Origin of the sequence: Leptotrichia sp. oral taxon 221 (assembly GCF_018128245.1) — a bacterium.
In the GTDB taxonomy this organism is placed as follows: domain Bacteria; phylum Fusobacteriota; class Fusobacteriia; order Fusobacteriales; family Leptotrichiaceae; genus JABCPH02.
In genome coordinates this window covers 1,960,828-2,018,498 of the sequence record NZ_CP072378.1, presented here as the reverse complement: position 1 = coordinate 2,018,498, position 57,671 = coordinate 1,960,828, and the positions used below count along the sequence as shown (strand labels likewise).

The window sequence follows — 57,671 nt, the reverse complement described above, 5'->3', positions numbered from 1 at the left end:
CAGTTCCTTCAAGTTTTGCATCATCATATGCAACTTTTCCTCTAGGAGTATTTCTTTGTAGTTTACCTTTTTCGTACATAGCTTTGTCGTTTAAAAATCCAATGCTATCTACTGCAGGTGGAGGTGGTAATAATTTGTAGCTATCTACAACTTCAGAGCTTTTTAGATAATACAAATTTGGTTTTGTTGTTACATCATTTTCAGTTGCAAATGATGCAAAAGCAGCAATTAAAAAAATACCTAGTAATAATTTTTTCATTTACATTCCATCCTTTTCTATATTTTATATTATTCGTAATAGAAGTATACCTTGATTTTTTACATTGTCAATAAATTTTTATTAGAAATTAATCGCTACTTTCAAACCTTATTTTTTTCTTCTTAAATATTAAAATACAGGATAACCTTCTTTTGAATATTTTTCTTTCAAGAATTTTTTTACTTTTTCTGAAGTCATTGCTTTTGCTAGTGCTTGTATTTTTTTGTCGTTTTTGTTGTCTTCTCTAGAAGCTAGAACAATAGCATATCGTCCTTTAGTTCCTTCTTCTAAGAAAAGAGCATCTTTTGGCGTAATTCCAATTTTTAGCATATGAGAAGGCCAGTTGAATACAAGGTCAGCTTCTTTGTATGCTTGTACAAGAGAAGGAATAGGCAAAGCTGTAATTTTTAAGTTTTTAATAGAATTATCCACATCTTTTAAGTTGTATAATCCATTTTTTTGTTTAAGTTTGATTAATCCTTGTTTTTCAAGTATTCTCAAGGCTCTATCTTGATTTGTTGGGTCATTTGGTACAACAACTTTTGCACCGTTTGGAATTTCATTTTTGCTTTTATATTTTTTTGAATAAAAACCAACATAAACATCATAAATTGCAGCAACTTTCACAAGATGAGCATTGTTTTTCTTATTAAAAATTTCCATAAAAGGAACATGTTGATGGAAATTAGCATCAAAATCCTTATTAGCTAATCCAACATTTGCAGTGACATAATCTGTCAAAAGCGTAATTTTAGTGTCATAACCTTCTTTCTTTAAATCTTCAGACGCAATTTTTACGATTTCCTCCATCGGATATCCAGCTGCAGCTACCTTAATAGTTTCTTTTTTTCCACAACTCAAGGCTAAAATTGTTAGCCCAACGAATAAAAATAATTTTTTTAACATTAGTAATTTCTCCTTCTTTTATCTAATTTTTTTGCAATGTAATTGCCTAATATTTGAATGGAAAAGACAATAATTATCATAATTGCAACCATTTTGAATACAAGAGCATAATTGTACTCATTGTAACCGTATCTCATTGCATAATCGCCAATTCCACCACCTCCAACAACCCCCATAACTGTCGAATATGAAATAAAACTAATAATAGACGAGGTTAGTCCAAGAACTAAGCTACTTCTTGCTTCGACAATTAAAAAATGCCAAACTATTTGAAATGACGTAGCTTTCATTGAAAGAGCCACATCAAGAATCCCCTTATCCACATCATAAAAAGACTGTTCTACAAATCTTGCATAAAGTGCAACTGCTACAACACATATTGGAAAGCTCGCAGGAATCAATCCAAAAGCCGTCCCAAAAATCAATCTTGCAACAGGCATTAATACAACAACCAATATTAGAAATGGAAAACTCCTCACAACATTAACATAAATATTTGCAGGAATATAAATCCGCATATTTTCCTTGATGCTCCCTTTATTCGTTAAAAAAAGCAACGAACCAAGAGGAATTCCAAAAAAAATAGCAAATAAAGTAGGAATCAAAATCATAATTAAAGTATCTTTCAACGCATTTAAAATTTCCCAATTCATTGTTTCAAAAAACTCCTTTCATTTAGTATAAAATGGTGCTTAAAGTACTCAAAATAATACAGAGTACTAAAAAAATTCCAATAAAATTTATTTTTTTAAAGAAAATAATCTAAAAAATTATCCCAAAAATTCTTTGACAAATTCTAGATATTCACTTTTATGGTTGATGATATCATCTTTCACCACATCAAAAGTATCCAAAATTTTCCCTTTCTCAATGACAGAAACACGGTTACATAACTTTTTAGCAACATCAAGCTCATGAGTAACTAAAATAATTGTAGTCCCGTAATCACGATTAATTTTCAAAAATAATTCGAGAATCTCTTTTTGAATAAACTTATCCAAAGAAGCTGTAACCTCGTCGCATAAAAGCAAATTTGGATTTGTAACCAAAGCTCGAGCAATCGCAACCCGCTGTTTTTCTCCACCACTTAATTCCGAGATAAAAAAATTTTTCTTATCAAGTAGTCCAACAAAATCAAGCGTCTTCTCAATTTTCTTCCTATCAATCTTTTTCCTTTTCAAAATAAGTGGCAAAGCAACGTTGTCAAATACATTTTTGTTATACAGCAAATTAAATTCTTGAAAAATATAAGAACTTTCAGTATTTTCTTCCAAAAAAATCTCCCCAGCATCAGCTTTTTCAATTCCTTGAATAATTCTCAATAAAGTCGACTTACCACTCCCAGATTTCCCAATTATCCCAAAAATCTCCCCTTTTTCTATGTGCAAATCAACTTCCAAATCAAAACTATTCAGCCGTTTTTTCAAATTATTAATATTTATCATAAAAACTCCTTTTTAAATTTTACTTTTAGAAGATAGAGATATTATATCACAAAATAGAGCAATTATAAAATTGAAATAGTTATAAAATTTAATTTTTATTGGAAAAAGAAAAAATTAAAAATTATAAAAATTTTGATACTAAATATTTTAAATAAAATTTGGCATAAAGGCTAGAAACTTCCAGCCTTTTTTGTTATAATTAATAACACAAGATACCAAAACCCGTAGGGGAATTTTGATTTTTTAGAGAGGTTTTTATGAAGAATAAGTTTATACTATTGGATAGAGATGGCGTAATTAATGTTGAAAAGTCATATTTATATAAAATCGATGAATTTGAGTATGAAACAGGAGTCTTGGAAGGATTAAAAATATTGAGAGATTTGGGGTATAAATTTGCAATAATAACTAATCAAGCTGGGATTGCAAGAGGTTATTATAGCGAGGATGACTATTTTAAATTACAGAACTTTATTGAAAAAGATTTATTAAAAAATGGGATTAAGATAGAAAAAACATATTTTTGTCCACATCATCCAGATGGAATTGGAAAATACAAGCTGGATTGCGAATATCGAAAGCCGAATACTGGGAACTTTTTAAAAGCAATCAAGGAATTCAATATTGATGTGGAAAAATCGTATATGATTGGAGATAGAGTGACAGATCTGATACCAGCTGATAAATTGGGATTTAAAACAGTTTTAGTGGAAACAGGATATGGATTGAAAAATATTGAAAAATTGAAGGAAAATGATTTAAAATCAGAAATATGCAAAAATATTTTAGGTTTTGCAAAAAAATTAAGAAATAAATAAAAATGATATATTAAGAAAATATATAGTTGATTTCAAAGATATTTTATTTTTAATAATATAATTTTAAAAAATATTAACTAAGATAACCATAAGAAAGTACAATTTTAGCCATTTTTTAAAAATATTATTTTTAAAAAAAATTGAATTTTTTATTGAAAAAAGATAAGAAAAAAGTATAAAAAGGGGCAAAAGCATAAAAATCTTAAATTTGAAAAAAGAAATAAAAAGTGGTATAATTATATTGATAATATTTAATGTATTGAATTTGTTATTGTTTAAGATTATAATTAAAAATAAAGAAATTACATGTGCTATATATAGGATATAAAAATATTGATGATTTCAATATTGTGTTGGTTATCAGTAAAGATTTATTTGTAGAGGTTAAAAACATTTTCAATCTTAAGAGGAGTTTTTATGAAGGGAATTATTTTAGCAGGAGGAAGCGGAACAAGGCTGTATCCTTTAACAAAAGCTATTTCAAAACAAATTATGCCGATATATGATAAGCCTATGATTTATTATCCTTTATCGGTATTGATGTTAGCAAATATAAGAGAAATATTACTTATTTCAACTCCTAGAGATTTGCCAGTGTTTGAAGAATTGTTAGGTGATGGAAGTCAATTGGGAATAAAGTTGAAATACAAGGTACAGAAATATCCAAATGGATTAGCAGAAGCCTTTATACTTGGTGAAGAATTTATAGGAGATGACAATGTTTGCTTAATTTTAGGAGACAATGTGTTTTATGGAGCAGGTTTTTCTGGATTATTAGAAGAGACTGCAAAATTAAAAGAAGGAGCAGTTGTATTCGGATATCCTGTAAAAGATCCAAGAGCATATGGAGTAGTAGAATTTGATAAGAATGGAAAAGCAATTTCATTAGAAGAAAAGCCAGAAAATCCTAAATCAAATTATGCAATACCAGGATTGTATTTCTATGATAATACTGTAGTTAAAAAATCTAAATCAATAAAACCTTCAGCAAGAGGAGAGTTAGAAATTACTACAATAAATGAGGAATACTTAAAAGAAGGTAAGTTGAATGTAAAACAACTTGGAAGAGGAATAACCTGGCTTGATACAGGAACTCATGAATCTTTGTTACAAGCGGCTAATTATGTAGAGACTGTACAGAATAGACAAGGTTATTATATTGCATGTATAGAAGAAATAGCTTATAGAAAGAAATGGATAAATGAAATTCAATTAAGACAAATAGCAGATACTATGCTTAAAACAGATTATGGAAAATATTTGATGGATTTGTTAAAATAATATCTAGGAGGTTTTAATTTTGGAAAATCCTAAGTTATGTATACTTTTAGCTTCTTATAATGGAGAAAAATATATAAGCGAACAATTAGATTCAATTATTAATCAAACATATAAAAATTGGGAATTAATAATAAGAGATGATGGATCAAAAGATGAAACAGTAACAATTTTGAATAAATATGAAAAAAAAGATGAGCGAATAAAGATTTTGAGAGATGATAAAGGGAATTTAGGGTTTTTAAAAAATTTTGAAGAATTACTTTTTAATGCAAAGGAAGAGTTTGTTTTATTTTCAGATCAAGATGATTTTTGGCTAAAAAATAAATTAGAGAAATTTGTTGAAAAAATAAGGGATCTGGATGAAAAAGTATTATCAAAACCATTGTTGATACATTGTAATTCTTTAGTTTGTGATGATAAGTTAGAAATAATAAAAGAAGAATTTATTGATTCAAAAATAGCAAAAAAAACTAATTCAAATATATATTTTTTTGAATATATCGTACAAGGATCAACTTCTATGGTAAATAAAAAAATGATAAAAGAAAGTCTTCCGTTTTTAAAAAATGTCACTTTGCATGATCGTTATTTTCATTTGCTTTCGCAATTTTTAGGAACAAGAGTTTTTATAGATGAAAGTTTGGTAAAATATAGACAACATGAAAGAAATGAAATAGGAGCGAATAGAAGTATAATAAAAAATATAATGAGTAAAAAGTATTTTTATGTTGAAGATAGAAAATTGATTGAAGAAATAAAAGAAAAATATATAAAATGTTTAAGAAAAAGAGATTTGAATGATATTGAAAAATATTTGGAAGTAACAGATAGAAACAAAAATAGATTGGAAAGATTTTGGTTAAGTAAGTATTTTCAAATGAAATTACTAAAAAGATTAGTGTTATTAATAAAAGGATAAAATATGCTAAAGAAAAAAGGATTTATAGGAGTAGCTTTTCATAAAAAATTTTTTAGCTACAAAGATGATGTTATTGTTCCAATTCATGTTGGTTCAAAAGAAAGTAAAGAAAATTTGGAGTATCTAAAAGATTCTTCGGGAGATAATATTTCAGGGGAAAATAAGAATTTTTGTGAATTGACAGGTATTTATTGGATGTGGAAAAATATAGATGCTAATTTTTATGGAATGATGCACTATAGACGATATATTTCTCTTGAAAATAAATTAGAATACAGATTAAAGAGGATATTGTATATTTTTTCAAGACTTTTTTATTTAAAACCAATAATAAATTTGCTTGATATGAGAGAATTATTTCAAATAAAGATTAGTGATGAAAAATTAATGGAGCAAAAAATAAAGAGGCTGTCTAAAAATATTACGAGTGAAATGCAAAAATATGATGTGATTTTACCAAAAAAAGAGATTTTTAATAAAAGTGTGTATTTACAGTATAAAAAGGCTCATATAGTAGAGCATTTAGATAAATTGTTGGAAATAATAAAAGAAGATCATGAAGAGATATATCCATATTATAAAAAAAGAATAAAAAAGGGGAATAAAATATATCCTTTAAATGTATTTATTATGAAAAAAGAATATTTTTTTGAGTATTCTGAATTTATTTTTGATGTATTATTTAAATTAGAGAAGAAGATAAAAATTCCTTCAGATCCTTATCAAATGAGAGTTTTTGGGTTTTTATCTGAAAGAATGATGTTACCATTTATAGAATATTTGAAAGATAAAAAAAATATAAATGTAAAAGAAGGAGTTATACTTTATTTAGATAGAAAGGAGAAAAATGAAGGAAATATTTGAATATAGAGCACTTTTAATAGAGCTAGTAAAAAGAGATATAAAGAAAAAATATAGGAGATCTGTACTAGGAATACTATGGAGTATGTTAAATCCTTTTTTGACAATGCTAATTATGGCGATGGTGTTTTCGAGTTTCTTTAAATTTGCAATTGCAAATTTCCCTGTATATTTATTGACAGGTCAGTTGATATTCAATTTTTATTCAGAAGCAACTGGTACTGCAATGGGATCAATATTGGAAAATGCCTCTTTAATAAAAAAAGTATATGTTCCTAAACACATTTTCCCAATAGCTAAAGTATTGTCAAGTTGTGTCAATTTTGTATTATCATTACCAGGACTGATTTTAGTAATAATTATAACAAAAGCACCTATAAAAACCTCAGTATTATTTTCAATAATACCAGTGATATATGTTCTTTTCTTTTGCCTTGGAGTAGGGCTATTATTAGCATCTGTAGCTGTCTATTTTAGAGATATGTTTCATTTATACGGAGTTCTCTTAACAGCTATAAGTTATTTAACGCCATTATTTTATCCAAAAGAAATAGTTCCGAAAGAATATATGTTTTTAATAGATTTAAATCCAATGGTTTATTTTGTTGATTTATTTAGAGATATGGTATATTATGGGAAAATGCCGACATTAGATGAGCATCTAAATTGTATATTTATTATTATCATCGCACTTTTTATTGGAGTAGTGACGTTTAATATGAATAAAAAGAAATTTATACTTCATATATAGGAGGAATATAGTGGAAGAAATAGTAAAAGTGAAGAACGTTTCTATGAGGTTTAACATGAGTTCAGAAATAATTCACTCTTTTAAAGAATACATAATAAAATTAATAAAACGGCAGCTATTTTTTAAAGAATTTTGGGCGTTAAGAGATGTTTCTTTTTCTTTAAAAAAGGGAGAAATATTAGGAATAGTTGGTTTTAATGGTTCTGGGAAAAGTACGATATTGAAAGTAGTAGCGGGAGTACTGGAACCAACTATAGGAAGTGTAGAAGTCACAGGGAAAGTGGCACCTTTAATAGAATTAGGAGCAGGATTTGATCCAGAATTAACAGCAAGAGAAAATATATTCTTAAATGGTGCTGTGTTAGGATATGATAAAAAATTCATGGAAGAAAAATTTGATGAAATAGTGGAATTTTCAGAATTAGGAGAATTTTTGGATACGCCATTAAAGAATTTTTCTTCAGGAATGTATGCAAGGTTAGGATTCGCAATAGCAACAGTAGTTAGACCAGATATATTAATAGCTGATGAAATTCTTGCAGTAGGAGATTTTCACTTTCAAGAAAAGTGTGAACAAAAAATAAAGGAAATGATGTCCAAAGGTACGAGTATATTGTTTGTATCACATTCGATTGAACAAGTAGAGGAATTATGCGATAGAGTTGTTTGGCTAGAAAAAGGGAAATTAAAGATGGTTGGAGATACAGAGAAGGTTTGTGAGGCATATAAAAATAGTTAGATAAAAAATAATAAAATAAAAATTAAGAAAGGAGAAAAAGTAGTAGTGGTAGTTTTCAACTACGAAATTTAAGTAGAGATGAGATATGATTATTTAGTAGTAGGAGCAGGGCCTTTTGGAGCAACTTTTGCTTATGAAGCAAATAAGAGAGGGAAAAAAGTTTTAGTGATTGACAAAAGAGATCATGTTGGTGGAAATATGTATTGTGAAAATATTGAAGGAATAAATGTTCACAAATATGGAGCACATATTTTTCATACAAGTAACAAAAAAGTGTGGGATTATGTAAATCAATTTTGTACATTTAATAATTATATAAATTCACCAATAGCAAATTATAAAGGTGAAATATACAATTTACCATTTAATATGAATACTTTTAATAAATTATGGGGAGTTGTGACTCCATCAGAAGCTAAAGCTAAAATTGATGAGCAAATAAAAGAATCTGGAATTACAGAACCTAAAAACTTAGAAGAACAAGCAATTTCTTTGGTAGGAAAAGATATTTATGAAAAATTGATAAAAGGTTATACTGAAAAACAATGGGGAAGAAGTACAACAGAATTACCAGCATTTATTATTAAAAGATTACCAGTAAGATATACTTATGATAATAATTATTTTAATGATAAGTATCAAGGAATTCCTGAAGGTGGTTATAATGTAATCTTTGATAAGTTGTTAGAAGGAATTGATGTAGAATTGAATGTTGATTTCTTTGAAAAAAAAGAAGAATTATTGTCTAAAGCTGATAAAGTAGTGTTTACAGGTATGATAGATCAATATTTTGATTATAAATTTGGTGTTTTAGAATATAGAAGTTTAAGATTTGAACACGAAACATTAGATGAAGAAAATCACCAAGGGAATGCAGTAGTAAATTATAACGAAAGAGAAGTACCTTATACAAGAATAATAGAACACAAGCACTTTGAATTTGGAAAACAACCAAAAACGGTTATAACTAGAGAATATCCAGCAGAATGGAAACAAGGAGATGAACCTTATTACCCAGTAAATAACGATAAAAATGCTGAAATATTTAAAAAATATCAAGAATTAGCAAAACAAGAAAAAAATGTAATATTTGGTGGAAGATTAGCTAATTATAAATATTATGATATGCACCATGTGTTTGAAGTTGCTTTGGAAGTGGTGGAAGAAGAATTTAATAAATAAAAATAAATAAAAGTTAATGCGATTAATTGAAGGAGAAAATTTTATGAATAAGTTACAAAGAAGTGTATTTCCTAAAATAGGAATGTGTACAGAAAAAGATTTATATTTTAGGTTAAATAATTTTGCAATCATAAACATGAGTGATTCAATTATATATTTAGAAAAAAATGGAAAAGTTCACACAGACACGTATTTTAATAGTGTTAGTATAGGGAAGTGGAAAAAATATACTTGTATAGAAGATCTGAATTTTAATATAAAATATAAAGGGAAAATAAAAATCTCATGGATATTACATCGATTACATTATGGTATGAAAATTTTAAAAGAAGATTATTTAGAAAGTAAAAGTATAGAAGAAAAAAATATAGCATTGGATTTTTGGGATGACTTAGAAGATGGAATGTTAGCATTTGTTATAGAGGCATCTGATGAAAGTGAAATATATGATTTTTCATATTTTACAAATACGGAAATAAAAAATAAGATATCATTAGGAATTTCTATAACACATTTTAATAGACAACAATATGTTCTTCCAGCAATGGCAAGATTAAAAAGAGAATTATTAACAGATAAGGATTTTATAAATAAAGTATCAATTTTCGTAGTAGATAATAGTAAAAATTTACCACAAACTGAAGGAATAACAATAGTTCCAAATGAAAATTTAGGAGGATCTGGTGGATTTACTCGAGGATTAATGGAATTAAAAGAAAGAGGTGAATTCACTCATTGCTTATTTATGGATGATGATGCTTCGTGTGAAGTAGAAGGATTAAAAAGAACAATTAATGTTTTAGAATATGCTAAAGATCCAGAACTATGTATAGGTGGAGCAATGTTGAGGGAAATTGAGCCATTTAGACAATTTGAAAATGGAGCTAGATTTGATGGTATTTGTAGACCAAACAAATTGGGACTTGATTTGAGGCATGTTGTTGATTTACTTATTAATGAACAAGAAGTACCGATAGATTATGCTGGATGGTGGTTTTTTGCATTTCCTATAAATAAAGTAAAACATTATGCATTTCCATACTTTGTAAGAGGAGATGATATAGGATTTGGATTAGTTCATAAATTTAAAATAATTACAATGAACGGTATTTCTTCTTGGCAAGAAGATTTTGCATTAAAAAATGGTCCATTACCATTTTATTTAGATACAAGAAATCATATTATGCAATACTTTCATGGATTAGTTCCTAATAATGGATTAATACCTACATTAAAAATAACAGCTAGAATGCTTTTAAGACAATTATTAACTTATCAGTATGAAACAGCATTGGCTTCAGTTTGTGCAATAGAAGATGTTAATAAAGGAAGTAGTTTCTGGAGAAATAATGTAGATATGATGAAAAGAAGACCAGAAATTTTAAGTTTAGTCAATAAAGAGAAAGTAATAGATGTTCCTTTTGAAGTCATATCACAAGCTAAACAGTATCCAAGTGTAACAGGAGAAGAAGGGACAAATGGTCCTAAAGATAAACTAAAAAATTTCTTAATAAGAATAACATTGAATGGGCATCTTTTACCTAAAATTTTCTTTAAGAAAGGAATAGTTGCACAAAATAAATCATTTGGTGGTATATTGAAAGAAGTTTATAGATATCCTAAAGTACTTTATATTCATCAACCTACTAAAAAAGGATATGTAGTGGCTCATAGTAAGAGAACTTTCTTTAAATGTGTATTTAGATATTTAAAGGCAATTACAATATTAACTCTTAAATATAGAAAATTAAGAAAAGATTACAGAGCAACATACAATGAATTTACAAGTGAAGAATTTTGGAAAAAACAATTTAATAGAACGGGGGACAATAATGACTAATGAAACTATTATGATGAAAGTTAAACAAGAAAATTTTTCAAAACAAAGTTTTTGGAAACGAAATGGAATAAATTTATTATACTCATTAATAATAGCGTTATTTATAGTTCTCGTGTGTACGTTATCAGATAAAAGTTTCTTTTTTTATGATGATGCACAGAATTCCTATTTACCGTATTATCGTGCGGTGGGACGAATGTGGTTAAATAAGGAAATACCTTTGATAATAAAAAATACATTTATTGGTCAAAATATGATGATTGATATAGATAGAGGGATTTTTTTGCCACAAAATATTATTTTATCTATTTTGTCAGTTAAAATAGAATCATTCTTAACTATATCGAGACTAGTAGCATTTGTTAATTTTGTATTAATGGCATTTTTTGCACAGAAAATATCAGAAGCTTTAAATATAAAAAATAAAGTAGTAGTAGCTTTTTTATTTTGTATAAATCCTATTTTTTTATACTTTTATTTAGCTTCTTGGTGGAATAGCGCAGCCGGTCAAGTTTGGTTTGTTGCTGCATTAGCAAGTATTTTTTTGTTAAGAAAAAAATTTGAAATAAAGTATTTGGTTCTTAATGTAATATCTGTATTATGTATATTAGCTTCTGGATGGCCACATTCAGTAATATCATATGGTTTTGTAATAACGGTATACTTAATAGAATTATTTTTTAAAAGAGAATATAAAAAAATAATGATATTATTATTTATACATTTGGGAATATTTTTGATAGGAATTAATATTTATTCAGAATATGTTATTTCTTCAAAATTGATTGATCGTCCTAATGGATTTGGGAATTATGGTAATTTTTTAACTCCTAGTTTTAATTCTATTTTAATGACATTTATCCCAAATTACTATACATTTATAAATAAATTTGGTGGCTATTCGATAATAAAAATTCCTATTGCATACTCATCAATATATATATTGATTTTAATTTGTTTTATTAAAGATATAAAAAAAATATTTAAAGGGGAAAATGTAAAATTTTTAGGAATATTAATTCTATTATTTTTCATGTCTTCTCAACTTCCAACTCAATTAGGACCGCTTCGTTGGCAGTTTAGATTTTTACCTTATTTCAGTGAAATATTGATAATATTTTCGATGTATAGTTTAAGTATAAATGATTTAAAAATTACTAAATATAGATTTAAAATATTTATTGGGACTTTATGTGTGTCTGCTTTTTTGTCTTTTTTTGTAGTCGAGGAACATTTTGCTAAAATGTTTCAAGTTAATTTAGTATTTCTTATCTTAACTATATTTTATATTTATACTGTTTGGAAAGAAGGTAAATTTAAATTAGTTTCTTCTATAGTGTATACAATATTCATGTTGTTTTTAATATTATTTATTCAAGAATCTACAAATGGAATTTTGCCACTAGATGGAGTAACTCCTAATATTAATTTGGAAAATAGTTTTCAAAAAAATGGGTATTTATTATCTTTGACGAATGGGAAGACTCCTGTGGAAAATTTGGAAGATTTACATTACGGTCAATTTCTATATTTTAACATGAAAACTATAAATGGATACTCTCCTGTTGGAAATAAGAAAATTATGGAGTTATTAGGATATCCAGAATCAGCACACCATATTTTTAATCAAGAATCAACAGTAAATGCATTATCAAATAAATATAGTAATGTTTGTTATTTTGATTTATTAAATATTGGTTCAATAGCAATATTTAAGGATCAATTGAATGATGATATGAAAAATAAAATTCAAGGTTGTGGATATTCAACTAGAAATGTACAAAATCCCAATGCAATATATTTTGTTAAAGATAAATCAAATACAGTAGGAAATATTTCTTATTTATCAGAAGGAATAAAAGCAAATAATTTATTAGAAGATAAAGCTAATAAAGAAAAATATTTGATTTCATCAACCCAAAATGGATACATCATAATGAGTAAAGTTTATTGGAGAGGTTACAGAGCTTATATAAATGGTAAAAAGATTAACGTTTCAAACGAAAAGGGATTGATAAAGCTTGATAATGTTCCAAAAGGATTAGATAAAGCAACATTAGAAATAAAATATTTTCCAGCCAGTTGGAAATATACTTTATGGTTGATACCTCTTGGAATTATAATTATTTTAATAGGATTAAGAAAAGGAAAGAATTTATTGTTAGTAGAAGGAGAAAATATAGAATGAAAAATTATATAAAATTAATGCGTCCGAAACATTATTTGAAAAATGGATTAATTTTGGTACCGTTATTTTTTTCAAAAGGAATTACAGATTTTAATAAATTATTGTCGGTATTTTTGGCAATTTTAGCATTTTCTTTTCTTTCTTCGACAATTTATATAATAAATGATACTATGGATGCTGAAAAAGATAGACAGCATCCTAAAAAGTGTAAAAGACCAATAGCTTCTGGTCAAATTTCAAAAAGAAATGCGATAGTTTTTTCAATATTTTTATTTGTGGTATCTTTTTGTTTTCATTATTATGGAAATGATCATAAATTACTTACAATATCAACGTTATATCTAGTTATGTATTATTTGATAAATTTATTATATAGTTTAGGATTGAAAAATAAGCCAGTCTTAGATTTAGTATTATTATCTTCAGGATTTCTTTTGAGAGTTTTATATGGTGGTGCAATTGTAAATGTTCCAATTTCTTATTGGTTATATTTAATTGTGATAACGTTCTCATTTTATATGGGATTTGGTAAAAGACGTGGAGAATTAGAAATAAAGAGTGATAAAAATACAAGAGAAGTCCTAAAAAAATATTCTTATGAATTTTTAGATAAAAATATGAATATTTTTATGGCATTAACATTGGTTTTTTATTCTTTGTGGACTGTTGATCCGAGAACAACAGAAATAGTTGGAAGTGATATTTTTGTTTGGACAGTTCCCTTAGTTATTGTTATTTTTTTAAGATACAGTTATGCTATTGAATTAGGAGAAAGTGATGGAGATCCAGTAGAGGTTTTAATGTCTGATAAAATATTGATAGGTTTAGTTATATTATATATATTATCAACAATAATACTTTTTTATAGAAGTTTATTTATAGGAGGATAAACGATGAATGTATATGATTTTGATAAGACTATTTATGATGGAGATAGCACGATAGATTTTTATTTATTTTCGATAAAAAAGGATTTCACATTAATAAGATACTTTCCTAAGCAAGTTTTTTATATGATTTTATATCATTTAAAAAAAGTAACAAAAGAAAAGTATAAAGAAAAATTTTTTTCTTTTTTAAAAGGAATAAAAAATATTGATAAAGAAATAGAAGAATTTTGGTTAAGAAATGAAAAAAAAATCAAACAGTGGTATTTAAATCAGAAAAATAAAGAAGATGTAGTTATCTCTGCTTCTCCTGAATGGTTATTGAGTCCAATAATTAATAAGTTAGGAATTAATTTAATTGCAACTAAAGTTAATAAAGAAACTGGGAGATTTAATAGTTTAAATTGTTATGGTAAAGAAAAAGTAAAAAGATTTAAAAAAAAATTTCCAAATGGAGAAATAGAAAATTTTTATTCAGATCATTATTCTGATACGCCAATGTTTTTGATTTCTAAAAATGCTTGGATTGTAAAAGGAGAAAAAATAGAAAAATGGACTGATGGAAAGGAACAAATAAAATGGTAGCTTTGAGTAAAGAAGATAAAGAAAAAATAAGAATTTTTGCGGGGTCATCGAGTAAAGAATTAGCAAAAAAAATAGCAGAGTACCTTGAAATAGATTTATCTTCAAATCAGATAGTAAAATTTGCAGACGGAGAAACTTTTGTAAAATCGAATGAAAGTGTTAGAGGTTGTAAAGTATTTATTATTCAATCAACTTCAAAACCAGTAAATGAAAGTTTAATGGAATTATTGATATTTATTGATGCGTTGAGAAGAGCTTCAGCAAGAGAAATAACAGCAGTAATTCCTTATTATGGATATGCAAGGCAAGATAGAAAAGCAAGTCCCAGAGAGCCAATTACATCAAAATTAGTGGCAAACTTATTGACAGTAGCAGGAGCGACAAGAGTAATAACAATGGATTTACACGCAAGACAAATTCAAGGATTCTTCGATATTCCAGTAGATCATATGGAAGCATTGCCAATTTTAGCAAAACACTTCATAAAATACGGATTCAGTCCAGAAGATACAGTTGTAGTATCACCTGATGTTGGAGGAGTAAAAAGAGCTAGAGGATTGGCAAATTGGTTGCATACACCACTTGCAATAATTGATAAAAGAAGGGCAAAAGCGAATGTGTCAGAAGTTATGAACATAATTGGAGATGTAAAAGGTAAGAAAGCAATTTTGATAGATGATATGATCGACACAGCTGGAACAATTTGTAACGCAGCTCAAGCATTGATAGACAAAGGTGCGACAGAAGTTTATGGATGTGCGACTCACGCAGTATTTTCAGGTCCAGCAATTGAAAGATTAAAAAATTCAGCATTTACAGAAGTTGTAATAACAGATACAATTGAATTGTCAGAAGATCAACAATTTGATAAATTGAGAGTTTTAACAACGAGTAAAATGTTTGCTGAAACGATTAAGAGAATAACAACAAGTGAAGCAATAAGTGATTTATTTGAAATTCCAGTAGAAAGTATAGAATAAAATAATTATAAATGGGATGAAAGGAAATAAAAAATGGGAAATAAAAAAAAGAATAGAAATTATTATATTGATAATATAAGAGGTTTAGCAACAATTTCTGTAGTATTTATACACACGGTTTTTTGGAGTGGAAGTTCATATGTTCCAGAATATATGAGAAATTTATCTTTATTAATAGATGTTCCGATATTTTTTTTATTGACAGGAATGTTAATGTCTGTGGTAAAGAATATAAACCCTATAAAACAAGTAACAAAATTAATTTTTAGTTTTTTTATATTAGTTTTAGCTTATCAAATTTTATTTATGGATATTAATGTAAATAATCTCTTTTCAGCACTATTTTTTTATAATGCTGTATTGGATAAATTTCCAGTTGTTAGTGGAAGTTATTGGTTTGTTCCTGTTTATGTAATAGCATTATTAGTATCTTATATGTTAATAAAACAATATTCACCTAAAAAGTTATTTACAGTTATTATTTTAATTTTTTTCTATTATTTATTTACATATTTTACAAAAATAGAAATTAATTTTTATAATTTTAATTATTCAATTTTATTTTTTATTTCTTGTATTTTGATAGGTTATTTGGGAGCAATGAAAAAATATAAATATCTGTATATAGTTCTATCTCTAGTATCTATATTGATTTATCTATCTATCTATTTATCTAAAAAAATTGTTTTACAGGATTATAAATTCCCAGTAGGTATTCCTTATGTAGTAGCTTCAATGATATCATTATTTTTAATATTACATTTTTTTCATAAATCAACATTTTTAAATTTAAAAATTCCTATTTTGAGTTTTGTAGGGTGTAATAGTTTATATTTTTATATGAGTCAAGGAATAGGAGCTTCTATTTTATTTTATATTTTACCTTTTTTAAAGTTTAGTTGGCAATTAAAAATGATATTTGCATTTATAATTAATATAATAGCTTCCTTAATTATAGGATATCTTTTTATTTGGGTTGAAAAACAATTTAATAAGATTATTAGTAGAGGTAATTTAAATGTTGAAAGTTAATATAAAGAAAATATTAAATAAGGAAATATTGTTATATCTTATTTTTGGAATAACTGTTACATTATTAAATATTATATTATTTTATTTATTTATAAATGTATTTAAAATGTCAATAGGATTAGGTAATGTATTAGATAATATTATTTGTATATTATTTCAATATTTCACTAATAGAATATGGGTTTTTGAAAGTGAAAATAAAGGTAAAGAAGCTATAAAAGAATTTATTCAATTTATATTAGCGAGAGGTATAACAGCGATTATTGATCAAATCTTTGTTGTAGTGGGGATAGACTTTTTTGTAAATAGATTTATTTCAATCCAAAATAGGTCAGTATTCTCATTGCTTGTAAAAGTAATATCGAATATTATAGTTATAGTATTAAATTATATTTTTTCAAAACATTTTATTTTTACATAAATCTGAATATTAAATTATTATAAAAATTGGAAAGGTAAATTTTATGAAAAAAAGAAATTTTAAAGTTTTAGAAAGCTTCCGATTTTTGGCAGCTTTATTAGTTGGATTAGGACATTTATTTACTTGGAATGGTAATCATGATGTAATTCCACGTTCTTTTATGCTGTCAGTAGACTTTTTTTTTGTATTAAGTGGTTTTGTATTAACACAAAATTTAAAAGATCAAAAATTAAATGTAGATGAATATCTTAATAAATTATTTTTTGGAAGAACAATAAGGTTGTTAATACCATATATGATATTAGTTACTATTTATCAAATTATTTTTGTTAAATTTATGGGACATATAAAAATAAGTTTATATGAATGGATAATAAATTTATTTTTGTTACAAATTTTAGGATTAAATGGAAATGTTACTGGAGGTATGATTGGAGTAGCGTGGGCTTTGGGATTAGAATATTGGATAGGAACTATTTATTTTCCATTTGTTTATTTTCTTAAAAAGAAATTTGATAAAGGATTAATTTTTATTTCTATTATGACATATATAATTTCTATTGGAATATTACGACATTATTCAACAAATTTTATAGCTGCTAAAATATTTCGATATTTTGATGTTCCGATAATTATTTCAAGGCTTTTAGCTTCTTACAGTATTGGAACTTTATGTTCAATTCTTTATCAAAAATTTAAAAATATAGAGTTTAAAAATAAAAGGAAAATTTTTACAATATTAGAAATAACAATAATTTATTTTATAATTAGAGTTTATAATTCAAAGCATTACAATGGTGAAAATGAGTATGTTTTTCCTATTTTTGCAGGAATTTTAGTATTTATCTTTGCTTATGAAAATGGAATTATTTCAAAAGCATTAGAAAAAGTGTCTTTTCTTGGGAAATTAAGTTATTCAATATATCTTATACATCCTTGTTTTGTCGAATTAATGAATTATTTAAAAGTTAAAAATCCTTTAAGTGGGTTAAATATATCGTATTACATTATATTATTATTAATAACATCATTTTTATTCTATTATTTTGTTGAAAAAAATATAATAAATTTAAAGTATAAATTGTTAAATAAAAATAAGAACAAAGAGTTGAAAACAAGTGTATGAGATAAGAGGTAAATAAACATCTATTCAATGAAAATTATGAAAGAATATTAGTCGTATTTTTTTCTTAATGAATCGAATAATTAAAATAAAAAAACGTAAAAAAAATATCTTTTTTTAATAATATAATTGATTTATAAATAAAAAATAGGGGTCTAAAATGGAAAATACAATTGTAAAAATATTAGATATAAGAATATAAAATTTGAAAAATTTTCAAAATGGTAAAATAAGTTTTTTTAAATTCAGATATAAAAAATATATTGAAGTTAGAATTGGGAGGCATTTTAGGGATTTATGGTCAAAATGGTTCTGGAAAAACAAAGTTATAGATGTATTATTTATTTTGAAATCAATTTTAATTGAAAAAGCAAAAAGAAGAAATAAGCAATGATGGGATAAAAAACATAATAGCAGATTTACGTTCTATAAGAGAAGGAAAACCTATTTCATTAAGATATGAATCAGAAGGGATAAAAAGAATTGTTTCAATATTGGGAGTACTTATAGCAGTCTATAATCAACGTTCAGTCTGTTTGGCAATAGATGAATTGGATTCGGGAATTTTTGAATATTTGTTAGGAGAAATACTGGAAGTGTTATCTAATGAGATAAAAGGTCAAGTAATATTTACTTCTCATAACCTAAGAATTCTTGAGAAAATTGATAAAAAGAAAATAGTATTTTCTACAACAAATCCAAATAACAGATATATAAAATTTAAGTATGCAAAACCAAGTAATAACTTGAGGGATATGTATTTAAGGGAATTAATCATTCAAGAACAGGATGAGGAATTGTATAAAGAGACAAAACAATCTGATATAAAGAGAGCTTTTTATAGAGTGGGGGCATCATTAGATGAAAAAAGGTAAAAAATTTAAATTCAGTAAATAGACACAGTAATTTTTGGTTGTTTTTTTGTGATAATTATTAAATAAAAAATACCAAAAAAGAAAGGAAAGGTTTATGAAAAATATACTAGTAATCGGAGGAGCAGGATACATCGGTTCTCACACAGTAAATCTATTAAAAAAAAGTGGATATAATCCAATAATTTATGATAATTTATCAAAAGGTTACAAAGATGTAGCTGAAATATTAAATGTAAAATTTATAAAAGGTGATTTGGGAGATAGAAAAAAACTAAAAGAAGTATTTGAAAAAGAAAATATTACAGCAGTTATGCATTTTGCAGCATTTATTGAAGTTGGGGAATCAGTTCAGGAACCAGCTAAATATTATGAAAATAATGTTGTTAAAGTAACAAAATTATTAGATCAAATGGTTGAATCAGGAGTTAAAAACTTTATTTTTAGTTCTACAGCAGCAACTTTTGGAGAACCTGTTAAAGATAAAATAGACGAAACTCACCAACAATTACCGATTAATCCATATGGTAAGAGTAAATTAATGGTAGAAAAAATACTTGAAGATTATGATACGGCATATGGCTTAAAAAGTGTTGTTTTGAGATATTTTAATGCTAGTGGAAGTGATAAAGATGGAATAATTGGAGAAAGTCACATTCCGGAAACTCATTTAATACCATTAATTTTACAGGCGGCTAGTGGAAAAAGAGAGAGCATAAAAATATTTGGAGATGATTATCCAACAAAAGATGGTACTTGCATAAGAGATTTTGTTCATGTTTATGATTTAGCAAAAGCACATATTTTAGGTATGGAAAAAATGTTGAAAGAGAATAAAAGTTTAAATTACAATCTTGGAAGTGGAGAAGGTTTTTCGGTTAAGGAAGTTATTGAAAAAGTAAAAGAAGTAACTGGAAAAGACTTTAAAGTAGAAACTGTAGAGAAAAGAGCAGGAGATCCAGCAGTATTAGTTGCTAATAGTGAAAAGGCTAAGAAAGAATTAGGATGGGAGCCTGAATATTCATTAGAAGAAATTATTAACTCAGCTTGGAAATGGGAAAATAATAGAAGATACTAGATTAAATATAAATTAGGAGATTTTTCAAGATGAAAATACTACTAACAGGCTCAAATGGCCAATTAGGCCACGATTTCAAAAAGATATTTGATAGAAAAAATATCGAATACATTGCAACAGATCACAAAGAATTAAACATTACAAATGATGAAGATTTAAACAGATTCTTTCAAGAAAATGAAGGAATTACTCATGTGATAAATTGTGCAGCATACAATGATGTTGATAAAGCTGAAACTGATAAAAAGGTTTGGTTGTTAAATGCTGAGGCACCTAAGAAATTGGCTGAATTTTCTAAAAAGATTGGGGCGATTTTTGTTACTTATACGACAGATTTTGTATTTGATGGGGAGAAGAATTCTCCTTATATGGAAGATGATAAAACGAATGGTGTTTCAGAGTATGGAAAATCGAAGGCCCAAGGAGAAAAAGACGTTTTGGAGGCGTATGATAGATCATTTGTGATACGGACTTCATGGGTATTTGGGATAGCTAATAACAATTTTAATAAGCAAGTTATAAATTGGAGCAAATCTCGAAATGAGTTGAATATTGTGGATGATCAAATGTCAGTTCCAACTTATTCGATGGATTTAGCTGAATTTTCATGGAAATTGATCCAAACTGAAAAATTTGGATTGTGTCACATTACAAATGATGGAATTGCGAGTAAATATGACCAAGCTAAGTATGTTTTAGAAAAAATTGGTTGGAAAGGAACGTTAGGAAGGGCAAAAACAGCTGATTTTAATCTTCCTGCAAAACGACCAGCTTATTCAAAATTGGATTCTAGTAAGGTAGAAAAGTTGCTAGGAGAAAAAATTCCTACATGGCAGTCAGGAATTGATAGATTTCTTGAAGAAATGAAGGAAAATGGAGAATTGTAAAATAGAATTTTTATTGAGAAAGGCTAGATTTGTTCTAGTCTTTTTTGTATAATAGAGGTGAACGTATGTTAGAAGAAATAGGGAATTTTAGAAAGGAAATGAAGAAAATATGAAAAAGAAGAAAAAATTGCCGATTGGAATATCGAATTTCAAAGATATAATTGAAAAAAATTATTATTATTTTGATAAAACGAGATTTATAGAAGATATTTTGGAAGATGGAGCACAAGTAAAGCTGTTTACTCGTCCAAGAAGATTTGGGAAAACATTGAATATGTCGATGTTGAAGTATTTTTTTGATGTTAGAAATAAAGAAGAAAATAGGAAGTTATTTGAAAATTTGGAAGTTTCTAAAAGTGAATATTTTGGAGAACAGGGGAATTATCCAGTAATTTCAATTTCGTTTAGGAATTACGATAAAGAAAATTGGGAAACAGGTTTTAGAACTATAAAAACAACAATTGCTAATATGTATGCAGAGAATAAATTTTTAATGGATAGTTTAGATAAAAGGGAACTACAGAAATTTGAGGATATTTGGTTAGAAAAGGACGATGGAGATTGGGAAGGTTCATTGAGGAATTTGGTGCAATATTTGTATGAATATTATGGGAAAAAAGTAGTAGTGTTGATAGATGAGTATGATCAACCAATAATAGACTCATATATTAAGGGATATTATGATAAAGCCATCAGTTTTTTTAAAAGTTTTTATGGATTGGTTTTGAAGGATAATGAATATCTTGAAATGGGAGTTATGACTGGTATTTTGAGAGTTGCGAAAGAGAATATTTTTTCAGGATTGAATAATTTGGAAGTTCATACGATTTTGGATAGTGAATTTACAGAGTATTTTGGGATTATGGAAAATGAAGTGGAGGACTCCCTTAAAGATTTTGATTTGGAGTATGAATTAATTGATGTTCAGAAGTGGTATAATGGATATTTATTTGGAGAAATGAAGGTGTATAATCCATGGTCGATTATTAATTTTTTAAAACGTGGAAAATTAAAACCTTATTGGGTGAATACGAGTGGGAATGGATTAATTAAATTATATTTGCAGAAATTAAAAGATGAAATTTTTGATGATTTTTCAAAATTATTGAATAAAGAAAGTATTCTAAAAAGAGTTAATGACAATATGACTTTTGGGAATTTGGAGGCTAATTTTGAAAAAAATATTTGGAATTTGTTTTTTCATAGCGGATATTTGACTTTGAATGAAGGATATAATGAAAGTGAAGAAGAAATTCATTTAAAAATACCGAATGAAGAAATTTTAAAAATGTTTTCTGAAATGTTTATTGAAATATATTTTGAGAGTTATGAAACTTTTCTGTATATGACCAATGCGTTAAAAAATGGAGATATTGAAAAATTCAAATTAGAGTTGAATAAAATTTTGTTGGAGAATGTAGGAATTTTTGATGTGAGTGGAGCGTATAAAGAACAGTTTTATCATGGTTTAATTTTAGGATTAATTTTAAAATTGAAGAATGAGTATGAAATCACATCGAATAATTTTTCGGGGAAAGGTCGCTATGACTTATTGTTGAAACCGAAAAATATTTTAAGAAGGAAAGAAGGCATTATTTTTGAATTAAAAATTGTAAATGTGACTGAAAAATTAGATAAAGATCAAATTAGGGAAAAACTTAAAAATGAGTGTGAGATTGCGTTGAAACAAATTGAAGAAAAAGAATATGTTTCAGTTCTAAGAAATGCTGGGATTGAGAAAGTTTTAAAGATTGGGATTGCATTTTATGGAAAAGAGTTTGAGATGAAGTTTGAGAGGGAATGATAGAGATAGAAAGTGAGAACAGTATGAAGAATAAAAAAACAATGCCAATAGGAATTGATGATTTTAAAACTTTAATAACAAAAAATTACTATTATTTCGATAAGACAAAAATGATTGAAGAGTTACTAGAAAATGATTTTGAAGTAGTATTATTTACGAGACCAAGAAGATTTGGAAAAAGTTTAAATATGTCGATGTTAAAGTATTTTTTTGATGTTAGAAATTGTAAAGAGAATAAAAGTTTGTTTGAAGGATTGTATATATCGAAAAGCGAGTATAGAAGAGAGCAAGGGAAATATCCTGTGATTTACATATCATTTAAAGATATAAAGAAAAAGAACTGGGAAGAGACTTATGAGTTGATAAAAAGTAATATTTATGATTTGTATTATGAACATAGGTATGTTTTGGATAAATTGGATGAGATAAAAAAAGAAGAATACAATGATATTTTACTAAGAAAAAAGGAACCAATATGGTCGTTGGCACTGGAAAAATTGAGTGAATATTTGTATTTATATTATGGGGAAAAAGCGATAATATTGATAGATGAATATGATACACCATTAATATATGCTTATGAGTTTAGTTATTATGAAGAGGCAATAAATTTTTTTAGAACTTTATATGGGTCAGCCTTGAAGGGGAATAAGTATTTAGAAAAAGGGGTACTGACAGGAATATTGAGAATTGTTAGAGAAGGGATTTTTTCAGATTTGAACAACTTAATAGTTTATACAATCCTAGATAAAAAGTATTCGAATTATTTCGGGCTTACTGAAAAGGAAGTGGAAAAAAGTTTGAAAGAATACAAATTAATAGAAGAATTGGAAAAAGTAAAAAAATGGTATAATGGTTACAAATTTGGAGAAAGTAATATTTATAATCCTTGGAGTATAATAAATTATTTAAGTAGTGAAGAATTAGTTGAATATTGGGTAAATACTTCGAATGATAATACAATAAATAGATTAATTAAAAATTCACAGATAAGTATGTTTGAAGATTTAAAAAAAATATTTGAAGGGAAATCAGTTTCAAAAATAATAAATTTGACTTCAAATATGTCAAATTTGAGAAATCCTCAAGAAATATGGCAGTTAATGTTATTTAGTGGATATTTAACGATTTCTAAAAAAATTAGTAATAAAGAATATGAACTAAAAATACCAAATTATGAGGTACAGTCTTTTTTTAAAGATTCATTTATTAATGAGAATTTTAGTGATAAAAGTACCTTTAATCAAATGATAAATGCATTATTAGATGGAAATATAGACATGTACAAGTATTATTTACAACAGATTATGTTATTATTTTATAGTTATCATGATGGAGATAAAATTAATGAAAAGCCTTATCATAATTTAATTTTAGGAAGTATTTTGTATTTAGAAGATTGGTATGAGATAGATTCAAATATAGAGAGAGGTTTTGGGAGAACAGATTTGACATTGACTCCTAAAGATAAAATAAAATTAGGATATATATTTGAGTTCAAAGTAGTTTCAGAAGAAAAAGACTTAGAAGGAGCAACGAAAGAGGCTATTAAGCAAATAAAACAAAAAAAATATGACACAAAAATGCGAAATGACGGTGTAGAAAAAATATTATGTATCGGGATAGCTTTTTGTGGTAAAAAAGTTGATTTAAATTGGGAAAAATTATAAAATTTTGTTACTTCTTTGAGCTATTTTTGTTTGTAAAAAGTTAAAAATATGGTACAATTAAAAGGGATCTCTAAAAAAATTTTGGAATAGTAGAAATAATAAAAAAAGAGATTTTCCTAATAAAAAATATTATACATAAAAAGTTGAAAAATTTTAAAAATATAGAAAAGAAAAAGGAGAAATTTATGAAAAGAATAAGAAAAGCAGTAATACCTGCAGCAGGATTAGGAACAAGAGTCTTGCCAGCGACAAAGGCCCAGCCTAAAGAAATGTTAGTTATTGTAGATAAACCAGCATTGCAGTATTTGGTTGAAGAGCTGATTGCTTCTGGAATTGAGGAGATTCTTATTGTTACGGGGAGAAATAAGAGTTCAATTGAAAATCATTTTGATTATTCGTTTGAGTTGGAAAAAACGTTGGAGGAAAAAGGGAAATTAGAGCTTTTGAAAGTGGTCGATGATATTTCAAAATTGGCGAATATTTATTATGTTAGACAAAAGAAACCGTTAGGATTGGGACATGCGATTGGTTGTGCAGAAGCGTTTATTGGAGATGAACCGTTTGTAGTAGTGTTGGGGGATGACATTATTTATACTGATGAGAGTAAAGGTGAGGCTCCTGTTACAAAACAATTGATTGATAAATATGTTGAATTGAATGGTGGAAATATTTTGGGAGTTCAAAAGGTTGCTGAAAAAGATGTTAATAAATATGGAATTGTTAAGCCTTTGAAAACAATTGATGAGAGAACAGTTGAAGTAGAAAATTTTGTGGAAAAACCATCGTTGGAAGAGGCACCTAGTAGATTAGCTGCATTGGGAAGATATGTATTGGAACCAGAAATTTTTGGATATTTGAAAAATACGAAGCCTGGAAAAGGTGGAGAAATTCAGTTGACAGATGCAATTTTGGATATGAAGAATGATAAAGGGAAATTGTATGCGTATAATTACGATGGATTTAGATATGACACAGGGGATAAATTTGGAATGTTTGTGGCAAATGTGGAGTTTGGATTGAGACATCCTGAATTGAAGGACAGAGCGAAAGAATATTTGAAAGAATTGATGGAGAAATTAAATAAAATAAAGTGAGTTTAAGGAAGGAATTAAATGAAGAAATTAAGTATATTAGTGTTAATCGGTATTTTGAGTTTAAATAGTGTAGGATTAGCGGCCAAAAAGAAAAGTAAAGTAAAAAGAGTAGTTGAGAAGATAGAAAACAAAATAAAAGGGAAAAAATCAGAGGAAAATATAGATACAAATGTAAATTCAAATTCAAATAATAGTATAACAACGGAAAATGAAGTAAAAGATAAAACAGAAGAAACAAATACTAATAATGAAAATTCAAAAGGGAAGAAGAAAACAGTATTAGGTAAAATTTTCAAGAAAGACGATAAAGATTCTTGGCAGTTGGTATGGAGTGACGAATTTAATGGAGATAGTTTAGATTTATCAAAATGGTCTTACTGGGGAGATAACAATTTGCCATGGAGTGCTGGGAATTATTTGGATGAAAATGGAAATTTGGTTGACCAATCAGGATTTAAAGTAAAACACTACTATTTGAAAGAGAATGTTGAAGAAAAAGATGGAAATTTAATTTTAGAAGTAAAAAAAGAGAATGGGAAAACAGTTGATATAAATGGGCAACGAAGAAGGATTTTATATAGTTCGGGAGCAGTTCATACTAAAGGGAAGTTTTCTGTGCAAGAAGGAAAAATTGAAATGAGAGCAGCTATGCCAAAAGGTGTGGGAACTTGGCCTGCATTTTGGTTGTGGCCAGAAAGTTATGATAGTAGAAATTCTTCGAGACCAGCTTTAGGTGAAATTGATATTTTTGAAATTTATGGTTCAGATTTAACAAAAGTAACAGGAACTGCACATGTTTTAAAAGCAGATAATACTTATAAAATGTTTACAGGTAATAGTGAAAAAATCAGAAAAAATGAGGATTTGACTAAATTTAATACTTATGCGATAGAATGGAATTCAGATGAAATTAAATGGTTATTTAACGGTAGAGTTTTCAAAAGAAGAACAATGAAGCAAATGGAAAAAGAAGGTGGGCAGAATCCATTTAAAGAACCTTATTTTATTATGATAAATGTAGCATTAGAAAATAAAACTGGAAGCGATGGAGATGTGGATTTTCCTACAGAAATGAAAGTAGATTATGTAAGAGTTTACAAGAAAAAATAGAAGGAGAACAATTTAGTGGAAATTAGAAAATTTAATAAGGATGAGATTAATATATTTTCTGGTTCAGCTAGTTTGGAATTATCAAAAAAAATAGTTGAATATTTGGGAGTAGAATTATCAGAAAATAAGATTCAGAAGTTTGCTGATGGGGAAATTTTTACGAAATCGCTGGAAAGTATTAGAGGAAGTAAGGCATTTGTTATACAATCGACTTCTGGTGATGTGAATGAAAATATTATGGAGTTGTTGATATTTATCGATGCGTTGAAAAGATCTTCAGCGAAGGAAATAATAGCTGTAATTCCGTATTTTGGGTATGCTAGACAAGATAGAACAGCTGATCCGAGAGATCCTATTACTTCAAAATTAATTGCAAATTTATTGTCAGCAGCTGGAGCGACTAGAATTGTTACGATGGAATTACATAGAAAGCAAGTACAAGGATTTTTTGACATTCCGTTAGATCATGTGGAAGCATTACCTATTTTGGCAGATTATTTTGAGAAAAAAGGGTTTTCGCAAGATGAGAATACTGTTGTTGTTGCACCAGATATTGGTTCAGTAAAAAGAGCGAGAGAATTGGCAAAATGGTTAGAAATACCGTTGGCAATAATTGAGAAAAGAAAAAATGAAAATGGTGAGCACGATATTGAAAATATAATTGGAGATGTCCGTGGAAAGAAAGTTATTATAATTGATGATATGATAAATACGGCAAAAACGATAGAAATGGCTGCAGATGCATTGATGGAAAATGGAGCAACTGAAATTTACTGTTGTGCGACACATGCGATTTTTTCTGATTCGGCTGTTGAGAGATTGAAAAAATCTCCAATAAAAGAAATTATAGTGACAGATACAATTGAATTGTCAGAGGATAAAAAATTTGATAAATTAACAATTTTGTCAACAAATGAAATTTTTGGAGAGGTATTAAGAAGAATAGTTACTGGAAAAGAAGTAAGTAACTTATTTAAAAAATAGAGGTATAGTTATGTATGATTTTACAGCGAGTATAGTGACTTACAATACTCCAACAACAGATTTAGAAAAAATAATAAAATGTTTTCAAAAGATAAAGTTGAATTTTAAATTGTGGATTTCAGATAATTCTGAGACGGATGCTTTAAGAAGTTTTTTTGAGAAAATAAATGACGATAGAATAGAATATATTTTTAATAATGCGAACAAAGGTTTTGGAGAAGGACATAACCGAATTATTAAAAAAGTGGCAGGCGATCCAAAATTATCTGAATTTCATTTAGCAATTAATGCAGATATTTATTTTAAAGAAAATACAATTGAAAAAATTGTCGAGTACATGAAAGAGCATGAGGAAATTGGACAGATAGGGCCTAAGATTACAGATGAAAATGGAAATTTTAGTTATCAGAACAAATTATTTCCAACGCCAATGAATTTGATTTTTAGGCGTTTTCTTCCATTTAAAAGTATTATGGGTAAAATGAATGATGACTATGAAATGAGATGGTCAGATTTTAATCAAATAATGGAAGTTCCTTTACTTTCAGGATGTTTTATTTTTGCAAGGGTTTCAGCTTTAAGAGAAGTAGGTGGATTTGATGAAAGATATTTTATGTACCTGGAAGATTATGATTTATGTCGAAGAATAGGACAAAAATACAAGACTGTTTATTATCCTTTTTCAGAGATAGCTCATAAACATGGAAGAGGTTCGTATAGATCAAAGAAATTATTAATATACCATATAGAATCTGCCATTAAGTATTTTAATAAATGGGGATGGTTTTTTGATAAAGAGCGAAAAATTAAAAATGATGAAACTAGAAGAAGATATTCTAAAGAAAATAAAAAATAAGAAATTTAAAATTTAGAATATTAAAATATTTTAAGCATAAGTATTAGATTATAAATTTTTTAATTTAATATTTATGCTATTTTTAGTATTTGAAAGAAAAAAATATAAGTTTTGAGGTTTAAATTTAAAGTGATATAATTATAAAATATGAGTTGTTTAGGAGGGAAATAAATGAAAACATATTTAGTGACAGGAGCAGCGGGGTTTATTGGTGCAAACTTCTTGAAATATATTTTGAAAAAGTATGAAGGGAAAGAAGATATAAAGGTTGTAGTTGTTGATGCATTGACTTATGCGGGAAATTTGGGGACGATTAAAGAGGAATTGAAGGATGAAAGAGTAAAATTTGAGAAGGTTGATATTAGGGATAGGAAAGAGATTGAGAGAGTTTTTTCTGAAAATGATGTTGATTTTGTGGTGAATTTTGCGGCGGAATCGCATGTTGATAGATCGATTGAAAATCCACAAATTTTCTTGGAAACAAATATTTTAGGAACTCAGAATTTGTTGGAAAATGCCAAAAAAGCTTGGACTGTTTCAAAAGATGAAAATGGATATCCAATTTACAAAGATGGTGTGAAATATTTGCAAGTATCTACTGACGAGGTTTATGGAAGTTTGTCTAAGGATTATGAAACAGCGATTGATTTGGTAATTGAAGATGAAGAAGTGAAAAAGGTTGTAAAAAATAGAACTAATTTGAAAACTTATGGAGATAAATTTTTTACAGAAAAGACACCGCTTGATCCTAGAAGTCCTTATTCTGCTTCAAAAACAGGAGCTGACCACATTGTAATTGCATATGGAGAAACTTACAAAATGCCGATAAATATTACAAGATGTTCGAATAATTATGGTCCGTACCATTTTCCAGAAAAATTGATTCCTTTGATGATAAAAAACGTGCTTGAAGGGAAGAAATTGCCTGTTTATGGGAAAGGTGACAATGTAAGAGATTGGCTTTATGTTGAGGATCACTGTAAAGGAATTGACTTGGTTGTGAGAAACGGAAGATTGGGAGAAGTTTACAATATTGGTGGATTTAATGAAGAGCAAAATATTAATATTGTAAAATTGGTAATTGATATTTTGAAGGATGAAATTACTGCGAATGACGAATACAAAAAGGTGTTGAAAACTGACTTGGCGAATGTAAATTATGATTTGATAACTTATGTTCAAGATAGATTGGGTCACGATATGAGATATGCGATTGATCCTTCAAAAATTGTGAGAGAATTGGGATGGTATCCTGAAACTGATTTTGAAACAGGAATTAGAAAAACAGTAAAATGGTATTTAGAAAATCAAGAATGGGTAAATGAAGTGGCTTCTGGAGATTATCAAAAATACTATGATGAAATGTATGGAAATAAATAGGGATATTGAATAACAAAGTTTTGAATTTTTATAAATTATAATTCTTTGATTTTAGATTGAGAAGAAGGATTTTGCTATAAAAAGGATTAAAGATTAAAAAAATGAAAAAGAAAGGAGAATATGGCATTTGTTATAATGTCATACAAGAAAATTATGAATAATTTTGAAGTAATTAAAACACCAATAAAAGATTTAGTAGTAATTCAGCCAAAAGTTTTTGGAGATGAAAGAGGATTTTTCTTGGAAACATATAATAAAAAGTCGTTTGAGGAATTGGGACTTACGATGGAATTTGTTCAAGATAATCATTCAAAATCGAAAAAAGGCGTATTGAGAGGGTTGCATTTTCAAACTCAAAATACTCAAGGGAAACTTGTTAGGGTTGCAAAAGGTAGTGTTTACGATGTTGCTGTTGATTTGAGAAAAGATAGCGAAACTTTTGGTAAGTGGTATGGAGTTTTGTTGACAGAAGCTAATAAGACTATGTTTTATGTGCCAGAAGGGTTTGCACATGGATTTTTGACATTGGAAGATGATACAGAATTTATGTACAAATGTACGGATTTGTATTCGCCAGAATATGATAGTGGAATTATGTGGAATGACGAAACTATTGGGATTGACTGGAAATTTGAGGAATTTGGGATTGATCCTAGTGAATTGACAATTTCTGATAAGGATACTAAACATCAGAATTTTGATAGAAATAAGAAATATTTTGAAAAATATTAATGTTGCAAGAGTGTCTAGAATTTTGTGTGAACTAATAGAAAATCTAGTAAATTAAGTACTTCGCTATTTTATTTACACAAAATTTTTTACACCCTTAATATTCGTATAGAAGTTCTCATTTTATTATTAAAGTGGGAACTTTTTTTATGCAAAAATATTTTCATATTTTTAGGGTGAATTGTGTTATAATAAATTAAAATTATTTTACTTAAATTTTCAATATTTGTTTTAGTGTTATTTGTTTAGATAAATTTAGAAAAATTGAGTGAATTTTGGATAAAAAAGAAGGAGGTTTGTATTGTGAAGAAATTAGAGGAGAGTAGAATTCTTGCTATGGCTCCGAATGCTTCGGCGATTTCAAATGCAAAAAAATTGTGCGATAAAGGGGCATTTTTGAAATTATGGCGTTCGGTTGACGATACTTTGTATATGGGCGAGTGTAAGGGAAGTGGGAAATCGAATTATACGGTTTCAGTGGATTTTATTGATGAAGAAAATCCTGTTACACGATGTACTTGTCCAAGTAGACAATTTCCTTGTAAGCATGGATTAGCTTTGTTATTTGAGATATTGAAAGGGAAAAAATTTGAGGAGTGTGAAATACCAGAAGATATTTTGGCGAAAAGAGAAAAAAAGGAAAAATTAAAGGCGAAAAGGGCGAATGAGGAAAAGGAAGTTAAGAAAAAAACTTCTTCAAAAGCATCTAAATCAGCTAGAACAAAGAAAATTAAAAAGCAACTTGAAGGGCTAGATTTGATAAAGAAAATAAGTTCGCAATTATTGAAAGTTGGACTTTCTGCAATGGGGAGTGTTTCGATTACAGAGTATCGAGATATTGTAAAACAATTGGGAGATTATTATTTGCCAGGACCACAAGTTTTGTTTCAAAGATTACTTTTGGAAATTCAGGCGTATAAAGAGGATCAAGATAAGGGACATTATCAGACGGCTTTAGAATGTTTGAAAAAGTTGAGGGCGATTGAGAAAAAAGGTAGAGAGTTTTTGAATGAGCAACTTGAAAAGAATGATCCAGAATTGACGGATAATACGTTGTATGAGGATTTAGGAGGCGTGTGGAAGTTAACTCAGTTGAATGATTTGGGGTTAAAAAAGGAAAATGCGAGATTGGTGCAGCTTTCATTTGAAGTGAATTATGATGAGGCTAGTAAGATTTTTACAGATTGTGGATACTGGATTGATTTAGAGAGTGGGGAAGTGTCATATACTGCCAATTATAGACCTCGTTCGGCGATGAAATATATTAAGCAGGAAAATTCTAATTTTTCATTATTGACGGTGCCTACATTAACTTTTTATCCAGGTGGAGTTAATAAGAGAATAAGATGGGATGTTGCTAGTTTTGATAAAATTGAAAGTTCTTGTTACAAAGAGATAAAAAAACATGCTCAAAGTATAGATCATGCTGTAAAAATTGCTAAAAATGAATTAAAAAATATTTTGACAAATAATGAAGTGGCTTTATTACTAGAATTTGAAAAAATTATGTTTGTTGAAGAAGAAGGTAAGAAAAAATATATTTTAATTGATAAAAATCAAAAGATGATAGAGCTTAGAGATAAGAAAAACAAGGAATTTTCAGAAAATTTTTATGAACTTTTGCCAAATGAATGTTTGGAAAATCAAGTGATGTTTGTAAAATTATTTTATGAAGGTAGAGATATTTATGCTCAAGCACAAAGCATCATAACTGATGATAAAATTATTCGTTTTGGATTTTAGAGTGGAGTTTAGGAAGGAGAAAAAATGAATTTAGAACCGTTATATGAATTGAAAAATAGGCTTGAAAATGTTTCGATTGTTGGGATAAATTTGGTGAAAGATGATTTTCGTTTGCAAAGAGCTATTGATCAAATGAAGGGGTATGCTTCGGCTGCCAAAGTATTTAAGCAAATTTATGAAATGGGGCAAAAATTGATTGAAGGCGATGAGGAAGATAAATGTGATTTATTCTTAGATTTGTTGGCTTTGCTTGATGCGGTGCTTTGTACCCAAGCGACAACTTATACTGGTGGTAATTTGCAAAAAATAGAAACGACTGCTGGAAAAGAAAATTTTTATCAAGAACTTCATTACAGTGAGTTGAGCGAATTAATTGCTGCATTTAAAGGAACTGGTGGTGGCCGTTTTAGAGTTATTGATTCGACATTGCGATGGGATAATCCTGAAATAGTGAATGATTTTAGAGTGAAGAAATTTATGATAAACGGACTTAATGATAGTTATTCTGGAATTATAGATTTAATGATTAAAATGTTAAAGAAACAGGGGAAAGAGATAGTTCCGCTATTGAAAGAAGGATTTAATCCTCAAGGTAAAAAGGAAATGATTGCCCGATTGGAAATTATCGAGGATATTTGTAAAGGTGATGAAAATGAATTTTATAAATATTGTGTTGAAAATGGTGGAAAAGAAGTGAAAGAAGTTGCAATTGGAGCTTTGGTATATGATCAGGATAACGTTGATTATCTTTTAGATTTAATGAAAAAAGAACGTGGGAAATTGAAGAATAAAGTTTTTGAAAGTCTTGCGTATATGGATGATGAGAGAGTCAAAAAAGAGTGGGATAAATTTTTTAGAAAAAAACCGTTTGAAAATATGGAATATATGGCGGGAACAGAGCAGCAATGGGTTAAGAATTATTTGGAAAATTATGTTGAGGAATATGTTGAAGGATTGAAAAATAGGGATTTGTCTGACAAAAAGGAAAAATATAATGTTCAAAGAGAAATTTCAATATTATGTTCGTGTACTAAAAATAAACTTACAGATAAGATGGTGAAATTATATAAAAAATTGTATCGATATAATGAATATGAGATTGAAAAAATTTTAAAAAATTAAAAGCGAAAAATTCAATAGTGGAATGAGAGTGAAGGAGTTGTAAAAAATGGCTAAAAAAGAAGAATTACAAAGATTAACAGCAGAACAGATGTTTCAAGATGAAATTGATGCGTTAATTAAGGCGGAAAAAAATCCAATACCTACTGGATGGAAAATGTCACCTAAATCAGTGTTGACATATATTTGTGGAGGGAAAGCTGGAAGAAAAGTGATAACGCCTAAATATATTGGAAATAAAAGATTGGTTGAGATTGCAATTTCGACTTTGGTTACGGATAGGGCATTGTTGCTGATTGGGGAGCCAGGGACTGCGAAATCTTGGTTGTCAGAGCATTTGACGGCGGCGATAAATGGAGATTCGACACGAGTTATTCAAGGAACAGCGGGAACGACTGAAGAGCAGATTAGATATTCTTGGAATTATGCGATGTTGATTGCAGAAGGGCCTACAAAAGATGCATTGATACCAAGTCCGATTTATAAAGCGATGGAAGATGGGGCGATTGCTAGAGTAGAAGAAATTTCTCGTTGTGTGTCAGAAGTGCAAGATGCGTTGATTTCTTTGTTGTCAGAAAAAAGAATGAGTGTACCTGAATTGAATGTAGAAATTCCAGCTAAAAAAGGGTTCTCTATTATTGCAACTGCGAATACTCGTGATAAGGGAGTTAATGAAATGTCGGCAGCGTTAAAGAGACGTTTTAATATTGTGGTGTTACCAAGTCCGAATACACTTGAAGCAGAGATAGATATTGTTAGAAGTAGAGTTACGCAACTTGCAGGAAATTTGGATTTAAATGCGAAATTGCCTGAAGAGGAAGTTATTGAAAAAGTTTGTACGGTATTTAGAGAATTGCGTCAAGGTGTTACGTTAGATGGAAGACAAAAGATAAAGCCGACTGCAAATGTGTTATCGACTGCAGAAGCTATTTCACTTTTAGCGAATAGTATGGCGTTGGCTGGAAGTTTTGGGGATGGAGAGATATCAGATTATGACTTGGCGGCAGGATTGCAGGGAGCTGTAGTAAAAGAAGATAGTAAAGATGGGCAAATTTGGGAAGAATATTTGGAAAATATTATGAAAAAACGAGGTTCAGAATGGCTGGATCTTTATAAAGAATGTAAGGCACTTAACAAAGCTACTAAATAAAGGCGGTGGAATAAATGAAAAAACAAAATGAAGGGAAACCGAATATATTCGGAGTTAGGCATTTTTCACCAGCTGGAGCACATTATTTGAAAAATTATTTAGATGAAATACAGCCAAAAATCGTTTTGATAGAAGGGCCTTCTGATTTTAATGACCTTATTAGCGAAATTACTGGAAAAAATATTATTCCGCCTATTGCTATAATGGCTTACACTTTAGAAGCGCCTATTCAGACAATAGTATATCCATTTGCAGAGTTTTCTCCAGAATATCAAGCTATTTTATGGGCAAAGGAAAATGGAGTAGAGTGCAGATTTTGCGATTTGCCATCTTCAATTTTTTTAGGTATAGAAAGTGTAAAGAAAAATTTAGATGAGAATCCAGAGGAAAATTTGAATGCCTACATTTATAGAAAAATTAATGAATATTCGGAAGATTCAGATGATGAAGTCTTTTGGGAAAGAGTAGTGGAACAGGCTTCTGATTATAAGGCATATCGTAGTGGAGCGAAAGATTATGGGAAACATTTGAGGGAGTTGACTTTATCAAATACGGTGTCTGATGCGAAAAATATTATTAGAGAGTCGTACATGTGTAAAGTCGTTTCTGATGTGTGTAAAGAAGGCTACAAAATAGATGAAATTGCTATGGTTGTTGGGGCTTTTCATGTTGAAGGAATAGAAAGTGGCAAATTGATTTTGACTGAAAAGGAAATCAAAAAATTACCAAAATTAGAATCTAAAAAAACGTTAATGCCTTATTCTTACTATAAACTGTCGACTTATTCAAATTATGGAGCTGGAAATAAGGCACCAGGGTATTATGAATTTTTGTGGAATGGTTTAGAAAAAGGAGACCCACTTTTTGCGACATATATGTATTTAAGTAAAATTGCAGAATATCAAAGGGAAAATGGAAATATGGTATCGTCAGCTCAAATTATAGAGGCAGTCCATCTAGCAACTTCATTGGCAAATTTGCACGATGGGAAAATACCGACGTTGAAGGATATAAAGGATGCAGCGATTACTTGTATGGCACACGGAAGCTACTCAGAACTAGTTTTAGCAATGGCGAATGTTGAAGTTGGGAAAAAAATAGGAAGTATTCCAAAGGAAGCTATTCAAACGTCAATACAGTCAGATTTTTATAATTTATTGAAGGAATTGAAACTTGAAAAATATCGTTCATTAACAGCGACAGAAATAAAATTAGATTTGAGGGAAAAATTAAGGGTTCAATCAGAAAAATTAGCATTTATGGACTTGGAGCGTTCATTCTTTTTTCATAAATTGAGAGTTTTGAATATTTCGTTTGCAAAACTTATTGGGAATCGCCAAGAAAATACAACTTGGGCAGAAGAATGGATGTTACAATGGAAACCAGAAACAGAAATTGAAATTGTGGAAACGATCTTAAAAGGAGATACAATTGAATTTGCAACAGCTTTTGAATTGATGCAAAGAATAGAAGGTGCAAAAACACTGTCAGAAATGGCAGAAATAGTGAAAGATGCCTTTTATTGCGGAATGCCAAAAGCACTAGAAAAAGCGTTTCAAGCATTACAAAATTTTATAACAGGTGACGTCCCTATCGACGAAATAGCCAAGACGATGTCGACTTTATCACTAATGCTTCGTTATGGCGATATCAGAAAATTAGATACAAAAGTTCTGATTCCTATTCTTGAGCAACTCTTTTTAAGAGTTTGCTTAATATTGCCAAGCGAGTCTTTTTGCGACAATAATGCAGCAGTAGAACTAGCTAAAAGTATAATAATAATGCATACTGTAGTTGAAAATCATGATTTTTTAGATAGAGAAAGATGGTATTCACTTCTTTTAGAAATTTCAAAAAGAGACGATTTAAATACAAAAATTTCAGGACTTGCAATGGCTATATTACTAGAAGCTGGAAAAATTGATAATGAAGTACTTGGAAAAGAAGTCGAAAAAAGATTATCAAAAGGAGTTCCCGCAGATTTAGGGGCAACTTGGTTTGAAGGTCTATCGATGAAAAATCATTACACCTTAATTGCAAGACTTGGACTTTGGGAAAAACTCCAAAACTATATTTCAAACTTAGACGAGGAAGAATTTAAAAGAGCATTATTATTTTTAAGAAGAGCTTTTGCTGACTTTACTTCAAATGAAAAGCATGATATTGCCGAAAATATCGCAGAAATATGGGGCTTGAATAAAAATGATGTAAGTGCTGTAATAAATGATGATCTGGGAGAAAATGAGAAAGAAATAATTGCAGGATTAGAAGAATTTGATTTTGATGATATTTGATTGAAAATAATTTTTTGAAAGAAAAATTGAAAAATAAGGTAATTGATAAAAAAATAAGATATTAAGGAGGTGCGAAAAAATGGACTATAAAGAAGATATAAAACGTTGGCGATTAATTCTTGGAAAAGATACAGAAGAAGAATTTTCGTCTATGGATTCAGAAGCTATTCCAAGTTTTACAGAGGAAGATTGGTTGATGGATAAGGCGTTGGATGCGATTTATAATCCAACAGGACAATTTATGGGTGGAGATTCTGCTGGGCGAGGTCCGTCTAATCCGCAAATTAGTAGATGGCTCGGAGATGTTAGAACTTTGTTTGATAAAGAATTGGTGAAAATTATTCAGACGGATGCGATGGAAAGATGTGGATTAAAACAATTGCTTTTTGAGCCTGAAATATTGGATCAAGTAGAGCCTAATATAAATCTTGCTTCAACAATTATGCTTTTGAAAGAGCAAATCCCACAAAAAAGTAAAGAAAGTGTTAGAAATTTCATAAAAAAAATTGTAGAGGAAATTAATAAATTGTTGGAAAGTGATATTAGAAGAGCAGTTAGAGCAGCACTTAACAAGAAACAACACTCGCCAATTCCATCTGCGTCATCTTTGGATTTTAAAACAACGATACGAAGAGGGATAAAAAATTACAACAGGGAATTAAAAAAAATTGTTCCAGAGCATTATTATTTTTTCGAGCGAGCAAGCATTAACCCCACAAGTAAATTTACAGTCATTTTGGATATTGACCAAAGTGGATCGATGGGAGAATCTGTAATTTATTCTTCAGTGATGGCGTGTATTTTAGCGAGTATCGCTTCACTGAAAACACGTGTGGTAGCTTTTGATACTGAAATTGTAGATTTGACAGAAAAATCAGATGATCCAGTTGATTTACTATACGGATTTCAGCTAGGTGGTGGAACAAATATCAATAAATCAATTAAATATTGTACAAAATATATCGAAAATCCGAAAAAAACAATATTTTTTCTAATTTCTGATTTAATTGAAGGTGGGAATCGTGGTGAAATGCTAAGAAGATTACAAGAAATGAAAGATTCGGGAGTAATAGTAGTTTGTCTTTTAGCAATATCTGGAGATGGAAAACCTTATTATGATTCACAAATGTCTGGAAAAATCGCTTCACTTGGAATTCCATGTTTTGCTTGTAATCCTGAAAAATTGCCACTTTTACTTGAGAGAGTGTTGAAAAATATGGATTTGAGTTCGTTTGAGAAAGAGTTTAGCAAGAAAAAATAGAATTTCAAAGAAAATTAAAAAAATTATTTAGAAAAACTAGTCATTTTCAATAATTTGTGGTAAAATAATAGTTGTGTGTTATTAAAATTATAAAATGTAGTCAATTAAATTAAAAATATCACTCACTAACCATTAGTTATTGAAAATTTTTAGATTAATTGAGTATAATTTAAATCTGCAAGCGGAGGAAAAAGGTGGAGATTTTAAGTAGTGTGGCAGATGAGCTACAATTTAAGCTGACGCAAATCGAGAATACTGTGAAACTTTTTGATGAAGGCGCAACAGTACCATTTATTGCACGTTATAGAAAAGAAGTTACAGGTAATTTGGATGAGGAACAGATTAGAGATGTAATAGAAAAAGTAACTTATTACAGAAATTTGGAAAAGAGAAAAGAAGAAGTTTTGAGGTTGATTGAAGAGCAAGGAAAATTGACTGATGAGCTGAAAAAGAGTATCGAAAGTGCAAAGAAATTACAGGAAGTAGAAGATTTGTACCTTCCATATAAGAAAAAGAAAAAAACGAAAGCGGATGTAGCGAAGGAGCAAGGATTGGAGCCTTTATCGACATTTGCGTTATTGCCAAAAACAACAATGGAAGCACTTCAGGAAGAGGCTAAAAAGTATTTGAATGAAGAAGTTGACACGGTTGAAAAGGCAATTGAAGGTGTGCATTTAATAATTGCACAAGACATTTCAGAAAATGTGAAAATTAGAGAATTTTTGAGAGAAAAAATTTCAAAATTTGGAATTTTGACTTCAAAAGTTGTTGAGAAAAACAAAGAAAATGATGAAAATGGAGTTTATCAAGACTATTACGAATATTCAGAACCCATTTCAAAATCAGCATCGAACAGGATTTTAGCGATTAACAGAGGAGAAAAAGAGAAAATCTTGAAAGTAGATATTGAAATTGATGATAAAACTGAGAATTTTGTAGTTAATTTCATTTTGAAAACTTTGTTTGGGAACAAAAATTTGGTGGAATTCTATAAAGAGATTATTAAAGATTCGCTAGATAGATTAGCTTATCCATCGATTAAGAATGAAGTGAGAAACATATACACGGAAAAAGCAGAAGAAGAAGCAATTAATATTTTTTCTGAAAATCTTGAAAAATTGTTATTACAGCCGCCATTAAGTAAAAAAACTTTGATGGGATTAGATCCAGGGTATAGAACAGGTTGTAAAATGGTTGTTATCAATAAAGATGGATTTTATGAAGTGAATGATGTACTTTTCTTGGTTGAAGGAGTGCATAATCCAAAGCAGCTTGAAATGGCAAAGAAAAAAATATTGGATTACATAAAAAAATACGATGTTGATATTATTGCAATTGGGAATGGGACAGCTTCTCGTGAAACTGAAAGTTTTGTGGCAAATGTCATAAAAGAGGCGTCAAAACCTGTGTCATACTTGATTGTAAGTGAAGCAGGAGCTTCAGTTTATTCAGCTTCAAAAATTGCAATTGAGGAGTTTCCTGATTTGGATGTAACGGCGAGAGGAGCGATTTCGATTGCTAGAAGAATTCAAGATCCGATGGCTGAGCTTGTAAAAATTGATCCAAAATCAATTGGAGTTGGAATGTATCAGCATGATGTAAATCAAAAAAAATTGAATGAAACATTGGAACAAACGATTGAGCATGTTGTAAATAATGTTGGAGTCAATATTAATACAGCTTCTTGGGCATTACTTAGTTTTGTTTCAGGAATTAAGAAAAATGTAGCAAAAAATCTTGTAGACTATAGACATGAAAATGGAGATTTTAAGGATAGAAAAGAATTGAAAAAGGTAAAAGGGCTTGGAACGAAGGCGTTTGAACAAATGGCAGGATTCGTTGTAGTGCCTAATAGTAAAAATCCTTTGGATAATACGATAATCCATCCAGAATCGTATCATATCGCTGAAACTATTTTGAAGGAAGCAAATTGTAAGGTTGACGATTTAAAATCTAATTTGGATGAAGTTAGACAGAAATTGAAAACAGTGGATTTGGACAAAATTATAAAAGAAAATGATTTTGGACCACAAACTGCAAAAGATGTTTACGAAGCGTTGCTAAAAGATAGAAGAGACCCAAGAGATGAGTTTGAAAAACCATTATTGAGATCGGATATTTTAAATATGGACGATTTGCAAGAAGGAATGGTTTTAGAAGGAACAGTTAGAAATGTTGCTAAATTTGGGGCTTTTGTGGATATAGGGCTAAAAAGTGATGCCTTAATTCATGTCTCTGAAATATCAGATAAGTTTGTAGCTGATCCTACAAAAGAGTTATCAGTTGGGCAAATTATAAAAGTTAAAATTCTTTCGTTAGATAAGGTTAGAGGAAGAGTTGGGCTTACAAGAAAAGGGTTATAAAAAATTAGAAAGTATAAAAATATGAAAAATATCATAAAAATGGTAATTTTTGAAAAAAATATTTGTACTTTTTAAAAAAATTTGATAATATATAACGGTACAAAGTGTTAGTTTATTAAAAAAATATAAAGAAAGAAGGAAGGTTCAGGAATGGAATTTTTAGTTGGATTAGTGCCAATAGTTGTATTTTTGATATTGTTGACATTCTTAAAGAAATCAGCAATGTTTAGTGCGTATGCCAGTTTAGTAGTGGCAATTATTTTAAATTTTGTTATGCCGGGATGGAGAATGCCAGTTCAAGGAGTTATTGCTTCAATTATTGAAGGATTTGCGACAGCATGGATGCCTATTGGTTTCGTAGTATTTGCTGCATTATTTGCTTATGATTTATCAGTAAAAACTGGTAAAATCGAAACAATCAAATCAATGTTAGGAAGTATCTCGACAGATAAAAGAGCTCAAGCGTTAGTATTAGCTTGGGGATTTGGTGGATTTATAGAAGGTATTGCAGGATATGGAACAGCAGTTGCTATTCCAGCAGCAATCATGGTTTCATTAGGATTTAATCCTTTGAATGCCGCTTTAATTTGTTTAATTGCAAATTCAACACCAACAGCGTTTGGGACAGTTGGATTACCTGTAACAACAATGATTTCAAACTTTCATTTGAATGCAGGAGAAACAGCATTTTACACATCATTATTATTATTATTATTAACATGTATTATACCATTTATCTTAGTAATAATGGCTAATAAAGAAATTGATGGTGGAAAAAACGCAGCATTTGGAAGAGGAATTTTACCAGTAGTTATTGCTTCAATCATTGGTTACTTAACACAACCATTTATTGCAAAAGCAATGGGTGCAGAATTACCAACAATTTTATCAAGTTTATTTGCAATGATCTTAATGATAGTTGCTACTAAAATCTTTATTAAAGAAGATGAAAGTGCAAAATCTAATAAAGGTCAAGCTATTACTGGAAAAGATGCATTTATGGCTTGGGTTCCATATATTTTAATGATAATCTTAATTATTGGAACAAGTCCAGTTGTAGAAGCTGTTCATAAAGCTTTAGAACCAACAACTACTCAATTCAATTTTGCTTTAGGACATGAAGCAACTTGGTTTAAAGATAAAGGAAATCCAAGTGTAATATTCAAATGGATTTTAGCACCAGCTGCACCATTATTTGTTGCAACAGTAATTGCAGGATTTATTCAAGGAGTAAAACCAAAAGTTATGGCTGAAACTTTAAAAGAAACAATTTTAAGTAAATTGCCTTCAGTTGTAGTAATTATGGGAATTGTAGCATTGTCAGTAGTAATGAAACATAGTGGAATGATTGAAAGTATAGCAAAAGGATTTGCTGCAACAGGAAAATTATTCCCAGTTATTTCGCCATTCTTAGGAACTATTGGTACATTCGTAACAGGAAGTGACTTGGCATCTAACTTATTATTTGGTGGAGTTCAAGTAAATATAGCAGGATCGCATGATGCATTGAAAGCATTATATATTGCCGCTGGTACAGGTGGAGCAACAGGAGGAAAAATGATTTCTCCACAAAATATCGCAATTGCCGCTTCAACAGTTGGATTAATGGGTAAAGAAGGAGATATGCTTAAATTTACTGTTAAATATTCGATAGCTTATGCAGCTATTTTAGGTATTTTAACATTCATCGGAGCAGGAATGCTTGGATAATCAACTTTATTTAATTTATAAATTTTGAGATTGAATAAATATTAAAAAAAGGAGAATATTAGAATTGAAGAGAAAGGTTCTAGTATCTCCTTATTATTTTATAACGACAAAAAGAATAATAGCGTATTTAAAAAACAGTAAAATCGTGATATAATAAAAAAATAATGTAGAAAAGATAATAAAATGAACCTTTTTAAATTGAGCTAAAAAATGAATAAATTTGAAATTTTGAATGATTTAGATTGAATTAAGAGAGGTATCAATTAATATAGGAGGAAATAATGTCAGAAAATCAAAATGTTGAGAAGGTAGATTATGCAAAAACACTGAATTTGCCAAAAACAAGTTTTAAAATGAAAGCTAATTTAGCACAAAAAGAACCATTGACTTTAAGAGATTGGACAAAATCTAGCATTTATGAAAAATCATTAAAAGAAGGTCATCCGTTCTTTATTTTACACGATGGACCACCGTATGCAAATGGAGATATTCATATTGGACATGCGATGAATAAAGTGTTAAAAGATATAATTTTGAAGTATAAAAGATTGAGAGGGTATAATGCTCCATATATTCCAGGTTGGGATACTCACGGACTTCCAATCGAATGGAAAATCATGGAAGAATTGGGAGAAAAAGCAAAAGCAATGACTCCTCTTCAAATTAGACAAGAATGTAAAAAATATGCTTTGAAATGGGTAGAAAAACAAAAGAAAGAGTTTGTAAGACTTGGAGTTTTAGGAGATTGGGATAATCCTTATATCACATTAAAACCAGAATTTGAAGCAGAACAATTAAAAGTATTTAAAGAAATTTATGAAAATGGATATATTTATAAAGGGTTAAAACCAGTATACTGGTCGCCAACTACTGAAACTGCACTTGCAGAAGCAGAAATTGAGTATAAAGATGTAACTTCTCATTCAATTTATGTAAAATTTGAAGGGGAAAAAGATTTGACTGATAAATTAGGTGTGGATGAAGCAAGTATTTTAATTTGGACAACAACACCTTGGACATTGCCAGCAAACTTGGGAGTATTCTTACATCCTGAATTTGATTACGGATTGTATAAAACTGAAAAAGGTAATCTTGTAGTTGCAAAAGACTTGGCTGAAGATGTATTTAAAACATTGGACTTGTCGTATGAATTATTAAAAGAATTTAAAGGGACAGAATTGGAATACACTCATTATCAACATCCGTTCTTAGATAGAAAAGGGTTAGTAATGAATGCTGATTATGTAACAATAGATGCAGGTACAGGAGCAGTTCATACAGCACCGGGACATGGGGCAGATGACTATAATTATTCATTGAAATATAACATTGGAATTTTGTCGCCAGTAGATGATAAAGGGCATATGACTAAAGAAGCTGGAAAATATGAAGGAATGTTCTATGCAAAAGCAAGTAAAGCGATTGTTGAAGACTTAACTGAAAGCGGACATATGTTGTATCACACAACTTTCGTTCACTCTTATCCACATGATTGGAGAAGTAAAAAACCAGTTATTTTTAGAGCGACTGAACAATGGTTCATTAGCGTAGATGAAAGCGACATCAGACAAAATGCGTTAGATGCGTTGAAAAAAGTAGAATTCGTGCCTGAATGGGGTAAAAATAGAATTAATGCGATGATTGAAACAAGACCAGATTGGACAATTTCAAGACAAAGAGTTTGGGGAGTACCAATTCCATTATTCTATAACAAAGAAACAAATGAAGTGATTTACGATTCTGAAATTATGGATAGAGTTATCGAATTAGTGAAAAAAGAAGGAACTGATATTTGGTGGAAATATGAAGCTAAAGAAATTATCGGTGAAGAATTATTGGAAAAATTAAACTTAAAAGATATAGAAATTAGAAAAGAAAGAAGTATCATGGATGTTTGGTTTGATTCAGGAGTTTCTCACAGAGGAGTTTTAGTACCAAGAAACTTGCCAAGACCAGCTGATTTGTATTTAGAAGGAAGTGACCAACATAGAGGATGGTTCCAATCTTCATTATTAACTTCAATCGCAAGTACAAAAGATGCACCATACAAAAGAGTTTTAACTCATGGATTTGTAATGGATGGACAAGGTAGAAAAATGTCTAAATCGCTTGGAAATACAATTGTTCCAAAAGATATTATTGAAAAATATGGAGCAGATATTTTAAGACTTTGGGTATCATCAGTAGATTACAGGGAAGATGTAAGAATTTCTGAAAACATTTTACAACAAATGTCAGATGCGTATAGAAGAATTAGAAATACAGCTAGATTCCTAATGGGTAACTTAAATGATTTCGATTATGCGACTGAAAAAGTTGACTATAACGATATGTTTGAAATTGATAAATGGGCAATGCATAAATTGGAAGAATTGAAAGAAAAAACAACTGAGTACTACGACAAATACGAATTTTACAACCTATTCCAAGAAATTACATACTTCTGTTCAATCGAAATGTCTTCATTCTACTTGGATATCGTAAAAGATAGACTTTACTGTGAAGGACCTAAATCGCTTGAAAGAAGAAGTGCTCAAACTGTATTAACAGAAGTGTTGAAAGTGTTAGTAAGAATAATTTCGCCAGTATTGTCATTTACAGCTGAAGAAATTTGGGAAAGAATTCCTGCGTCATTGAAAGATGAAGAAAGTGTACATTTGGCATCTTGGATTGATCCAAATCCAGCTTACAAAAATGAAGAATTAGCGAAAAAATGGGAAAAAATCGCTCATTTAAGAAAAGAAGTAAACAAAAAAATCGAAGCACAAAGACAAGAAGGATTAATCGGACATTCGCTTGATGCAAGAGTTCTTTTAAACATCACAAACGATGATTATTCATTCTTAAAAGATTACACAGAAGATGAAGTTTCTGATTTATTTATCGTGTCACAAACTAAATTTGTAGACGATGAATTAGAAAAAAGTGAAATCGAAGGAGTTTCAATCGGTGTAACAAAAGCATTAGGTAAAAAATGTGAAAGATGTTGGAAATACAGCGAAGAAGTTGGAAAAGATGAAAGATATCCAGATGTAGACCCAAGATGTGCTAAAGTTCTTGCTGAGCTGGAAGGGTAATAGATGTTATACGTAGTGATTTTAGTAGTGTTAGCAGCGATTGATCAAATCACAAAACAAGCCATGTATCAAGCAGCACATGGACAAATAGGATTTTCTATCCCAATAATCAAAAATTTTTTTAATTTAACTTATGTTGAAAATCACGGAGGAATTTTTGGATTATTTCAAGGGAAAATAAATCTTTTTACGATAGGAAGTTTAATTTTGATTGGTTATATCGTTGCGACAGAAATTAAAAATTTTAAAAATTATACAAAATGGACAAAAATTGGTATTTCAATCGTTGCAGCTGGAGCATTAGGAAATATGATTGACAGAGTTTTTAGAAATTTTGTAATTGATATGATAGATTTTCGTGGAATTTGGAATTTTGTGTTCAATGTTGCAGATATGTATGTTCATATTGGGATTTATATTATTGTTATTGATTATTTAGTGAGAAAGTGTAGAGAGAAAAAGAGTGGTGAATAATTGATGTTTGGAGGGCTAATCTTAGTATTGTTATTTTTTGTTCTAATTATAGTAGTGATTATTTTGATTATAAGCATAATAATTTCAAAAAATAAACTAAGAACAACATTTAAAATAAATATTGGAATACTAATTTTTGTGCTCTTATTTTTCTTTGTTTGGTTTCCTGTTAAAGAAAATACAGTTTTAAAATTAAAAAATGGATATTTGGTAGAAATAGAAGATTTTGAACATACTGCTTATTATTTAACGAATGTCGGTTATTTAGAAGGTTTAAAAAAAGAAAAAAATAATTGGATTGGCTATATTAATAAAATTGAAGAGCTTCCAAGTGATATTTTTTATTTGGCGGGATATGATGAATTAACTGAAAAAGAAAGAAAAAAAATAGATAAAAAATCAGGATATTTTATCATCAATTCAAAAGAAGAAATATTTAATTTAACAGAAGAACAATTAAAAGAAAAATTAAAAATAAAAAACCTTGATTTGAAATATCCATTTAAAGTTATACGACAATATGGAGAAAAAAAGAAATTATCACCATATTATAAATTTATAGAGGATAATTATTTATCAAATAAAATAAATATAACAACGTTTAATACTATTAAATATACAACTATAGTATTATTGACTTTAGTAGCAGTGATTTTGAAAATAAAATTAATAAAAAAGAGAAAGGATAGAGATAAATGACTTTTCAGGAAATTATATTAACTCTTCAAAAATTTTGGGGAGAAAAAGGTTGTGTAATTGGGAATCCTTATGATGTGGAAACTGGAGCGGGGACTTTTAACCCTGATACATTTTTGATGTCATTAGGACCAGAACCTTGGAATATTGCGTATGTTGAGCCATCGAGAAGACCAAAAGATGGAAGATATGGAGAAAATCCAAATAGAGTTTATCAACATCACCAATTTCAAGTAATAATGAAACCATCGCCAGAAAATATACAAGAATTATATTTAGAAAGTTTGGTTGCACTAGGAATTGATCCGAAAGAGCATGATATAAGATTTGTAGAGGATAACTGGGAAAGTCCTACATTAGGAGCATGGGGACTTGGATGGGAAGTATGGTTAGATGGAATGGAAGTAACTCAATTTACTTATTTCCAACAAGTTGGAGGATTAGAAGTTGAAATTGTTCCATCAGAATTAACTTATGGACTTGAAAGAATCGCACTTTATTTACAAAATAAAGATGATGTAAAAGATTTAGAGTGGACAAAAGGTGTAAAATACGGAGAAAGAAGATTCCAATTCGAGTACGAAATGTCGAAATACAGCTTTGAAGTAGCCGATGTGCCAATGCACTTCCAATTATTCGATATGTATGAAAAAGAAGCATTAAATTGCTTGAATCATAACTTGGTATTACCAGCTTACGATTATGTGCTAAAATGTTCACACACATTTAACAATCTTGACGCAAGAGGTGCAATCAGTACAACAGAAAGAATGTCTTACATCTTAAGAGTAAGAGATTTAGCTAAAAAATGTGCCGAACAATTTGTGGCGACAAGAAAAGAATTGGGATATCCATTGTTGAAAAAATAAGAAATATAAAAGGGGGCTTTTCAAAAGATTTTGAGAAGGAAGGAGTGTGCGATGAAACTAACAATAAACAATATCGGGAAATTAAAAAATGCTGAAGTTGTAATTGATGGAATAACGGTTATCACTGGTGAAAATGATACTGGGAAAAGTACGGTTGGGAAAGTTTTGTGGAGTGTTTTTAATGGATTTTATGAAATTGATGAGAAAGTTTATAATGAAAAAGTTTCTGAGTTAGAAAAAATTATAGATGAAATCATAAAAGAAAATGTTTATAAAAATCTTTCAATGGATTATAATTCTTTTTTTGAAATTTTTAACAGTACGAGGGAAAAAATTGCTATTGAACTTTTAAAAAATAATAAAAATTATTCAGAAGATGAGATAAAAATTATAATTAATAATTATAAAAAAGATCTAAAAATTGAAAATATTTCAAATTTTGTTCAAAAAATAAATGAAACTTTAAAAATTTCAGACAAAGAAATCATAAAAGTTATTGTTTCACGAATTATGAATAAAGAATTTCATAATCAAATTAATGCCGTTTTTTCTAAAGAAAAAATGAATATTGGAGAAATAAGTCTTAAAATAAAAGATAAAGAAATAGATTTAAAAATTGAAAATAATGAAATTTCAGATGTTCAAAATTATTTTTTAATAAATAAAGAAACAATGTATATTGACAATCCATTTATTTTGGATAGTTATGATTTCGAGGGTGAGAATCACCAGACACATTTAGCAACCAATGTTTTTTCAGAAAACGAAAATAGTGTTATTTCTGAAATAAAAGTGAAGAAAAAATTGAATAATATTTACCAAAAATTAAACAGTGTTTTGAGTGGAGAAATTTTGGAAAATAAAAATTCTAAATTTGTTTACAGAAAAAATGGTGAAGATATTGACTTAAAAAATTTATCTACAGGGCTTAAAACTTTTGCAATTATAAAAATGTTATTGCAAAATGGAACTTTGGAAGAAAATGGAACAATAATTCTTGATGAGCCAGAAATTCATTTACATCCAGAATGGCAACTAAAATTTGCTGAATTGATAGTTTTATTGCAAAGAGAGTTTGGAATGCATATTTTATTGACAACACATAGTCCATATTTTTTAAATGCAATTGAAGTTTTTTCGGAACGACATAAAATTGATGATAAATGTAAATATTATGTGGCTGAAAATGAAGGAAATAGTAGTATTATAAAAGATGTAACAGGAAATACAAGAGAAATTTATAGAAAATTAGCAAGACCGATTCAGGATTTAGAAAATATTAGATATAGCAGTGATTTAGATGAGTAAAAAAATTAATTTGAAAATATACAATACTTCTACATTAAAGCAAACTTCAAAAGATGATAACAATGAAGAATATATGACAGAAAGTCAAATTAAAGTAATTAATTTTGATAGTGTTGGAGGAGATAAGTACACTAGAAATAATAATTTGAGAATTCAGCTAAAAACAAATGATGTTTTATTTTTACATAGCGATAGAAGATATACTTTTATTGAATTTAAAAATGGGAAATTACTTGATAAGTCTAATAGAATTGATATAAAAAAATTAAAGGATATAGAGTTAAAGATTCTTAATAGTATGTTTGTTTTAGGAGATATTGAAGAAAAATCTTTAAATACTTTAAAAGAAATTACAAATTATATTTTAGTCTATAATGAAGAAAAAAATTTACCAAATGAAAAGAATTCCATTTCAGAGATTGGAAATTATTTTATAAATCAGGGAAGCAGTTTATCAGTTGGAGAAAATACTTTTGGTAAAGATGAAATCATTTGTTTTGGACTTGAAAAATTTAAAAATTATTGTTTTAAAAATGTACACACCTACTCAAAAGAGGAATTTGAGGAAAAATTTATAAGAAAATATGAGAAATTAAAATAAAAAATAAAGTCTTTTTTACTTCTTTTTGGGCGAAAATTTATAAAAAATAAAAAAAGAAGAGTGTAAATACCGAAAGGAGTGAAAAAAATTGAATTTTCTTTTTGAAATAGGATTAGAAGAATTGCCTTCGAGATATGTAGACGAGGCTGAAAGTAATTTGAAAAAAATTGCGGAAAAAGAGTTAAAAGAAGAAAGAATTGCGTTTTCAGAAATAGAGTCTTTTAGTACGCCTAGAAGAGTGGCGATTATTGTTAAAGATATTGCTGAAAAACAAGCGGATTTGGATAAAAAAAGTGTTGGACCTTCAGTGGAAATCGCTTATAAAGATGGAGCATTGACAAAAGCTGGAGAAGGATTTATAAAATCACAAGGAGCGACACCTGATGATGTAAAAATTATCGAAAATGAAAAAGGGAAATATATTTCAATTGAAAAATTTATTGCTGGAAAACCTACAAAAGAAGTGTTGCCAGAAATATTGTCGAATGTTATTAAAAAAATCGAGTTTGAAAAATCAATGAAATGGTCAGATAGAACATTTAGATTTGCAAGACCGATAAAATGGTTTGTGACTTTGCTTGGAACAGAAGTATTGCCTTTTGAGTTTGAAGGATTAAAAGGTGGAAACAAAACTCGTGGAATGAGATATTTTGCACCACAAGATGTTGAAATTTCAAATCCTGACGAATATGTTTCAAAATTGAGAGAAAATAGTGTAATTGCTAGAAAAGCTGATAGAAAAGCAGAAATTTTGAAAAGTATAAAAGAAAATTGTGAAAATGATGGTGATGTTGCAATTATCAATAATTATTTATTGGAAGAAGTTGTGAATTTGGTGGAATATCCTTTTGCGATAAAAGGTGAGTTCAATCCTGATTATTTGGACCTTCCAGAAGATATTATTACGATAACTATGGAAACACACCAAAGATATTTTCCAGTGAAAGATGCAAATGGAAGATTGACAAATAAATTTATTGTAATTAGAAATGCACCTGAGTATTCGGAAGTTGTGAAAAAAGGTAATGAAAAAGTTATCGAGCCAAGACTTGCTGATGCAAAATTCTTCTTTGACGAAGATTTAAAAGGTAAATTTGCCGATAATGTGGAAAAATTAAAAGAAGTTACATTCCAAAAAGATATGGGAACAATTTACGAAAAAATGCAAAGAAGTAAAAAAATCGCTGAATATTTGACAGATGAATTGGGATATGGAGCGAAAAAGAAAAATATCTTAAGAACAGTGGAACTTTCAAAAGCAGACTTGGTTTCGAATGTAATTGCAGAAAAAGAATTTACAAAATTACAAGGATTTATGGGATCAGTTTATGCTGAAAAACAAGGTGAAGATAGAGAAGTAGCACTTGGAATTTTTGAACATTATTTGCCAAGATACCAAAACGATATTTTGCCGACAACTATTGAAGGAGCATTAGCTGGAATTGCTGATAAAATCGACACTGTAGTAGGTTGTTATTCAGTAGGTTTAAAACCAACAAGTTCAAAAGATCCTTATGCGTTGAGAAGAGCAGTTCAAGGAATCATTCAAGTAGCATTGGATTCTAAATTAGAGTTAAATTACGAAAAATTAGTCGAAAAGGCTTACGAAATTTTTGCAGCTGACAAAAAAGTGTTGGATAAAGATGTTGTGGAAAATGTGGTAGAATTGTTTAAACAAAGATTATCAAATGTTTTAGGTGAAAAATATAGTAAAGACTTGATTTCATATGAAATTAATCTTGAAAACAATATCGTAAAATTAAATGACAGATTATCAGTGTTATTGGAATTATCAAAAACAGAAAATTTCGAAACATTAATTAACTTATTGAAAAGGGTAAAAAATATAGTTAAAGATACCAAAGGTGAAACTGAAATTTCAGAAAACTTATTTGAAAAAGACGAGGAAAAAGCAATATTTGAATTAGGAAATGAATTGGAATTTCTTGAAAATGAAGAATTTGCAAATTACATTCAAGTTTTATTGAATAATGCAAATGTAATTAATAACTATTTCGATAACGTTATAATTAATGTTGAAGATAAAAAAATTAAAAATAATAGAATTTCTACATTGAAAAAATTAGAAAATTCTATTGATAAAATGATAAATATTTAATATTTTTCGAAAAAAATTTAAAAATAGAAAATGACTAAAAAGTCAAGAAATACCGCTTTTTTAACGAAGGTTATGAAATAAATTAGCAGAAAAATAAAAAAAAGTGTTGATTTTAGTCTTAAAATGTAGTATAATCTTAGTGGAAAGTTAGGGAAAATTCAAGAAATTGTTTTATTTTAGAAGAATTTTAAGGAGGAAATTATGAAAAAGTTAGTTATTTTAGGAACTGCCTTATTAGCATTAAATGCTGTTGCATCAGAAGTGCAAGTTAAAGGTGGATATGACTATTACAGAGAATTTAAATCAGGAATAGGAATTTCTGGAAATAAAGGAGAAAAATTAGTAAAAGGACCTACAGCAGGTGTTGAATATCTTTTCGATAACCAAGGTGAATTTGAATGGGGAGTTGGATCAGAATACAAATTCTCAAACAACTCATCTAAATTAAAAGATAAAGAAACTAAAACAAAAGTTTTAAGAACTGTTCCAGTTTATGCAGTAGGTAAATTTAACTTAATTACTACTAAAAATGGAAATGATGCTTTATACTTATTAGGTAGAGCAGGATACAACTTTGCTAAAGAAAGCAATGTTGCAAAAGATGCAGGAATTAAAGCTAAAGGTGGATTATACACTGCAGCAGGAGTTGGTACAGAATTTGGACCAGTTTCATTAGAAGCTATTTATGAAAGATCAGATGTTAAATTGAAAGATACAACTACTGATCTTAGAACAAGAAATCACATTGATTCAGCAGGAGTAAGAGTAGGATATAGATTCGGTCAATTGAAAAATGACAGATCACCTAAAATTATAGAAAAAACAGTTGTTGTGCCTGCACCAGCACCAGCACCAGAACCAAAACCAGAAGTAAAACCTGATATTGATACAAGAAATACAGTTCAATTACCATTTAGCTGTGCTGCTAATGAAAGAAAATGTGTAATTAGAGGATTTAAAGTTGATGGAAGAGTACCTAATGAAGCTGAAGCATCAGATTTGAGAACAATCGCAGGAATTATTAACCAATTCGCTGACGGTGGATCAATCGACTTCGTTGGACATACAGATTCAACTGGAGCAGCTGCTTATAACCAAAAATTATCAGTAGCAAGAGCTCAAAACGTAGCTAGATTATTGAAAGAATACGGATTGAAAAATACAATTTCTTACGGAACAATCACTGGACAAGGAGAAACTAACCCAGTTGATACTAACGAAACTGTTCAAGGAAGATACAACAACAGAAGAGTTGAATTATTCTTCCAAAACGTTGACTTTAACAATGTTAAATTCATCAACAGATAGTAAGAATAAAATAAATAAAAAGGAATCGTCTTTTGACGGTTCTTTTTTTTTTACAAAAAATGTGTTATAATTTAGTGCGATTATTTTTAGAAAGATTTAGTAAAAATGCGAGTAAAGTCTTTTTTGTTACTATTTGGTGGCAAGAAGTAAAGATTGGAGATAGAATGAGTTTTAAAGATAATTTATTAACGCAGGAAGAGATGAAAGAGAAAATAGAATTGTTTAAGAAAGAGGGGAAAAAGGTTGTTTTTACAAATGGAGTGTTTGATATTTTGCATATTGGGCATTTGACTTATCTTGAAGAGGCGAAATCGCTGGGAGATGTATTGGTTGTGGCGGTTAACAGTGATGCTTCTGTGAAGGTAAATAAAGGAGATAAGCGACCGATAAATAGTGAGGAAAATAGAGCAAAAATGCTATTGGGTACGAAGTTTGTAGATTATACAGTTATTTTTAATGAGAAGACGCCTGAGAAAGTGCTTGATTTATTGAAACCTGATATTCATGTGAAGGGTGGAGATTATAAGAAAGAGGATTTGCCAGAGACGAAAATTGTTGAGAAAAATGGTGGAGAAGTGAAGATTTTGTCATTTGTGGACAATATTTCGACAACGGAGATTATAAATAGAATATTGGAAGCGTATAAGTAGGCGTCATATAAATAAGTGTGTGAATAATAAATTTTTATAGAAAAGGGGAGAGATGAATAGGAAAGTATTGAATTTTGAGGAAATAGATGAACTAGCAGTAAAAATGGCTAGGAAATTGAGAAAAGGTGGTTGTCTTGGGCTTATTGGAGATTTGGGAGCTGGGAAAACGACTTTTACGAAAAAGATTTGTAAAGAATATAATATAAATGAAAATATAAAAAGTCCAACTTTTACTTATGTTATTGAGTATCAGAGTGGAGATGTTACGGTTTACCATTTTGATGCGTATCGGATTATTAATTCTGAAGAAATTTACGAAATTGGATTTGAAGATTATATCGGTGAGGAAAATAGCGTGGTAATTGTAGAATGGGCGAATAATATAATTGACGAGATGCCAGAGGACACGATTTATGTGGAAATTAATCATAATGGAGAAAATACTCGAGAGGTATCAGTTTATCAAATAGAAGATGGAGAGAAAAAATATGTTGACATTTGCGATAACGACAACGACTAAATTGGCAGGACTTTCGTTGCATAAAAATGGAAAGTATTTAGGAGAAGTGAAGGTTGAGGTTGCAAAAACTCATTCGACTAAGATTTTGGAGCAACTTGATAGATTGTTTGAGTGGACAGGAACGACGCTTGATGAAGTGGAAAATGTGCTTGTTTCGATAGGGCCAGGATCATTTACAGGTGTGAGAATAGCAATTGCAGTCGTGAAAGGTTTATTTTTTAATAAAAATGTGAGATTTTTTGAAGTGAATGAGTTGGATGCGTTGGCATATCAGGCTTTTTATCAATTGAAAGGCGTAAAAAATGATATTGAAAATGTGAAAATTTATTCGTTGATTGATTCACGAAAAGAAAAAGTTTATGCAGCAGTTTATCAAGTTCAGAAAAATTTAGAGAATGAATTTGAATTGAAACAGATTAAAGATTATGAAGTAAAAAAATTGGATAATATTATTGAGGAAATTAATAATTCTAAAAATAAGGAAAATTATTTAGTTGGGGATGCAGTTTTAAATTATAAGGGAAAAATTATTGAGAAAATAGCAGATAAAGTGAAGATTTTTGAGGATAATTCTTTGAAAATTAGTACGACAACATTTACAGAAATGTTTTTTAACGAAAAATTGAAGGAAACAAATATTATTGACTTAAAACCAGATTATCTGGAAAAATCACAGGCAGAAAGGGATAAAAAATAATGGCTTTAAAAAATTTATTTAAATTTGGTAGGAAAAAGAAGAAAGAAGATGAGTTTGAGAAAGAGCTGGAAGTAGCAGAAGAATTAGAAGAAAAAAAGGCACAAATTGAAGAGGAAATAAAAAAAGAGGTTTCAAAAATTAGTGAGGAAATCGTAAAGGATATTGATAGTTCTTTAGAAAAAGTAGATAAAAAGATAGAAAAAACGAAGGAAAAACCGAAATTGAAACCTTTGAAAGATAGATTGGCGACACCGAAAAAGGGATTTTTTGGAAAATTGAAAGAGATGTTGCTTGGGAAGACGATAGACGACGATTTGTATGAAGAGTTGGAGGAATTGTTGATTCAATCAGATATTGGGATGAATATGACGATAAAGCTTGTTGAGGAGCTTGAAAAATCGGTTGCTAAAAAAAGATTGAAAACTTCGGAAGCAGTTTATGAAGAGTTGAAAGAATTGCTAAAAGAGAAATTGATTAATAACAATAAGGAAAATACTGAATTGAAGCTGAAAGATGGGCAGTTGAATATTATTTTGGTTGTTGGAGTTAATGGTGTTGGGAAAACGACTTCGATTGGAAAAATTGCGAAAAAATTGAAGGATGAAGGTAAGAAGGTAATTATTGGAGCTGGAGATACTTTTAGGGCTGCGGCGATTGAGCAAGTTGAAGAATGGGGAAACAGAGTTGGTGTTGAAGTTATAAAACAAGCTCATGGAAGTGACCCAGCAGCAGTTATTTTTGATGCAGTGAGTACAGCTAGAAACAAAAATTATGATGTTGTAATTTTGGATACGGCCGGAAGATTGCATAATAAGCGTGATTTGATGAAGGAATTAGAAAAAATTAATAAAATAATTAGACAGCAATCTGGACAAGATGAATTTGAGACATTGCTTGTAATTGATAGTACGACAGGGCAAAATGGACTTGAACAAGCGAGAATTTTTAATGAAATTGTTGATTTGACTGGAATTATTTTGACAAAATTTGATGGGACTGCTAAAGGTGGAATAATTTTCCCAATAACTGCGGAACTTGAGAAACCAATTAAGTTTATTGGGGTTGGAGAAGGAATTGAGGATTTGAGAACATTTGATACGAAGGAATTCGTTGAAGCGATGTTTGAAGATTAATAATTTTTGCATATTATAATTAATAAATAAAACTAAAACAGAATGGAGTTGAATTGTGTGGTAAGTAGCTTGTTAGAACAATTGAAAGAGAGAGCAAAAAAATTAGAAAAAACTATAATTTTACCTGAAACTGAAGATGAAAGAGTGTTAAGAGCGGCAGAAAAGGCTATGGCAGAAGGTGTAGCTAAAATTGCTTTAGTTGGAAATGAAGAAGAATTGAAGGCAAAAGCTGCAGAATTAGGTGTTTCATTGGAAGGAGCTATTTTCTATGATCCGAATAATTGTAAGACAATAGATGAAATGGCAGAACAATTGAGAAAAAGAAGAGAGAAAAAAGGTATGACATTTGAAACAGCAAAAGCTATCTTGTTGTCAGATCCAAGATTTTTTGGAGCGATGTTAGTTAGACAAGGAAGAGTTGATGGAATGGTTGCTGGATCAAATTCACCAACAGCACATGTGTTGAGAGCTGCAATTTTAGTTATTGGACCAAAACCAGGATTGAAAACGGTTTCGAGTTCATTTATAATGATTACGAATGCAACTGAATTTGGAGATAATGGAGTATTTGTTTATTCAGATGCGGGAGTTATTCCTAATCCTACAGCGTTACAATTGGCAGATATTGCAGTGTCGGCAGCAGAAAAAGCAAGATTTACAGCAGGAATTAAAGAGCCAAAAGTTGCGTTCTTGTCGTACTCGACAATGGGAAGTGCTGATGGAGAGTCAGTTACAAAAGTTAGAGAAGCAATGGAAATCTTGAGAGAAAGAGATATTGATTTTGAATTTGATGGAGAATTACAATTGGATGCAGCAATAGTTCCAGAAGTTGCAGCTTCAAAAGCACCTAATTCAAAAGTGGCTGGACATGCAAATGTATTAATTTTCCCTGACTTAAATGCAGGAAACATTGGATACAAATTAACACAAAGATTGGCAAAAGCTAAAGCATTGGGACCATTAATTCAAGGATTGGCAAGTCCAGTGCATGATTTGTCAAGAGGATGTAATGTGGACGATATCGTAGAAGTTGTAGCGATAACAGCGGTTGAATCAGAACAATAAGAATATATTTTGAGGAGCTTGTAATAATTTTTTGAAAATGTAAAAAAATTCTAAAAAAGTAGCATAAGGAGAGAAAATATGAAAGTATTAGTTATAAACAGTGGAAGTTCATCTTTAAAATTTGAGTTAATAGATATGACAAATGAAAAATCAATTGCAAAAGGGTTGTGTGAAAGAATTGGAATTTCAAATCCGATTTTCACTTACAAAAATTTGGTGAAAGGTGTTGTTGTAAAAGATAGACCTGAACCTATGGAAAATCATAAAATTGCGATTGATGTTGTGTTGAAACAATTGCAAGATCCTGAAAATGGAGTTATAAGAAATGTTGATGAAATTGATGCGATTGGACATAGAGTGGTTCATGGTGGAGAATATTATGACGATTCTGTTTTGGTAAACGATGAAGTTTTGAAAAATTTAGAGGAATTATCAGCATTGGCACCACTTCACAATCCAGCAAATGTTATGGGAATAAAAGTTATGCGTGAATTGTTACCAGGTAAAAAGAATGTTGCTGTATTCGATACTGCATTCCATCAAACAATGGAGCCAAAAGCATTTATGTATGCGTTACCGTATGAAGATTACACTGAATTGAAAGTTAGAAAATACGGATTCCACGGTACTTCTCACAAATATGTAAGTGAAGTTGCAAGGGAAATGTTAGGAAAAGAAGATTCAAAAATAATTGTTTGTCATTTAGGAAATGGAGCGAGTATTTCGGCTGTGCAAAATGGTAAAGTTGTAGATACTTCAATGGGATTAACACCGTTGGCAGGAGTTATGATGGGAACTAGAACGGGAGATGTTGATCCAGCCGCAGCATTTTA

The 57,671-nt window shown here is 29.1% G+C and carries 50 protein-coding genes and 1 pseudogene (2 of these 51 only partly in view); 47 read left to right on the top strand and 4 right to left on the bottom strand.

Features of this window, described 5'->3' with window-relative positions; genetic code table 11:
• The 4 genes from J4863_RS09125 to J4863_RS09110 all read right to left on the bottom strand — a co-directional run.
• Window positions 1-259 carry the 5' portion of a phosphatase PAP2 family protein gene (locus J4863_RS09125; RefSeq protein ID WP_211618411.1) on the bottom strand. 479 nt of this gene lie to the left of the window's left edge, so only the first 259 of its 738 coding nucleotides appear in the window; it begins with the start codon at window positions 257-259; its stop codon lies off the left edge, out of view.
• 129 nt (window positions 260-388) lie between these two features.
• The gene (locus J4863_RS09120; protein ID WP_211618410.1) at window positions 389-1,165 is read right to left on the bottom strand and encodes a MetQ/NlpA family ABC transporter substrate-binding protein; all 777 of its coding nucleotides are present in this window, start codon (window positions 1,163-1,165) and stop codon (window positions 389-391) included.
• Complete coding sequence (locus J4863_RS09115; RefSeq protein ID WP_211618409.1) at window positions 1,165-1,818, bottom strand: methionine ABC transporter permease; 654 nt, start codon at window positions 1,816-1,818, stop codon at window positions 1,165-1,167. The genes J4863_RS09120 and J4863_RS09115 overlap by 1 nt, the downstream gene beginning before the upstream one ends.
• Before the next feature lie 117 nt (window positions 1,819-1,935).
• Window positions 1,936-2,610 (bottom strand): ATP-binding cassette domain-containing protein, encoded by a 675-nt coding sequence (locus J4863_RS09110; protein WP_211618408.1) that lies wholly within the window; start codon window positions 2,608-2,610, stop codon window positions 1,936-1,938.
• Between the two features lie 257 nt (window positions 2,611-2,867).
• On the opposite strand from J4863_RS09110, the gene J4863_RS09105 reads away from it, so the two are divergent.
• The 47 genes and pseudogenes from J4863_RS09105 to J4863_RS08875 form a co-directional block, all read left to right on the top strand.
• Window positions 2,868-3,428 carry a D-glycero-beta-D-manno-heptose 1,7-bisphosphate 7-phosphatase gene (locus tag J4863_RS09105; protein ID WP_211618407.1) on the top strand — a complete coding sequence of 187 codons (561 nt, stop codon included), beginning with the start codon at window positions 2,868-2,870 and terminating at the stop codon, window positions 3,426-3,428.
• A 417-nt stretch (window positions 3,429-3,845) separates the two neighbouring features.
• Entirely contained in the window at window positions 3,846-4,709 is an 864-nt protein-coding gene (gene rfbA / locus J4863_RS09100; RefSeq protein ID WP_211618406.1) for a glucose-1-phosphate thymidylyltransferase RfbA, read from the top strand.
• A gap of 19 nt (window positions 4,710-4,728) precedes the next feature.
• Window positions 4,729-5,628: a glycosyltransferase family 2 protein gene (locus J4863_RS09095; protein WP_211618405.1), complete on the top strand. Its 900-nt coding sequence runs from the start codon at window positions 4,729-4,731 to the stop codon at window positions 5,626-5,628.
• Between the two features lie 3 nt (window positions 5,629-5,631).
• On the top strand, window positions 5,632-6,492 hold the full coding sequence (locus J4863_RS09090) for a DUF4422 domain-containing protein (protein WP_211618404.1): 861 nt from the start codon (window positions 5,632-5,634) through the stop codon (window positions 6,490-6,492).
• Window positions 6,476-7,240, top strand: a complete 765-nt coding sequence (locus J4863_RS09085) for an ABC transporter permease (protein ID WP_211618403.1) — start codon at window positions 6,476-6,478, stop codon at window positions 7,238-7,240. Before J4863_RS09090 ends, J4863_RS09085 begins: the two co-directional genes overlap by 17 nt.
• Window positions 7,241-7,250: 10 nt before the next feature.
• Window positions 7,251-7,979: an ABC transporter ATP-binding protein gene (locus J4863_RS09080; RefSeq protein WP_211618402.1), complete on the top strand. Its 729-nt coding sequence runs from the start codon at window positions 7,251-7,253 to the stop codon at window positions 7,977-7,979.
• 78 nt (window positions 7,980-8,057) lie between these two features.
• Window positions 8,058-9,161 (top strand): UDP-galactopyranose mutase, encoded by a 1,104-nt coding sequence (gene glf, locus J4863_RS09075; protein ID WP_211618401.1) that lies wholly within the window; start codon window positions 8,058-8,060, stop codon window positions 9,159-9,161.
• A gap of 43 nt (window positions 9,162-9,204) precedes the next feature.
• Complete coding sequence (locus J4863_RS09070; RefSeq protein ID WP_211618400.1) at window positions 9,205-11,001, top strand: glycosyl transferase; 1,797 nt, start codon at window positions 9,205-9,207, stop codon at window positions 10,999-11,001.
• Window positions 10,994-13,189: a hypothetical protein gene (locus J4863_RS09065; RefSeq protein ID WP_211618399.1), complete on the top strand. Its 2,196-nt coding sequence runs from the start codon at window positions 10,994-10,996 to the stop codon at window positions 13,187-13,189. Before J4863_RS09070 ends, J4863_RS09065 begins: the two co-directional genes overlap by 8 nt.
• Complete coding sequence (locus tag J4863_RS09060) at window positions 13,186-14,079, top strand: UbiA prenyltransferase family protein (RefSeq protein ID WP_211618398.1); 894 nt, start codon at window positions 13,186-13,188, stop codon at window positions 14,077-14,079. Before J4863_RS09065 ends, J4863_RS09060 begins: the two co-directional genes overlap by 4 nt.
• Before the next feature lie 3 nt (window positions 14,080-14,082).
• Window positions 14,083-14,661 carry an HAD-IB family phosphatase gene (locus J4863_RS09055; RefSeq protein WP_211618397.1) on the top strand — a complete coding sequence of 193 codons (579 nt, stop codon included), beginning with the start codon at window positions 14,083-14,085 and terminating at the stop codon, window positions 14,659-14,661.
• On the top strand, window positions 14,655-15,641 hold the full coding sequence (locus J4863_RS09050; protein ID WP_211618396.1) for a ribose-phosphate pyrophosphokinase: 987 nt from the start codon (window positions 14,655-14,657) through the stop codon (window positions 15,639-15,641). Before J4863_RS09055 ends, J4863_RS09050 begins: the two co-directional genes overlap by 7 nt.
• A gap of 33 nt (window positions 15,642-15,674) precedes the next feature.
• Window positions 15,675-16,673, top strand: coding sequence for an acyltransferase (locus J4863_RS09045; protein ID WP_211618395.1), 999 nt, complete (start codon window positions 15,675-15,677; stop codon window positions 16,671-16,673).
• Window positions 16,660-17,094, top strand: coding sequence for a GtrA family protein (locus J4863_RS09040; protein WP_211618394.1), 435 nt, complete (start codon window positions 16,660-16,662; stop codon window positions 17,092-17,094). The genes J4863_RS09045 and J4863_RS09040 overlap by 14 nt, the downstream gene beginning before the upstream one ends.
• A gap of 43 nt (window positions 17,095-17,137) precedes the next feature.
• Window positions 17,138-18,220: an acyltransferase gene (locus J4863_RS09035; protein WP_211618393.1), complete on the top strand. Its 1,083-nt coding sequence runs from the start codon at window positions 17,138-17,140 to the stop codon at window positions 18,218-18,220.
• Window positions 18,221-18,579: 359 nt separating this feature from the next.
• A complete protein-coding gene (locus J4863_RS09030; RefSeq protein ID WP_249111525.1) occupies window positions 18,580-19,092 on the top strand; it encodes an ATP/GTP-binding protein in 513 nt (170 codons plus the stop codon).
• Window positions 19,093-19,186: 94 nt separating this feature from the next.
• Window positions 19,187-20,167, top strand: a complete 981-nt coding sequence (gene galE, locus J4863_RS09025) for a UDP-glucose 4-epimerase GalE (RefSeq protein WP_211618392.1) — start codon at window positions 19,187-19,189, stop codon at window positions 20,165-20,167.
• Between the two features lie 29 nt (window positions 20,168-20,196).
• Window positions 20,197-21,054, top strand: coding sequence for a dTDP-4-dehydrorhamnose reductase (rfbD, locus tag J4863_RS09020; RefSeq protein ID WP_211618391.1), 858 nt, complete (start codon window positions 20,197-20,199; stop codon window positions 21,052-21,054).
• 109 nt (window positions 21,055-21,163) lie between these two features.
• Window positions 21,164-22,858 carry an AAA family ATPase gene (locus tag J4863_RS09015; protein WP_211618390.1) on the top strand — a complete coding sequence of 565 codons (1,695 nt, stop codon included), beginning with the start codon at window positions 21,164-21,166 and terminating at the stop codon, window positions 22,856-22,858.
• Window positions 22,859-22,881: 23 nt separating this feature from the next.
• Window positions 22,882-24,528 carry an AAA family ATPase gene (locus J4863_RS09010; protein ID WP_249111524.1) on the top strand — a complete coding sequence of 549 codons (1,647 nt, stop codon included), beginning with the start codon at window positions 22,882-22,884 and terminating at the stop codon, window positions 24,526-24,528.
• Window positions 24,529-24,713: 185 nt separating this feature from the next.
• The gene (galU, locus tag J4863_RS09005; protein WP_211618388.1) at window positions 24,714-25,622 is read left to right on the top strand and encodes a UTP--glucose-1-phosphate uridylyltransferase GalU; all 909 of its coding nucleotides are present in this window, start codon (window positions 24,714-24,716) and stop codon (window positions 25,620-25,622) included.
• 18 nt (window positions 25,623-25,640) lie between these two features.
• The gene (locus J4863_RS09000) at window positions 25,641-26,732 is read left to right on the top strand and encodes a family 16 glycosylhydrolase (RefSeq protein WP_211618387.1); all 1,092 of its coding nucleotides are present in this window, start codon (window positions 25,641-25,643) and stop codon (window positions 26,730-26,732) included.
• 15 nt (window positions 26,733-26,747) lie between these two features.
• On the top strand, window positions 26,748-27,716 hold the full coding sequence (locus tag J4863_RS08995; RefSeq protein WP_371815578.1) for a ribose-phosphate diphosphokinase: 969 nt from the start codon (window positions 26,748-26,750) through the stop codon (window positions 27,714-27,716).
• A gap of 10 nt (window positions 27,717-27,726) precedes the next feature.
• On the top strand, window positions 27,727-28,572 hold the full coding sequence (locus tag J4863_RS08990) for a glycosyltransferase family 2 protein (RefSeq protein ID WP_211618386.1): 846 nt from the start codon (window positions 27,727-27,729) through the stop codon (window positions 28,570-28,572).
• A gap of 171 nt (window positions 28,573-28,743) precedes the next feature.
• Window positions 28,744-29,952: a dTDP-glucose 4,6-dehydratase gene (locus J4863_RS08985; protein WP_211618385.1), complete on the top strand. Its 1,209-nt coding sequence runs from the start codon at window positions 28,744-28,746 to the stop codon at window positions 29,950-29,952.
• Window positions 29,953-30,105: 153 nt separating this feature from the next.
• Entirely contained in the window at window positions 30,106-30,684 is a 579-nt protein-coding gene (gene rfbC, locus J4863_RS08980) for a dTDP-4-dehydrorhamnose 3,5-epimerase (RefSeq protein WP_211619367.1), read from the top strand.
• Window positions 30,685-31,017: 333 nt separating this feature from the next.
• Window positions 31,018-32,424, top strand: a complete 1,407-nt coding sequence (locus tag J4863_RS08975) for an SWIM zinc finger domain-containing protein (RefSeq protein ID WP_211619366.1) — start codon at window positions 31,018-31,020, stop codon at window positions 32,422-32,424.
• 24 nt (window positions 32,425-32,448) lie between these two features.
• Window positions 32,449-33,537, top strand: a pseudogene (locus J4863_RS08970) (hypothetical protein); the annotation flags it as partial.
• Between the two features lie 55 nt (window positions 33,538-33,592).
• Window positions 33,593-34,693 (top strand): AAA family ATPase, encoded by a 1,101-nt coding sequence (locus J4863_RS08965; protein ID WP_211618384.1) that lies wholly within the window; start codon window positions 33,593-33,595, stop codon window positions 34,691-34,693.
• 14 nt (window positions 34,694-34,707) lie between these two features.
• On the top strand, window positions 34,708-36,987 hold the full coding sequence (locus tag J4863_RS08960; RefSeq protein ID WP_211618383.1) for a DUF5682 family protein: 2,280 nt from the start codon (window positions 34,708-34,710) through the stop codon (window positions 36,985-36,987).
• 79 nt (window positions 36,988-37,066) lie between these two features.
• Complete coding sequence (locus J4863_RS08955) at window positions 37,067-38,248, top strand: VWA domain-containing protein (protein WP_211618382.1); 1,182 nt, start codon at window positions 37,067-37,069, stop codon at window positions 38,246-38,248.
• A 194-nt stretch (window positions 38,249-38,442) separates the two neighbouring features.
• Window positions 38,443-40,611 (top strand): Tex family protein, encoded by a 2,169-nt coding sequence (locus tag J4863_RS08950; protein ID WP_211618381.1) that lies wholly within the window; start codon window positions 38,443-38,445, stop codon window positions 40,609-40,611.
• A 150-nt stretch (window positions 40,612-40,761) separates the two neighbouring features.
• Window positions 40,762-42,321 (top strand): L-lactate permease, encoded by a 1,560-nt coding sequence (locus tag J4863_RS08945; RefSeq protein ID WP_211618380.1) that lies wholly within the window; start codon window positions 40,762-40,764, stop codon window positions 42,319-42,321.
• Between the two features lie 281 nt (window positions 42,322-42,602).
• The gene (gene ileS / locus J4863_RS08940) at window positions 42,603-45,398 is read left to right on the top strand and encodes an isoleucine--tRNA ligase (RefSeq protein ID WP_211618379.1); all 2,796 of its coding nucleotides are present in this window, start codon (window positions 42,603-42,605) and stop codon (window positions 45,396-45,398) included.
• A 3-nt stretch (window positions 45,399-45,401) separates the two neighbouring features.
• The gene (gene lspA / locus J4863_RS08935; RefSeq protein ID WP_211618378.1) at window positions 45,402-45,872 is read left to right on the top strand and encodes a signal peptidase II; all 471 of its coding nucleotides are present in this window, start codon (window positions 45,402-45,404) and stop codon (window positions 45,870-45,872) included.
• Between the two features lie 3 nt (window positions 45,873-45,875).
• Window positions 45,876-46,571, top strand: a complete 696-nt coding sequence (locus J4863_RS08930) for a hypothetical protein (protein WP_211618377.1) — start codon at window positions 45,876-45,878, stop codon at window positions 46,569-46,571.
• Window positions 46,568-47,437 (top strand): glycine--tRNA ligase subunit alpha, encoded by an 870-nt coding sequence (glyQ, locus tag J4863_RS08925; RefSeq protein ID WP_211618376.1) that lies wholly within the window; start codon window positions 46,568-46,570, stop codon window positions 47,435-47,437. The genes J4863_RS08930 and glyQ overlap by 4 nt, the downstream gene beginning before the upstream one ends.
• A 51-nt stretch (window positions 47,438-47,488) precedes the next feature.
• Complete coding sequence (locus J4863_RS08920; RefSeq protein ID WP_211618375.1) at window positions 47,489-48,745, top strand: AAA family ATPase; 1,257 nt, start codon at window positions 47,489-47,491, stop codon at window positions 48,743-48,745.
• Entirely contained in the window at window positions 48,738-49,346 is a 609-nt protein-coding gene (locus J4863_RS08915) for a hypothetical protein (protein WP_211618374.1), read from the top strand. Before J4863_RS08920 ends, J4863_RS08915 begins: the two co-directional genes overlap by 8 nt.
• A gap of 88 nt (window positions 49,347-49,434) precedes the next feature.
• Complete coding sequence (gene glyS / locus J4863_RS08910; protein WP_211618373.1) at window positions 49,435-51,465, top strand: glycine--tRNA ligase subunit beta; 2,031 nt, start codon at window positions 49,435-49,437, stop codon at window positions 51,463-51,465.
• Window positions 51,466-51,666: 201 nt separating this feature from the next.
• Window positions 51,667-52,773, top strand: a complete 1,107-nt coding sequence (locus J4863_RS08905) for an OmpA family protein (protein ID WP_211618372.1) — start codon at window positions 51,667-51,669, stop codon at window positions 52,771-52,773.
• Window positions 52,774-52,937: 164 nt separating this feature from the next.
• The gene (rfaE2, locus tag J4863_RS08900; protein WP_211618371.1) at window positions 52,938-53,423 is read left to right on the top strand and encodes a D-glycero-beta-D-manno-heptose 1-phosphate adenylyltransferase; all 486 of its coding nucleotides are present in this window, start codon (window positions 52,938-52,940) and stop codon (window positions 53,421-53,423) included.
• A gap of 52 nt (window positions 53,424-53,475) precedes the next feature.
• On the top strand, window positions 53,476-53,943 hold the full coding sequence (tsaE, locus tag J4863_RS08895; RefSeq protein ID WP_211618370.1) for a tRNA (adenosine(37)-N6)-threonylcarbamoyltransferase complex ATPase subunit type 1 TsaE: 468 nt from the start codon (window positions 53,476-53,478) through the stop codon (window positions 53,941-53,943).
• The gene (gene tsaB / locus J4863_RS08890; protein WP_211618369.1) at window positions 53,912-54,640 is read left to right on the top strand and encodes a tRNA (adenosine(37)-N6)-threonylcarbamoyltransferase complex dimerization subunit type 1 TsaB; all 729 of its coding nucleotides are present in this window, start codon (window positions 53,912-53,914) and stop codon (window positions 54,638-54,640) included. Before tsaE ends, tsaB begins: the two co-directional genes overlap by 32 nt.
• Window positions 54,640-55,773, top strand: a complete 1,134-nt coding sequence (gene ftsY / locus J4863_RS08885; RefSeq protein ID WP_211618368.1) for a signal recognition particle-docking protein FtsY — start codon at window positions 54,640-54,642, stop codon at window positions 55,771-55,773. Before tsaB ends, ftsY begins: the two co-directional genes overlap by 1 nt.
• A gap of 57 nt (window positions 55,774-55,830) precedes the next feature.
• A complete protein-coding gene (gene pta, locus J4863_RS08880; protein WP_249111523.1) occupies window positions 55,831-56,838 on the top strand; it encodes a phosphate acetyltransferase in 1,008 nt (335 codons plus the stop codon).
• A gap of 78 nt (window positions 56,839-56,916) precedes the next feature.
• On the top strand, window positions 56,917-57,671 hold the 5' portion of the coding sequence (locus J4863_RS08875) for an acetate/propionate family kinase (RefSeq protein ID WP_211618366.1). Its footprint extends 442 nt past the window's final position; 755 of the gene's 1,197 nt are visible here — the first part of the coding sequence; its start codon is at window positions 56,917-56,919; the stop codon falls past the right edge of the window.

Excerpts from the sequence above, each read along its gene's own strand:
- J4863_RS09120 (WP_211618410.1), bottom strand. The coding sequence starts at position 1,165 with ATGTTAAAAAAATTATTTTTATTCGTTGGGCTAACAATTTTAGCCTTG.
- J4863_RS09115 (WP_211618409.1), bottom strand. The coding sequence starts at position 1,818 with ATGAATTGGGAAATTTTAAATGCGTTGAAAGATACTTTAATTATGATT.
- J4863_RS09110 (WP_211618408.1), bottom strand. The coding sequence starts at position 2,610 with ATGATAAATATTAATAATTTGAAAAAACGGCTGAATAGTTTTGATTTG.
- J4863_RS09105 (WP_211618407.1), top strand. The coding sequence starts at position 2,868 with ATGAAGAATAAGTTTATACTATTGGATAGAGATGGCGTAATTAATGTT.
- rfbA (WP_211618406.1), top strand. The coding sequence starts at position 3,846 with ATGAAGGGAATTATTTTAGCAGGAGGAAGCGGAACAAGGCTGTATCCT.
- J4863_RS09090 (WP_211618404.1), top strand. The coding sequence starts at position 5,632 with ATGCTAAAGAAAAAAGGATTTATAGGAGTAGCTTTTCATAAAAAATTT.
- J4863_RS09085 (WP_211618403.1), top strand. The coding sequence starts at position 6,476 with ATGAAGGAAATATTTGAATATAGAGCACTTTTAATAGAGCTAGTAAAA.
- glf (WP_211618401.1), top strand. The coding sequence starts at position 8,058 with ATGAGATATGATTATTTAGTAGTAGGAGCAGGGCCTTTTGGAGCAACT.
- J4863_RS09070 (WP_211618400.1), top strand. The coding sequence starts at position 9,205 with ATGAATAAGTTACAAAGAAGTGTATTTCCTAAAATAGGAATGTGTACA.
- J4863_RS09065 (WP_211618399.1), top strand. The coding sequence starts at position 10,994 with ATGACTAATGAAACTATTATGATGAAAGTTAAACAAGAAAATTTTTCA.
- J4863_RS09060 (WP_211618398.1), top strand. The coding sequence starts at position 13,186 with ATGAAAAATTATATAAAATTAATGCGTCCGAAACATTATTTGAAAAAT.
- J4863_RS09055 (WP_211618397.1), top strand. The coding sequence starts at position 14,083 with ATGAATGTATATGATTTTGATAAGACTATTTATGATGGAGATAGCACG.
- J4863_RS09050 (WP_211618396.1), top strand. The coding sequence starts at position 14,655 with ATGGTAGCTTTGAGTAAAGAAGATAAAGAAAAAATAAGAATTTTTGCG.
- J4863_RS09045 (WP_211618395.1), top strand. The coding sequence starts at position 15,675 with ATGGGAAATAAAAAAAAGAATAGAAATTATTATATTGATAATATAAGA.
- J4863_RS09040 (WP_211618394.1), top strand. The coding sequence starts at position 16,660 with ATGTTGAAAGTTAATATAAAGAAAATATTAAATAAGGAAATATTGTTA.
- J4863_RS09035 (WP_211618393.1), top strand. The coding sequence starts at position 17,138 with ATGAAAAAAAGAAATTTTAAAGTTTTAGAAAGCTTCCGATTTTTGGCA.
- galE (WP_211618392.1), top strand. The coding sequence starts at position 19,187 with ATGAAAAATATACTAGTAATCGGAGGAGCAGGATACATCGGTTCTCAC.
- rfbD (WP_211618391.1), top strand. The coding sequence starts at position 20,197 with ATGAAAATACTACTAACAGGCTCAAATGGCCAATTAGGCCACGATTTC.
- J4863_RS09015 (WP_211618390.1), top strand. The coding sequence starts at position 21,164 with ATGAAAAAGAAGAAAAAATTGCCGATTGGAATATCGAATTTCAAAGAT.
- J4863_RS09010 (WP_249111524.1), top strand. The coding sequence starts at position 22,882 with ATGAAGAATAAAAAAACAATGCCAATAGGAATTGATGATTTTAAAACT.
- galU (WP_211618388.1), top strand. The coding sequence starts at position 24,714 with ATGAAAAGAATAAGAAAAGCAGTAATACCTGCAGCAGGATTAGGAACA.
- J4863_RS09000 (WP_211618387.1), top strand. The coding sequence starts at position 25,641 with ATGAAGAAATTAAGTATATTAGTGTTAATCGGTATTTTGAGTTTAAAT.
- J4863_RS08990 (WP_211618386.1), top strand. The coding sequence starts at position 27,727 with ATGTATGATTTTACAGCGAGTATAGTGACTTACAATACTCCAACAACA.
- J4863_RS08985 (WP_211618385.1), top strand. The coding sequence starts at position 28,744 with ATGAAAACATATTTAGTGACAGGAGCAGCGGGGTTTATTGGTGCAAAC.
- rfbC (WP_211619367.1), top strand. The coding sequence starts at position 30,106 with ATGAATAATTTTGAAGTAATTAAAACACCAATAAAAGATTTAGTAGTA.
- J4863_RS08975 (WP_211619366.1), top strand. The coding sequence starts at position 31,018 with ATGGCTCCGAATGCTTCGGCGATTTCAAATGCAAAAAAATTGTGCGAT.
- J4863_RS08965 (WP_211618384.1), top strand. The coding sequence starts at position 33,593 with ATGGCTAAAAAAGAAGAATTACAAAGATTAACAGCAGAACAGATGTTT.
- J4863_RS08960 (WP_211618383.1), top strand. The coding sequence starts at position 34,708 with ATGAAAAAACAAAATGAAGGGAAACCGAATATATTCGGAGTTAGGCAT.
- J4863_RS08955 (WP_211618382.1), top strand. The coding sequence starts at position 37,067 with ATGGACTATAAAGAAGATATAAAACGTTGGCGATTAATTCTTGGAAAA.
- J4863_RS08945 (WP_211618380.1), top strand. The coding sequence starts at position 40,762 with ATGGAATTTTTAGTTGGATTAGTGCCAATAGTTGTATTTTTGATATTG.
- ileS (WP_211618379.1), top strand. The coding sequence starts at position 42,603 with ATGTCAGAAAATCAAAATGTTGAGAAGGTAGATTATGCAAAAACACTG.
- lspA (WP_211618378.1), top strand. The coding sequence starts at position 45,402 with ATGTTATACGTAGTGATTTTAGTAGTGTTAGCAGCGATTGATCAAATC.
- J4863_RS08930 (WP_211618377.1), top strand. The coding sequence starts at position 45,876 with ATGTTTGGAGGGCTAATCTTAGTATTGTTATTTTTTGTTCTAATTATA.
- glyQ (WP_211618376.1), top strand. The coding sequence starts at position 46,568 with ATGACTTTTCAGGAAATTATATTAACTCTTCAAAAATTTTGGGGAGAA.
- J4863_RS08920 (WP_211618375.1), top strand. The coding sequence starts at position 47,489 with ATGAAACTAACAATAAACAATATCGGGAAATTAAAAAATGCTGAAGTT.
- J4863_RS08915 (WP_211618374.1), top strand. The coding sequence starts at position 48,738 with ATGAGTAAAAAAATTAATTTGAAAATATACAATACTTCTACATTAAAG.
- J4863_RS08905 (WP_211618372.1), top strand. The coding sequence starts at position 51,667 with ATGAAAAAGTTAGTTATTTTAGGAACTGCCTTATTAGCATTAAATGCT.
- rfaE2 (WP_211618371.1), top strand. The coding sequence starts at position 52,938 with ATGAGTTTTAAAGATAATTTATTAACGCAGGAAGAGATGAAAGAGAAA.
- tsaE (WP_211618370.1), top strand. The coding sequence starts at position 53,476 with ATGAATAGGAAAGTATTGAATTTTGAGGAAATAGATGAACTAGCAGTA.
- tsaB (WP_211618369.1), top strand. The coding sequence starts at position 53,912 with ATGTTGACATTTGCGATAACGACAACGACTAAATTGGCAGGACTTTCG.
- ftsY (WP_211618368.1), top strand. The coding sequence starts at position 54,640 with ATGGCTTTAAAAAATTTATTTAAATTTGGTAGGAAAAAGAAGAAAGAA.